A 57405-nucleotide genomic window follows, 5' to 3' on the forward strand; every position below is an offset into this window, starting at 1 on the left:
TAACAAGAACTGTAGAAATCCATGATAACAAGAGCGGCAAACAAAATCACAAGAGCCAATAACGTTACATTTGTTAAGCTTAAGCATGGCATGCTTTTATTTTCCTGTGGCAACCATTAAAAGCAATAGCAGCATTAAAAATGCTACAAAAATTGTCATTTTGTAAAACGTTTTTATCCATGAAAAATTGTGACTCGATGTTATTAACTGAATTACCTCCGGAGAAAGAATTATTTTACCTTTTGTTGTGGTGGCTTTGCCGGAAAGAATCTTTTTCATTAATAACACTCGATGCGCAAAGCCGGGCAGGCCAAGTCGATCATAAAACAGATAATCATCCGAATTTATATATTGTCGTTCCTGCAGAAACTGAAATGTGTCAGCAAGTGGCTTCGTATACTTACGATAAAAATAAAAGTATATCACTACAGAAACAGGCAATCCTAAAAAAACACAAAAGAGCGCTATAAGGCGGATCATCTCATACATTTATTAGTCTCCAGAAAACAAATTCTTGATCCTTTCTCCTGCTCGCCCCACGTTTATTTCACAAGGTGATTTAAAGCATGTTTTCATGCAATAAATAGTAAACTCAAATATCGTGCAAGAAAGACAGCATTAATAAAGCAGCAAAAACAATCAATGCAATTTTATTTTTTCTGATATAAACATTAATCCATTCTAAATCCATGCCACACAGCGCATTCTTAACTGGGGCTGGTTCAAGCCAACGAGAGCGGGGTAACTTAACGCGTTTTCCGCTCAACAACTTTGATATTATCGTCACTCTAAAACCGAATCCCCAAAAACCTAACCCTTCCCAAAGCGTATAATCATCACTCCGAAGTAGTTGCTGCTGCTTTAATAATTCATAGACCTTAACTATCTGAGGGGAGTGTTTTCTATAATCAGCATAAAATGTCACCACAATAGCAATCAAAATAATGGACAGTAAAATGACGAAAATAGAGTAAGCATTTTCGAAGCTCACATGAACATCCTCTGTAAATTAAATGATTACGCTTATCACTAACCAATCCTTCTCACTGAGTTCCTTCACCCGTTGCACCTGGAACAACAACGCCAGCATTTAAAATGCTCTATTCTTATTCATTCTGTCTAATCCGTCGTTGACCACCGGTTTCTTCCTGTAATTCAAAACGTGCGGCATATCGGATGGCGCCATTTTTGTCTTTAGCTTTTAGTACAACATCGTATTCTCCGGCCAGCCAGGTAATTTCACGCCATTGATGACAAGCTCCGGGATTTAGCAAAACTACGGGTGTGTTAAAGCCAGGCGATGAGATCGCTTTCCACTGTTCACCTTCTTGTTTCATCACCGTTGGCGGATAAACGGTGATCGGATACGTAAGTCCAGAATCCTGAGGAAAACAAAAGCACGGTGCATTATTTTCTATCGAGACCGTCAGGCGTTGATACTGCGCAGGATGCGATATGCAGGCACTACATAGACACGTTATCGCTATTGCACTTAGCGCTCTCTTCATAACCCACTCCGCCTGTGTGCAAAATCCTGGCAACGATGACTTACACAAACGTTTAATCGTTATTTTTACGATAATGGCCGGGGAGTAATCCCCGGCCACATATACGCAGATTACGCTTCTTTGTTCTCTTTGATATTCCAGCCAGCACTGCTTTCAGCACCTTTACCACCCGCAGTGGTCTGCTCCCAGTACTGCTGTTTCACTTTCGCAGCCTGGAATGCATAGGTCACGCCAACGGTATCGCCGTTGTCTGCGCCGGTGTACTGAACCGCAGTTACCAGCACATCTTCCAGCGTGATACGGGTGTATTCAACCTGCTGACCACCCGCTTTACAGACAGACAGTTCAACTTTGGTCAGGTGCTTACCGCTCGCACAATGTTTCAGAATTGCTGTAGTGGATTTGTCGATGAGTGCATTCACGTGCAGATCGTTAAAGTTAACTTTACCTGCACCGCCGCCGCCGCCGACACTCATATTTCCCGGCTGGGACGCGCCCCAGGAGAAAGAGGTAATATCAGTCCAGCCGGTGTGGTTAGAATCTTTAGATTCGCCCGTAACACCCTCGACCTTCAGGAACATATCAATAGCCATAATATCTACTCTTCGTGGATTAACATTATTGCTTTCGAAAAAGCACTTATATGGCAAACAGGAAAGCATGGGGCTGAATAAAACCGTCCATATTTTACCTCTGCCTCTAATCTGACGAAATCATATTCGCTCAGAATATCCAGAGTGGCAGCGATTGCAACCACCCTAAATGATACTCAGCCATTCATGACGGTGACTAAGTGCTAGACAACCAACCTTTGCATCATCTAGAATAATTTCAATTACATTTGAACAAGAAAGGGTTAGTGAATGAAAAAGATTGCCTTATTAATATTAACAGTCGTGCTTTTCATTATTGTAATTTTCACTATTGTCGATATTTTCCAGTCAGCATGGTATGTCATTACTCTTGAGACATTTACTGCAATGTCTGCTGGACTTCTTTTTGGAAAAATCGTTTTTCTAATCCTAATCCTTTTTGGCCTTCGTTTCTCACTGAAATGCTGGCGCACGTCAAAACTTTGACTTCATTTTTTCAGCAAGATAATAAATAGCGATAGATAGTGCTATCACAGAGATTAACAGAAGTGCATTTATCGCTATTTTTAGAATACTTTCCCCCCAGTTAAACACAAAAATATAATAGCCTAACGACGTAAAAAAAAGCATAAACGAAACAAGCAAAAGGAAATAGACAAAAATATATCTAACTAATTTCTCAAACACGAGAAACTCCTGTTAAAAACCGGCTAAATATCTCTTTATCTATAGCGCCATGGCTTTGTTGAAAATTTATCGCCTCAATAAAAGGTTTAACGTTATCCTCAACCAGAAAATATAACAAATCCAAATCACCTGCACCGCGCAATTCATTATAAACATCCTTGTTTAATTTTAGCAGTTCATAGGATGTATACACTGAGCGTGAAATCGAAGCACCAACACTCAGCACCCCTGTAATACCTGCAGAGACAAGAAATCGCGGGACAATTTTAGAGACAAACAACGTAATTAACTCGTTGACAAAAATCATTTTAAAGGCAATTCCCCCCACTTGTGCCCCACCTACTTTAAGGAGGAGTTCCCTGGATTGTTCTTCAGACAATCCAGACAAATAACGTTTTATCACCGTGTTTATTAAGTGGCGCACGTCTTCTGAGGTCAACCCTTTTTTGATAAGCGTCAGGAGTCTGATTTTATCGGTTTCATTTCGCCATCGATTATCTGAATCCAGAAAATCTTTAGTTAACATCCATAGATCTTCTGGAATTGACATAAAACCGCTAACCGCGCCGCGGGCAAATATTTCTGGATTGCTCTGTTTACGCGCATCAAAAATCTTCAACATGCCATCAGCAATTTCTTTTGGTGAACTTGTTCCCAATGTAGAGCCTCCCGGATATTAATGAATTTTAGTGGTCATACTTTTGAATTACTGTGGATTATCCTGGCTCCAGGTTTTATTTTGGTCACTGATGATTACCTGAGAGGTTAATTTATCCAGATCATCACTATGATAAAGACGTAAACAATTTAACGTTACGCCCTGCGCCGCAGGTTTTTTCTCGGAATGAAAGGCATTGGTAACATCTTTATATTTGTCGATGAGGGCATTGATTTTGTCATTGCCATTTTCAACATCGAATGGCACCCACTCAAGGAGAGCATTTGCGCTACGCGCCGCGTCGGAGGAAAACCGACTCTGTTTATCTGCTACCTGAGCAAAACATCGCGCGAGAACGAAGTCTTTTATGACCTGGCGGTAAGTCTGCTGATGATAAAAATCCGGATAGTTATTGCCGCTATTAGCCGCAAAACTTGTAAAAATCAGAAACAGGCAACTCCATTTAAAAATAACAATGGGAATCATGTTAATTCCCAGAACCATATTTCCCGACAATAAGGAAAGCAATCAGAGTTACAAATAAACGAATGACTACTTAGCGGCTCTATAAGATCGATATGTCCACCACCGTAACCATCAATCTTATTGAAGAAAACGACGCCCTTTCTTCCAAACATTGATCGCGCGCCCGCCTGACGGTCAGTATAAACCTCAGCCTTTCCAAACACATGTGATTTATACAACTGGTCAGCCAGCAATTTTGCACCCGCCTCAATTGTCTTGCCTTTATACGGACCTGACTTTACAGGTAACCGTCCTGTAAAATCGATATTACATTTCAATAATGCAAGACTCATTCTGACCGCACATGTATTTTCGTAAGCGGGTTGCTGTTTAATTATCGTGGAGTAATCGTAACCAATTTCTGAAAAAAGCTGTTCTGCGGATGTAAATCCCGTACGAGTCTGGTTTGAAGAGTAATGCTGGCGTTTCAATTGCTCATATAACGGTCTCATTTATTATTCTTCCAATTGCAGGGCCGCAACTCTTTCATACCGTCAGTGATGACTTTAGAAGCACGCTGTTCACCCTCCTGCTTTGACAGTCTGGCAAAACGCGCATAAAGATATTCATGGAGGGTATTGGGAAGAAATGGCTTACCCTTGCACCACGCAATGCCTTCTGATGCATCAACCACACCCAGAAGATACATATCAGCCTTAATACGCTCGCGCTCGTTAGTTTTTGAAAGCCATGCTTTCGCAAAACGTTCAGCACTTAAGTTCAAATCAAAACCGGTTAATAACGCGGGATCTCGGAGAAAATTAGACGTGTCATCCTGAGGCAACGCATCAGCACGCGGATAAGAATAGGTTTCGCTATCAGCTATCGCCAGAGTAGAGGCTGCCAGCAAACTGGCTGCGATTAAAAGGTTACTTATCATCGTATGTCCTTATTTACTGGCGATAACATCTACCAGATAGATTACCGGCCCCGCAGAGCCGGTAATGTTTATCACGCGTCCTGCGTCTTCAGCGACGGCAGTTTAGAAACCAGACGCAGCGAAACGGTCAGGCCTTCCAGCTGATAATGCGGGCGCAGGAAGAACTTCGCGGCGTAGTAGCCCGGATTGTCTTCGATTTCCTGAACCTGCACTTCCGCCGCCGCCAGCGGTTTACGGGACTTCGTCTCCTGAGAGGAGTTGGCCGGGTCGCCGTCCACATAGTTCATCACCCAATCATTCAGCCAGCGTTCCATCTCTTCGCGCTCGCGGAAGGAGCCGATTTTGTCGCGCACGATGCACTTCAGGTAGTGCGCAAAACGGCAGCAGGCGAACAGATAGGGCAGACGTGACGCCAGACGGGCGTTGGCGGTGGCATCCGGATCGTGGTACTCCGCCGGTTTTTGCAGTGACTGCGCGCCAATAAACGCCGCAAAGTCGGAGTTTTTACGATGAATCAGCGGCATAAAACCGTTTTTCGCCAGCTCCGCTTCACGACGGTCGCTGATGGCTATTTCGGTCGGACATTTCATGTCCACGCCGCCATCATCGCTTGGGAAGGTGTGACACGGCAGATTTTCGACTGCCCCGCCCGACTCCACGCCGCGAATCGAGGTACACCAGCCGTACTCTTTGAAGGAGCGGTTGATGTTGGTTGCCATGGCGTAGGCAGCGTTTGCCCATGAGTAGTTGTTGTGGTTGGCGCCGTCGGTTTGCTCTTCAAAATCAAAGCTGTCGACCGGGTTAGTTCGAATGCCATACGGCAGACGAGACAGGAAACGCGGCATCACCAGTCCCAGATAGCGGGCATCTTCCGATTCACGCAGCGAACGCCAGGCGGCATATTCGGTGTTCTGGAAGATTTTGGTCAGATCGCGCGGGTTGGCCAGCTCCTGCCAGGACTCCATCTGCATTACGCCGGGTGCAGTACCGGTAATGAACGGACAGTGCGCCGCAGAACCGATACGCGCCATTTCCCCCAGCAACTCAACATCCTGCGGGCTATGGTCGAAATAGTAGTCGCCGACGATGCAGCCAAACGGCTCACCACCAAACTGACCGTACTCTTGTTCGTAGATTTTTTTGAAGATTGGGCTCTGGTCCCAGCCCACGCCTTTGTAACGCTTCAGGGTTCGGCCCAGTTCCTGTTTCGAAATGCTCATAAAGCGGATCTTCAGCATCTCGTCGGTTTCCGTGTTGTTGACCAGATAGCTCAGGCCGCGCCACGCGCTTTCCAGCGTCTGAAACTCGTCATGGTGAATAATCTGATTCACCTGCTGTGAGAGCTGCTCATCAATACCGGCGATCAAATTTTGAATGGTGCGGTAGGTGTCGTTTGAGAAGGTGACGGTATTTTCCAGCGCCTGCTGCGCCAGGGTTTTAACCGCGCTTTCCACCGCCGAACGCGCCTGATCGGTCTTGGGGCGAAACTCTTTGTTCAGCAGCGCGCTGAATTCGTCCTGGCTGAACGCCTGATCGGCCTGCAGCGCTTGTTGTTGAGTCGGGTTGCTCATCGATTATTCCTCGCTACCTTTCGCACTATCGTCATTTTTCGGCAACTGGCTCAGGGATTTGAGCAGCGTCGGGTCCTGCAGAATTTTAGCGATCAGCTCTTCCGCGCCGTTTTTACCGTCCATATAGGTCAACAGGTTGGAGAGCTGAGTACGCGCCTCCAGCAATTTGTTCAACGGTTCAACTTTGCGGGCTACCGCATCCGGCAGAAAATCATCCATGCTGTCGAAGGTCAGATCGACGTTGAGCTTACCTTCGCCGGTCAGCGTGTTATCCACGTGGAACGCCACGCGCGGCTTCAGCGCTTTCATGCGCTCGTCGAAGTTATCGATATCGATTTCAAGGAATTTACGCTCGTCGACCGCAGGCAGGCTTTCAACCGGTTTGCCCACCAGATCGGCCATGACGCCCATCACAAACGGCAGCTGAATTTTACGTTCTGCACCGTAGATCTCTACGTCGTACTCGATCTGCACACGGGGGGCACGGTTACGTGCGATAAATTTCTGCCCACTGTTACTCATTGCCATGTTGTTCTCCGTCAAAGATGCGCGGTGAAGGTGAAACGACAGACGCCATGCCTGTCGTCATAATGCCTGGACGCATCATTCACGGCGTCCAAAAATGTTTTCCAGTTGATTAACACCGTCCGGCGCCAGATCCCGAATAATGTCCATAAAGTTGAGTTCAGACAGCCGCTGCACCCGTTCAATCATCAACGGTGCGGGGTGCGTCGGTTCATATTGCGCAAAATACTGCTTCGCTTTCTCCAGCATCAGTTGCGCGTCTGCGCGGCTGGTGACCTGCACGCTGCGCCAGTCCGTCATCTGCTGTACGGGCACAGCCCCGGCGGTCGGCGGCATTGCACGTTGTTGACCCGACGCCTCAGCGCCCGGCAACAGTGTGCTGATATCCGTTACCTGACAGGCGCTGGCCACCAGCCCCACGGTTTTCAGCAACTGTTCCATTTCCGGTACGCCGCTCTCCCCGAGGTGCCCGACCAGCACATCGCGAATGGCCAGCAAGCGTTCGTTAATCAAGGAAACCGCCTCGGTACCGGGCTGGCCGCCGCGCGCCAATTCATCAATCAGTCTTGGACGACCGCCGGGATAATCCGGGCATTCGGTTTTACTGCCATCGAGTAGCGCCTGGGCATCGCGCAGCGAAAGGTCGTCGCCGTTTGAGCGCAATAGCGAGGCATTACGCAGCGCGAAAGTGAGTTCAGATTTATCACCCAGCCCCGCGAGGGCGTTAATACGGTAGAACGGATCGGTTTCGCCATACTCTTCCAGCCGCGGATACAGCGGTTCCCAGTAGCGGGAAAGCGCCTGCTGCACCAGCAACAGCCCGTCTGCGTATCCCGAGAGCCCCCGACGCCGTGTCCAGGCGTGAGTGAGCGCCAGCATGACGCGCAGATCTTTAGTGCGCCCCAGCAGACGGGTGGCGAGCTTTTCCACCGTATTCCAGTCGGCAGGTTCCGCGGGAATAATGGTGTCGCCGAACTGCTGTTCGGTTTTGCCCTGACTTGCCTGCCCCATGGCCTGGAAGTCGGCGTCGTACTCAAGGTTTTCGCCGCAGGGGTGTTCGTGGCTTATCGGCGCGAGAATGTCATCAATATTCATGGAGTCCCTGCTTATTCAAACATCGGCGGATAGAGGCCGTGGCGACCTGGCCGGGCGCCGCCTGCCGGATCAAACAGCAGCGTAAAAAGCTGCCCGGTAAAGTTTCCGCTGTGAACGTGGGTGTAAAGCGGGTAGCCATCACAGCGATTGGTCCACCAGAAGCTGGCCTGGCGCTGCGGCTCAAAGCATTCTGCCGCCTGCGGCCACCCCAGCGAGATCGGGTCGTCTTCGGCATAACCAATCACGTCCAGGATGTCGGAACGCATCTGCGGTTCAACGGGTTGCGGTGGCGCAATACTCATCAACGCCTCATCCAGTTGCGCGGCGGAATAACCGTTGCGCACCGCGTGCAATACCACGCGGCCAAGCTGCTGATACCAGCTTTCGGCCTGACCCAACAGACGCGGCGACCACTCGGCAGGCGTAAAGCTAAGCTGGGCGCAGACCGGATACTGCCGCCCTACGCTGTCTCGTGCGGGCAGCAGACAACCCATCTGGATCATCTGGCTACCCAGCATCGGCGGCACGACAAAATTCCACACCGGGGCTTTGGCGAACTGACGCTCGCCGCTGCGCTGCGCTTCCTGTTGCCAGGCCAGCAGGCCGACCTGAAACCAGTGAGACCACTGGCGTTGCAACGCGTCAGGAAAACGACGCTGCAAAAAATCACCGGCGCTGGGTAATTTGCCATACCAGCTGTAGAGGTTCATCGCAGGGGGATTCGTCATACGGCTGTCCTTGCGGTTATGGGCATGAGAAACGGGGAAGCTGGAACGGATTACGAATACTGTTAGGCGCAAACTCCAGCGTGACCTGATAGCCGTCCACGGTGAAAGTGGCCTGACGACTCAGGCTACCCGCGCCAGGGCTGGTGCGCGCTTTATCAAAAAAGCGGTTCAGCGCCCAGGCGCCGTTGGTCACCAGTGTTGCGGTGCTGCCATTCGCCAGCCCTAACTGCATACGCACCTGGTTTGTGCCGCCTGGCCCCGGCCAGTTCATTACCTGCACCGCCTGTGGCCCGTGGCTGTAGCGCAATTGCTGCCCGTCCACGTCCAGCGTCAGGTTCAGAATGCGGTTGTCCATCTGCACAGTGCGCACCGTCACCTTGAAAGAAGGCGTGGTCGCGCCGTTGGCGAAAAATGCATCCCGGATCGATTGCGCCTGCTGGAACGGGCGCAGCAACCCTTCACTCCCCGGCAGGGTTTTGCCATCGATGCCCGGCATAAAGCGCCAGTTCGCCTGAGTGGTATCCACCTTGTTGGTCAGATTGTCGCGGAAAAAGGTGTCCATCAGCCCGGTCCCCGGCGCGAACATGCGGGCGAGATCGTCAGGCGTGACCTCGGTGCTGGCACTGCGAACCAGCGGGTAACGACCGGCAATCGCCTGGCGACAGAAACCGCCGACTTCAACGTTAATCCGCTTGCGGACGTTTTCCAGGTCACGACGCTGGGTATCACTGCTGGCGCCCACGGCCATATTGCTAAACATGGTTTGCAGCCCGCCAGGCAGACGACCGGCGCTGGCCTGCAGGCGGCTGATCGCGTCGCCACCCGGTGCTGGCATGCCGCTGTTGGCGGCGTCCTGGACGGCGGTCAGGTAGCGGTAAAGCTCATCCACCTGCTTGAGAAAATCATCAAAGACGAGCGTTTTACCGCCCTTCTCCAGCGGCTGCGCCAGCTCAATCATCGGTGCATAGTGCTCGGTAACCCGTTGTTCCGGGGTTTGTATCATGACCGCGCGCTGTGTTGGCATCGGGTCATTGTTGCTAAACAGCGCCTCCAGGGTGCGGGTCGCCCGGTTGCCTTCCGCCGGAGCTTTCCCGGCCTCGTCAGGCGCTGGCGCATTCTGCGCCAGATCCAGCACCTGACTCAGGTTCTGAACCAGACGGCGCAGCGGCGAGTTAGCCCCGGAGAGCAGACGTGCCGTATTGATACGCGAAGAGAGATCGGCGCTGTTATTGAGCTGAATGTCGGCAAGGAAGCGATCCCAGGTCGCGATAAAATCACGCATGTAGAGCTGACGTACGGCGTTATCGATCTGCGATTTGTCTTCCTGTGATGATGTCGCCCCCAGTACCCAGGCGTCATCTTCGTGTAGAGCCGTGGTCACGTTGTCTATCTGACCGTTAAAGCTTTTCCAGTAGCCATCCGGGGTGTAGAGGCCCGGTACGCCTTCACTCACCGGTTTGCCGCTTTTACGTGAAAAGACCAGTTCGCTTTGCGGGCCGCCCAGGTCCGCCAGCGAAACCGGCTGCAGATTTTCATCATGCTCAAGCAGACGTTTCAGGCGACCATAAACGCGGGTGGAGAGCGGCTGTTGGTTGATCAGTGCCCGCTCGCGCGCCACCAGCGTCTCGTCCTGCGCATACGGCGAAGACTGAATTTGCGGTTCCAGTAACTGCGTCAGATGCCATTTAAGCTGCTGAAGCTGCGCCTGCGTGACATTTTGCGGCAAATTGCGTTGTAAATTTAGCATCACCCACGAGTGCAGAAACTTGCCGTCGTAATGCTTCGGTTGATAGAGCATCTGATACGCCTTCAGCGCTTCGTAGCTGTATTCCACGTCACTGCCGTTATCGTTACGCAGCCAGGTGGTGATGTGCATCGCCACGGCAGGCAGCAGCATCTGATCCAGCGCTTTCTGATACAGAGACTGCGAGGCGTCGCTGACGTCATCGCCGCGATACAGCCCCATACGGCGGGTCACCGGAGGATCGCTGATGTCAAACGCGTCGCTTTTTGGCAGATCCACCAGATCGTTGAGCAACGGCAGGAGGGCAAACAGATCGCGCTGTGGCTGCTGTTGCAACGCTTTGCTCTGCTGTTCCAGGCGAGGCACCCTGGCATCCACCTCTTCCAGATACGCTTTGTTCCGGTTAAAGCTGAACAGCCACAGCCCGCTGAGGATAACCAACAGGGCGAGGAGTGCCGCATAACCAGACCAGATAACGGCACGATTGCGCAGTTCCCACCAGCGGTTTTCCCCGGCAATCCCCGCTTCCTGGAAAATGACGTTTTGCAGCAGGTTTTTAATAAAGAAACTCTGGCCTTTCGCGCCCGGGATCGGTGACGCCTTGCTGACGGAATCCCAGCGCTCGCTTTCCTCGCCTTCCGGCAACGAGAGCGCGCGATTCAGTTCGCCCATTACGCGGTCGAACGGCATCCCCTCCTGAGTCCCGCTGGCGAAGTAGATCCCGCGCGGTGAGAACTCTGTTTCAAAATTAGAACGGGCGAAGACCGTACTCAGATAATCCGCCAGCAGCGGTCGCAGCGCGGCGAACTCCTGCGGGAAGAGATACGCGTCGGCGCGGGTTTTCGCATCGTGCTCCTTCAGCATGGTTTCCGGCAGACCCGCATCCATGCGCTGTTGCAGAAGCGAAAACTCCCGGTTGAAGCTGCCCATCAGATCAAAGTCGGCGTGTTTAGTCTGCTCCCAGGGAAGCGTAAAACCCCAGATTTGATCGCGCTGCGCTTTGTCGTAATCCGCAAACCAGGCGCGAAAGCCTTTGAGCAGGTCAGCCTTGGTCACCATCACATAAACCGGGAAGCGAATGCCCAGTTGCTCATGCAGTTCACCAAGACGCTGGCGCAGATTCACCGCCTGCTGACGGGACGCCTCGGCGGATTGGGTCAGAAGATCAGAAATACTGATGGTGATAATGACGCCGTTAATCGGCTGGCGGCGGCGGTATTTACGCAGCAACGCGATGAACTCCAGCCATTCGCCAGCGTCCTGCGCCTGTTCACTCTCTTGTGTGGTGTAGCGCCCGGCGGTGTCCAGCAGCACCGCCTCGTTGGTAAACCACCAGTCGCAATTACGGGTGCCGCCAATGCCCCGCAGCGCGGTTTTACCGAAGCGATCCGCCAGCGGGAATTGCAGCCCGGAATTGGCCAGCGCTGTCGTTTTACCAGAGCCAGGCGCGCCGATGATGACGTACCACGGCAACTGATAGAGATATTGCGTGCTGAAGCGCTGCGACCACGGCGCGCGGTTACCCGCTTTGCTGAAGTGCGCTTTTTTCAGCATCTGCGCCGCTTCGTCGAAACGCCCTGCGAGGATCTGCTCCTCGCTGTTCAGCCGCTTCTGGGGATCCGCCGCTTCCGGGCTGGTGGTATTCTCATTGAGCTTGTCCATCAACTTGCGGTTTAGCCAGGCGTTATACAAACGCGGCAGGATGTGGCTCTGGGCCCAGATCAGGTAGACCACCGCGATGCTGATGATGCGGTTCTGTTCCGATTCGAGCGGTCGGGTATCCACAATGGAGAGCAGCGGGCCAATCATCCAGATCACCGCAGCGAGCGCCGTTACGCCCAGCAGGCTCCACAGCACGCGGTTGGTGAGAATGGAAAGAAGAGTTGTCAGCATCCTTAGTTTCCTTGCGGCAATCCGTTCAGCTCAGCCTGAGTGTTTTCAGGCGACACCAGCAGAGTAATTTCCACACGGCGGTTACGGGCGCGGTTTTCTGGCGTGTTGTTTGGCGCGACGGGATTGATCTCGCCCCGCCCTTGCGCTTTCACACGTTCAGGTTGCGAGAGTCTTTCCTGCAGTTGTTTTTGTACTGAGCGTGCGCGTTCCAGCGAAAGCTCATAGTTGGAGGCAAAGCGCGCGCTGCGAATCGGCAGGTTGTCGCTGTATCCCACCACCAGAATTTTGCCGCTGACGTTATTCATCGCCTGGGCGATGCGGTCGATGACCGGTTCATAGCGGTCACGCACCACCGTGGAGGCGGAGGCGAACAGACCATCACCTTTCAGGATCACCACGCTGCGATCCGCTTCATCCTTCACCACCACCAACCCGGCATCAATTTCAGGCTTCAGGAAACCGCGCAGGTTCAGCACCGCTGGCCGCTGTTGCGCCGGATGTTGAATCGTGGTTTCCGGCAGTTGAGACTGGTAGATCTTCGCCAGCACCGGATGGGTGCTGTCACCGAGACGCCAGTTAAGAACGATATAGAACAGGCAGGCGATAAAACCGACCAGCGCCACGCAGGCCCACAGCGGTACCATCGGGCGCCAGAGTTTGCGCAGCACCGGGCTATCTTCCGGATGCGGAGAGAGCGCGGGCGGATAGCTGCCACGCACGCCACGGATCATTTGCCACAGCCTCTGCTTGATGGTTTCTAGCTGGGTTCGACCGTTGTCCAGCACCCGATAGCGCCCCTCGAAACCGAGCAACAGACAGTAGTTGATCATCTCCAGCAACAGGAGATGTTCGCGCGGGTTCTGCGACAAACGCGCCAACAACTGGAAGAACTTCTCCCCGCCCCAGGTTTCGTTATGAAAGGTCACCAGCAGTCCGCTGCTGGACCAGACACCGCTGCTGCCCCAGGGGGTGAGCGCGGCAGCTTCGTCCAGCGCCGTGCACAGGCAGTAACGTGCGCCGACGATCACTTCATACGGCAATCCGGCCTGCTGGCAGCGCACTTCAAAGCGGCGGATTTCGTCGATTAAGCGCTGGCGTAACGCCAGTTGATCATCGTGGGAGACCGAATGACGGATTTGCGCAATCGCATTGAGCAGCGGATTGGCCGCTGCCACCAGCGGGTTATTTCCACTCGCGGTGGTAAACACGGCATCACTGCCGGGTTCCTGTCGTTCCTGCATATTTTGCGCTCGCTTGATTATTCTGTCGGGCTACGGATGGCCCAAAACTCCATATCGAGTCCCGGGAACTCCCCCGCAAGATGCAGGGCGAACGCGCCGGACTTCGCCATCTCGTTCCACAGTTCTCCCCCCTTTTCCAGCTCGAAGTAGCTGTAGCCAGCGTGCCAGGGGATCTGCGGCGGCGCGACCGGCATCGCGCGCAGCATAATGCCCGGCAACTGAAGCTGGACCAGATCGCGGATTTTAGAGACGGGCGCCACTTTCATTTGCGCAGGGAAATGGGTTTGCAACTGCTCGCCCGGCACGTTGGCTTTCACGGCCAGCACGAAACCGAACTCACGCACCATGCTCGTTTCCGGTACGGTGGCAATATTCAGGCCGTGGGAACGTTCGTTGAGCGGCAACTGAATCGCATGGTCTTCCATCACCAGCGACAGCCCCTGACGCAGCAGCAGCATCAGCTTGCTAAAGCAGCCCGCCAGGTCGTCATGATCGTAGACGGGCAGTACGTTTTCTGCGGTACGCTGCGCCGTCCAGGTGGCGAGTTCGGTGGCAAACGGCAGCCAGCTACGCCAGAGCGTTTCCGGGTGAATCAGCGGCAGCGTTTTGAAATGCGACACCTCGCCCAGATGGCGATTCACCAGCGAAAGCAGCGTAAATTCAATCAGTTCAGACGTGTTAAAACGCCCAGGCTGGCGCAAGCGCCCCCCTATCTGTTGGCTGCGCTGAACCAGTAAACCGTGGAGATCGTTAATCGTGCTGTAAAGCTGCGGGCTGTTGTTGGCATTCAGCATCGGCGGAATATAGGTGTTATCCAGCCGCACGTGATTGTCGTTACGCTTCTCGGTGACAAGCGCCACGCCGATGGCGGTCCATTCCGCCGTCAGATCTTTTTCCAGCATCAGCTTCAGACGCAGCCGGCCAAACTGTACCGTGGCGTCGCCTACCGACATCGCGTTATCGTCTTCAACGTCTTGCTCAAAGGTGATAAAACGCGCCAGCGAAGCATGCTCTTCACTGAAGATGACTTCTTCACGCTCACCCCGGCGAACCGGCAATGCCAGCACCACCTTTTCATGGGTGAGGTTGTCGGGGATTTTCAACGGCGGTGGCGCGTTGCGGCCATTACGTACGTGGAAAAAGGTACCGTCGGGAAGTAGCCCACTCGCGTAGCTCAGCGCAATGCATCCCTGACGGAGCATCGCCTCGTCCAGTTCAACATCGAGAAATCCCCACAGATAAGATCGTTGCAGCGCGCCCCATTCACGAACATGGTTGAGCAGATAACTTTCTGTTCGCTGAAAATGGTGTGGACGCAGAAACATCCCTTCGGTCCAGACGACCTTTTCTGCTTTCGTCATGATGATGTGATTCCTGTTATGTAGCGCGTTACTGGCTGATGACCCGGATCCCGTTTACGTCAAGAAAGACGCTGGCCTGCAGTTCGTCTGCGGACCCTTTCCAGAACGAGTAAAGCGAATTTTCGCCAGGGACAGGCAACGGGAGAGAGACGCGCCACTTTTTTCCATCCAGCATCTGGTATTCCGCCATCACACCGATGTAGCGCGCTTCAGGCGAGCTTTGCCCGCTCAGGGTTTTTGAAAGCTGGCCTGGCATCAGAAAGAACACATCGCTGTTAAGCAGATTCGCGCCAAACGTGGCCGACGCGTTGTTCTGTAGGGAATAAAAGTCGCTGGACATGAAATCCGCATCGGATTTCAACAACAGCACTCTCACTTTGAGCGGCGCCGAATTATTGATTTGCGGATGGGCCTGAAACTGCAGATTGTAGCGGGAGGGATCGCTGTGTGAAGACGATGAACAACCGCTCACCAGGGTGAATAACACCACGTAAAACGCCAGCCACATCCTGTGAAAATTTTTATTATGCATAAAAATACGCTCATGAAGCCCGTTTAGTTCAGGATCCAGGTCCCGTTAGCGTTGTCTTTGCAGGCTTTGCTGTTACCGTCCACATCTACGCAGGTCGTTTTCTTACGCGCTTTGGGTCGCATGGCCTGCTTACGTACCGTCGCGTCATACTGGTCGGCCTTAATCACGGCCCGCATTGGCACATAACCGATCAGTTGTTCGTTGCCCTCGTCGGCGAGCGCCATCCAGAAGGACTCCACCTGTCCCAAAACCGTGTAGGTTTTACCGGTCTCAAGGGTACGGATGACTTTTCCGCTGTAGTCTGGACGGCTCATCAGAGAAGCCGGATACATTGCGCGGTAAGGTTCGTTCACTGGCGTAAATTCCGCAGGCGGAACGACGACATGTCGGTGGGTTAACGTGACGCCATTCACCTGGCTTGTCACGATGGTATCGTCAGTCATTACAGGTTTCTGCGGCGCTTTACAGCCCGCCACCGCCATGACAAACAGAAGTGAAAACAGTACGCGCATTTTCATATGCTTTTCCGTAGCGATATTTAGATAATGGTCAATATGAGAGGTGAATTTGATTTGAATACTATCGTTAAGAATATTCCAGACTCTTTATAAGGGTTACTATCCTTTGGGCATGGCTACCGCAAAAGCCTTACGGAATAAGACCCTATTTTATTCTGGATTTTTTAACAAACAGGAAACAAGTGTACATAAGCTTTTCATCAATTCAATATTATCCAGTCATTACCCACCATATTTAGAGGGTTTCAGGCCATTATAGGATTAATCCTGGAAAAGGTTTTTAAAAGGTCTTGCTCGCTTAATGCGATTAAATAAAAACCCATTAATAACAATCATTTAAAATGAATAAAATTAAAAAACAATAAATTTCATTAACGCATCACAACAATCAGTTCTACTACCATAATTAGTAGAATTACCCGTTATAAAATCTAAAGAATATATTCCACATGAACATTTTGTTGCATTTTAATGGCATGTTTAATTTTTGTTTCAATGATTATTAAATGCAATTGAAGCTAATGGTTAGCGATATTAATTTTACGGACTGAAATTATATCATGCAGTGGCAAAATGATTCCTAATGCAGCGGTTTATCATGCCAGGCAGATTATTCATCCGAACAAGTTAACCCGTCAGTGGGTGGATGTAACGGTAAAAGAAAGGCGCCATGTTGGTGGTATCACGAGAGATATGCCAGCGCCGATTTTCGCTCACCGCAACGTCACGCTCATCCTCTGACGTCATCGTTTCTCTCGTTTTAAACGACACAAGCTCTGCCTCTTGTTTTCCTGCCATAAAGAGTCCGTTATCATGCACGCTATGTAGCCATGAGCAAATAAAGCAGACGTTCTAAAATAATAAACGGCACTTTAATCTATACTCTCGTAACCAACTGATTATGAGAGCATTATTACTCTATTCGTCCCACGTTATGATTTTCTGGTTTTCCAATGCTCTCTTTCCCCGTAATGCAGGATGTTCCCATGAGCCGATACCAGGTTTCCGGTAGTGAAGGACAGTATGAGAAAAACTCTGGCGAGCAAATTCTGGCAAACAAGCTGGGGATTACAGATTCGAAAGAGAGGGATGAGGCTGAACTTGTCCTGTTAGAGCAACTCTATCAATTTATTTTTGAAGAACAGTTCCCGGAAGGACAACTCAGCGTAGCCCTGCTAAAAAACTGGCATCGCCGCTGGCTGGGGAACATCTATGAGTGGGCCGGGCAAGAAAGAGCGGTAAACATCAGTAAGGGCGACTTTATGTTCGCCCCCCCTCGGCACAGTTACCAAAACTACTGCACGAATTCGACACGAAGTATCTCTCTCGATACACACCCTGTATAGGCATGAGTGAAGAACAACTCATTGAGGCTATTGCTGTAACCCATGTAGAACTGATACTCATCCATCCATTCAGGGAAGGCAACGGACGTTTATCACGACTTTTAGCTGATGTGATGGCGGTTCAGGGGGGATACAAACCATTGGATTATCAAAGCTGGGAACAAAACAAAGCCAAATACATTTCAGCTATCCATTCAGGTATGTCAATGGACTACGACCCAATGCGCTATTGGGTCAGCGCGGCATTGAGAGGAATTTAAACGGCAAGGCGAAGATGGGCGAATTTTTTGCGCGTAGCTTCAAGCGAAGCTTCGATCTTCTCAGAGGGCTGCCCCGTTTCAACTGCGGTTGACGTTGCTACCGAGCGAGTGATGTCGGCACGAGACGGCTTAACATAATATGTCTGCGTTTTTTTGCTGTTGCTCATCGTGATTCCTCAGCTCTCAAATGTGTCATCTGTGCTCATTATATCAAGGTTTCTACACGACTTCATAAAATCTGGTGGCCAGTTGAAAGGCAGGTTTCATGGTAAAAGAAAGACGCTACTCCGGTTGTACCGCGGGAAATATGCCAGCACCGATTTTCGCTCACCGCAACGTTATGCTTATCCTCTGACGTCATCGCTTCTCTCGTTTTAAACGACACAGGCTCTGCCTTTTGTTTTCCTGCCATAAAGAGTCCGTTATCATGCACGCTATGTAGCCATAAACAGATAATGTTGACGTACATGCGATCCAATGAGACGCCGTGAAACTTAATGAGAACTACAAAAATCACTCGCTCATTAAAATTAAAGAAAATGGACATCACAAACTAATGACTTCAATAGCAAATTTAGATTCTCATACCCCCATGATGCAGCAGTATCTCAAGCTGAAAGCACAGCATCCGGAGATCCTGTTGTTCTATCGTATGGGCGATTTTTACGAACTGTTTTATGACGATGCTAAGCGTGCATCGCAACTGCTCGACATCTCGCTGACCAAACGCGGTGCCTCGGCAGGCGAACCTATCCCGATGGCGGGCATCCCGCATCACGCGGTAGAAAACTACCTCGCCAAATTGGTCAATCAGGGCGAGTCCGTTGCAATTTGCGAACAAATTGGCGATCCGGCGACCAGCAAAGGCCCGGTTGAGCGCAAGGTCGTACGTATTGTGACGCCGGGCACCATCAGTGATGAAGCGTTGTTGCAGGAGCGCCAGGACAACCTGTTGGCCGCTATCTGGCAAGACGCTAAAGGCTACGGTTATGCCACGCTGGACATCAGTTCCGGGCGTTTTCGCGTGAGTGAGCCTGCCGATCGTGAAACCATGGCCGCAGAATTACAGCGTACCAATCCCGCCGAACTGCTCTATGCAGAAGATTTCGCGGAAACGGCGCTTATCGAAGGTCGCCGCGGCTTGCGTCGTCGTCCGTTGTGGGAATTTGAAATCGATACGGCTCGCCAGCAGTTGAACCTGCAATTTGGCACGCGGGATCTGGTCGGCTTTGGCGTGGAGAACGCGCCGCGCGGATTATGCGCTGCGGGCTGTCTGTTGCAGTATGTGAAAGATACCCAGCGTACGTCGTTGCCGCATATTCGTTCCATCACCATGGAGCGCCAGCAGGACAGCATCATCATGGATGCCGCCACCCGTCGCAACCTGGAAATCACGCAAAACCTGGCAGGAGGCGTGGAGAATACGCTGGCTTCCGTGCTTGATTGCACCGTCACCCCGATGGGCAGCCGAATGCTCAAACGCTGGCTGCATATGCCAGTGCGCGACACAAAAATCCTGACCGAACGCCAGCAAACCATTGGCGCGTTGCAGGATGCTACCAGCGAATTGCAACCCGTCCTGCGACAGGTTGGCGATCTGGAACGTATCCTTGCCCGTCTGGCGCTACGCACCGCCCGTCCGCGCGATCTCGCCCGTATGCGCCACGCCTTCCAGCAATTACCGGAACTGCGCACTCAACTGGCGACGGTGAACAGCCATCCGGTACAGATGCTGCGTGAGAAAATGGGTGAATTTACGGAATTACGCGAGCTGCTGGAACGGGCGGTTGTCGATGCGCCGCCGGTGCTGGTCCGCGATGGCGGCGTCATCGCGCCGGGTTACAACGAAGAGCTGGACGAGTGGCGTGCGCTGGCAGATGGCGCAACCGACTATCTCGACCGTCTGGAAATTCGTGAGCGTGAACGGACAGGGCTGGATACCCTGAAAGTCGGCTATAACGCGGTACACGGTTATTACATTCAGATCAGCCGCGGTCAAAGCCATCTTGCGCCAATCAACTATGTTCGCCGCCAGACGCTGAAGAACGCCGAGCGCTACATTATCCCGGAACTGAAAGAGTACGAAGACAAAGTGCTCACTTCCAAAGGCAAAGCGCTGGCGCTGGAAAAACAGCTGTATGACGAGCTGTTTGACCTGCTGCTGCCGCACCTGGCAGAGCTGCAACAGAGCGCGGCGGCGCTGGCTGAGCTGGACGTCCTGATCAATCTCGCCGAACGCGCGTACACGCTGAATTACACCTGCCCAACCTTCACGGATAAACCGGGTATTCGGATTATCGAAGGTCGCCATCCGGTGGTGGAACAGGTGCTCAGCGAACCGTTTATTGCCAACCCCCTAACGCTCTCTCCGCAGCGTCGGATGTTGATCATTACCGGCCCGAATATGGGCGGTAAAAGTACCTATATGCGTCAAACGGCACTGATTGCGCTGTTGGCCTACATTGGCAGCTACGTTCCTGCACAAAGCGTGGAGATCGGTCCTGTTGACCGTATTTTCACCCGCGTCGGCGCGGCGGACGATCTGGCTTCCGGTCGTTCAACCTTTATGGTGGAGATGACCGAAACCGCCAATATCCTGCACAACGCTACCGAAAACAGTCTGGTGTTGATGGATGAGATTGGTCGCGGCACCTCCACCTACGACGGCCTGTCGCTGGCATGGGCGTGCGCGGAAAATCTGGCAAACAAGATCAAAGCGTTGACGTTGTTTGCCACTCACTATTTCGAACTGACGCAGTTGCCGGAGAAAATGGAGGGCGTTGCTAACGTCCATCTGGATGCGCTGGAGCACGGTGAAACTATCGCGTTTATGCACAGCGTGCAGGATGGCGCAGCCAGCAAAAGCTACGGCCTGGCGGTGGCTGCGCTTGCCGGTGTGCCAAAAGAGGTGATTAAACGCGCACGCCAGAAGCTGCGTGAGCTGGAAAGTATTTCACCGAATGCCGCCGCCACGCAGGTAGACGGTACACAAATGTCGCTGCTGTCAGTCCCGGAAGAGACCTCCCCTGCCGTTGAGGCGCTGGAAAATCTGGATCCGGATTCCCTGACCCCGCGCCAGGCGCTGGAGTGGATTTATCGGTTGAAGAGTTTGGTATAACCCCCGTTATCCCCGAAGGCAGTGACCCTCGGGATAATCCGGCAGGCCGGGTAAGGTGAAGCCTTATCCGGCTCTGTTGTCACCACTTCAATCTGTTCATCTGCGCAACGTGGGCAAATCATCCTCTTCTCCTTTATTGGCGTGCGACCACGAAAGGCGAAAAGCAGCGGACTAACGCTATACCGCTGGGCGACAACGTCGTTGATGAATTTTTAGGACGTTTTAACGAGGAAGAGCGCGCACTGTTTACCCAACGGGTGCGTAAGATGATGGGATAATATTCAGCCACCCGTTCACTCTCTATTATTCAGCGCTCATTAACGACGCTGCATAATACTCCACCTTCAATAAACCATACTTTTTTAGTACGGCCTGGAGCTGGCTATCTTCTATATCTTATTTAAATCCCTCCTTCATCAAGAGGTTCCCGATGGATCTCAAGCCCAGTCGTTTACCTCTGATAAAAATGCTCGTTTTTATTTTTGCCGGAGTGATCTTTCCTGTTTTTATGCTGGGAGCTTCTGCTTATAATTTATATCAAACCTCTAATCAATTTAAGGAAATGAGTCAGCAGCAACTCCCAATTAAAGAGCTTAACGAACTCAAGAACATGATGAAAAACCCGTACGACTATGGAATCATTTCAATTATCTACATGGAAAAACAGGCGCATAAAATTTTCATACATAAGCAAACCATGAAAATAGCCTCTATGTATATAGGCTATGCAGTATTAAGCGTTGGCGTTATGATGTTATTTCTTGGTATAGAAACTAAAAATCAAAATGATATTAATGGAAATTTCATGGGGTTAACATTCAATATAAAAAGTGGTTCTGGAGGAATAATCGTTTTTCTACTTGGTGCAATCATGATAATTATCCCAGGGAGTATCAACAATAAATATCAAACCCCCGGTATTCCTGGCTATGGTTCTGGAGCGCCATCAAACATCAGTCAAATAAAAAATAACGTATTATATATTTATCAGCAATGCAATAAACAAACCGCTCGCCCGAAAGATCAATGTTTTACGCAATCTATCAATAGTAGCTTTAAGGAATAACTTATGAAACGATACAGATATTATAACTTTTGCACATTGCCTTATCTGTTTCTTGTATTATTTTTTTCTGGTATGACATTTGCTGACGAAAAACCGTCAGTCGTGTTGGAATTTGATCAAAATAATAACTGCACGACAGAAAATGGCATTGTTATCTGTAAAGTTAATTATCCTGCCCCTGATTATATTCATGGAGTAACAGTAGGATCAGCAAGCCCAGGTGGCGTAGTTGATTCCCGAAAAAATGATGGCGACAAGGACTTACAACGTTTCAAACTCGCGCCCAATGATAGCATCGGTATGCTGAAAGACGACTTCAACAGCAAAGATCTCAGAGCCGAAATGGGCAATAAGATGTTAAACGAAGGCGGGAAATATTAATACCGGTCACTGCAAGCCAATAAAAAATGCCGATCGCATAAAACGATCGGCATTTTCTTAAACTAAAGCTTACTCGCGGAACAGCGCTTCGATATTCAGCCCCTGAGTCTGCAAGATTTCACGCAGACGACGCAGGCCTTCAACCTGAATCTGGCGAACACGTTCACGTGTAAGACCGATTTCACGGCCCACATCTTCCAGTGTCGCAGCTTCATATCCCAGCAGACCGAAACGACGTGCCAGCACTTCACGCTGTTTGGCGTTCAGTTCGAACAGCCATTTGACGATACTTTGTTTCATATCATCATCTTGCGTGGTGTCTTCCGGACCGTTTTCTTTTTCATCGGCCAGGATATCCAGCAACGCTTTTTCGGAATCGCCACCCAGCGGGGTGTCTACCGAGGTAATGCGCTCGTTAAGACGAAGCATACGGCTAACGTCATCAACCGGTTTATCCAGTTGCTCTGCAATCTCTTCCGCACTCGGTTCGTGGTCCAGTTTATGCGACAACTCACGCGCAGTACGCAGATAGACGTTCAGCTCTTTAACAATGTGAATCGGCAGTCGAATCGTACGGGTTTGATTCATAATCGCCCGTTCAATCGTCTGGCGAATCCACCAGGTTGCGTATGTTGAGAAGCGGAACCCACGCTCAGGGTCAAACTTCTCGACGGCACGGATAAGCCCCAGATTGCCCTCTTCAATCAGATCCAGCAATGCCAGACCACGATTGCCATAACGGCGGGCAATTTTCACCACCAGACGCAGGTTACTTTCAATCATCCGACGGCGAGAAGCGACATCTCCACGCAGTGCGCGACGCGCAAAATAAACTTCTTCTTCGGCCGTTAGCAGTGGTGAATAACCAATTTCACCAAGGTAAAGCTGAGTCGCGTCCAACACACGCTGGGTGGCACCCTGCGATAACAGCTCTTCTTCAGCCAGGTCGTTATCACTGGGTTCCTCTTCACTCAAGGCCTTTTCATCAAAAGCCTCTACTCCGTTCTCATCAAATTCCGCGTCTTCATTTAAATCATGAACTTTCAGCGTATTCTGACTCATAAGGTGGCTCCTACCCGTGATCCCTTGACGGAACTAGCAAGTGAAAGCCTGGTTCCGACGCTTTATCGCTGCGGCAAATATTGCAGCGGGTTTACGGATTTCCCCTTGTAACGAATTTCAAAATGCAAGCGTGTTGAACTGGTTCCGGTGCTACCCATGGTAGCGATTTTTTGCCCCGCCTTGATGTCTTGTTGTTCCCGGACCAGCATCGTATCGTTATGGGCGTAGGCACTCAGGTAATCATCATTGTGTTTGATGATAATTAAATTACCGTAACCGCGCAGCGCATTACCGGCATATACGACGCGTCCATCTCCGGTCGCGACGATTGCCTGTCCTTTACTGCCTGCAATGTCGATACCTTTATTGCCACCCTCGGTAGCCGCGAAGTTTTCGATCACTTTGCCGTCGGTCGGCCAGAGCCATTTAGAGATTGGCGCACTGGTAGACATACTGCTTGCAGTCGGTTGGGTTGTGCTCGTTGTTGATGCCGTTACAGGGGCTGTGACAACCGTCTCAGCTGGCTTGTTGTTCGGCAACATTTTATTAGCACTCTGTTCACCTGAGTCCTCAGAATACGTAATTGTCGGTTTAGACGCAACAGCAACGGTGGAATTTTGTGCAGGGTTGGTCACAACTCCTTGCTGTGCTGCGTCCGCCTGGGTGATGGCGTTTCCACCCGTAATTGGCGCACCGGATGCATTACCAACCTGAAGCGTTTGTCCTACGTTCAATGCGTAGGGAGCCGCAACATTGTTGCGCTGAGCAAGGTCACGGAAGTCGTTTCCGGTTATCCAGGCAATATAGAAAAGAGTGTCGCCTTTCTTAACCGTGTAGGTGCTGCCGCCGGTGTAGCTGCCTTTCGGAATGTCACCGTATTTGCGGTTATAAACAATACGGCCGTTTTCCGTCTGCACGGGCTGTTGCGTGACAGACTGAATTTGCGCAGGTTGAGTGATCTGGGGCTGTGGCTGCACGGGCTGAATTTGCGGCTGCTGCGTCGTCGCCGTTGTCCCCATTTTTGGCGGAGGCGTGATCAGCATACCTGAATTGGTGCTCGACGGTGCGCTGCCATCAACAGAGTTGACGGGTGCAGGCGGATTAGAAGTGTTGGAACAACCTGCCAGCCACAGCGAAACCAGTGACAATGCCGCAATGCGGCTAACGGTGAATTTTGGGCTTCCCGCGCTCATTTATCCCCCAGGAAAATTTTGGTTAATAACCAGTGACGTAATAACCGTGCAATGCATCAGGCTGAACACTGGAAAACGTGTTCACCATACGCTTACCCTTTACAAAATAACCAGGAAAAATCCAGGTATTCAGGAATGCGCTACGCCAGTTCACCTTTGACTAAAGGAACAAAGCGAACGGCTTCCACGGTATCGATAATAAATTCGCCTCCCCGACGACGCACCCGTTTCAAATACTGATGTTCATCACCCACAGGCAAGACGAGAATACCGCCTTCATCCAACTGTGCCATTAACGCAGTTGGAATTTCTGGCGGCGCAGCCGTCACAATGATGGCATCAAACGGGGCACGGGCCTGCCAGCCTAGCCAGCCATCGCCATGACGGGTCGAAACATTGTGTAAGTCGAGCTGCTTGAGGCGGCGACGCGCCTGCCATTGCAGCCCTTTGATACGCTCAACGGAACATACATGATGCACCAGATGCGCCAGTATCGCCGTCTGGTATCCTGAACCTGTCCCTATTTCCAGCACCCGGGATTGCGGCGTCAGTTCCAGTAACTCCGTCATTCGCGCCACCATATAAGGCTGCGAAATCGTCTGTCCCTGGCCAATCGGCAATGCAATGTTTTCCCAGGCTTTGTGTTCAAACGCTTCATCAATGAATTTTTCGCGCGGTACTGCGGCAAGTGCGTTCAGCACCAGCTCATCGCGGATCCCCTGAGCGCGCAATTGTTCAAGAAGGGTGTGTACGCGTCTGCTTACCATTGCGTGTCAACTCCCACGCTTTCTAACCATGTTGAAACAACATCATGCGCGTTGTATGCGGTTAAATCCACATGCAGAGGCGTCACGGAGACGTAGCCCTCATCTACCGCAGCAAAATCGGTGTCCGGCCCGGCGTCGCATTTATCGCCCGGCGGGCCAATCCAGTACAACGTATTGCCTCGGGGATCTTGCTGAGGAATCACTTTATCCGCCGGATGGCGGCTGCCGCAACGCGTCACACGAATGCCTTTGATTTGATCCAATGGAAGATCCGGTACGTTGATATTCAGAATGCGACCGGTTCGCAGAGGTTCACGACGCAGAGCACGCAAAAGAGTGCAGGTGATCGCGGCGGCGGTATCGTAGTGTTTATGGCCATCAAGTGAAACTGCCAGCGCAGGAAAACCGAGGTGACGCCCTTCCATCGCTGCAGCGACCGTACCGGAATAGATGACATCATCGCCCAGATTAGGGCCAGCGTTAATCCCTGACACCACGATGTCCGGGCGCGGACGCATCAATGCGTTGACCCCGAGATAGACGCAGTCCGTTGGCGTGCCCATTTGTACGGCGATATCACCGTTATCAAAGGTAAAAGTGCGAAGCGAAGATTCCAGCGTCAGCGAGTTAGACGCGCCGCTGCGGTTACGATCGGGGGCAACCACCTGTACGTCAGCAAACTCACGCAGGGCATTTGCCAGCGTTTGTATACCAGGCGCGTGAACCCCATCATCGTTACTCAGCAATATGCGCATAATCACCCAATGTGTTGATAAGTTCCCTTACAACACTGGTGGCAAAACTCCCTGCCGGTAGCCAAAAGCCTAACTCGACGGTTACGTCATCCCACCAGTTCCAGCTTAATTGTTGCGGATACAACAGCATAGCGCGGCGTGAAGCCTCCACCTTTTCCCGCAACAACAGCGATTGCAGCTCAGTTTCACTGGCGATGGCAGCTTCTTCAAACGCCAGCGCTTCACGCTGGGTTCCCCACTCACCGCTGCCAGGTAACGCAGCTGTAATCATTAGTTCTTTTTCATCGACGCGGCGTTGTAATTCGGCCTGTTCTTCCGTTGTGGCGACAAACCAGCTGCCGCGCCCCGCTAATTGTAGCGCATCGCCGTCAACAACTTGATTAAAGTCTGTTTTTTTCAAACGTTCATCGACAATTTGATTAAACAACGCACTGCGGGCTGCCGACAACCAAAAACTACGTTTATTGCGATCGCGTACCGGCGCATCGCTTTGTGCCCAACGTAGCGCGCCCAGCAGGTTACTGCCGCCAATGCCGAAGCGCTGCGCGCCAAAATAGTTCGGTACACCCCGTTCGCTAATCGCCTGCAAACGCGCTTCAACGTCATCACGATTGCTCACTTCGCGCAAAACCAGCGTAAATGCGTTGCCTTTCAGGGCCCCTAACCGCAGCTTACGCTTGTGGCGGGCGTATTCCAGTACTTTACAACCTTCTAACTGGAATGCGCTCAGATCGGGCAGCCCCTTGCCCGGAACACGCGCGCACAGCCACTGTTCCGTGACCGCGTGTTTGTCTTTCTGCCCCGCAAAGCTGATTTCACGGGCATGAATTTTCAGGAATTTTGCCAGCGCGTCAGCGACAAAACGGGTGTTGCAGCCGTTTTTCAGTATACGCACCAGAATATGCTCACCTTCCCCGTCTGGCTCGAAGCCTAAATCTTCGATGACCACAAAATCTTCCGGGTTTGCCTTCAACAAACCGCTGCCTTGTGGTTTCCCGTGGAGGTAAGTCAGGTTTTCAAACTGTGTCATTTCGTTGCCTTAATGAGGAGCGCCACCGCTTCACAGGCAATCCCTTCCCCACGTCCGGTAAAACCGAGTTTTTCCGTGGTGGTCGCTTTAACGTTAACGTCATCCATATGGCAGCCGAGATCTTCGGCAATGAACACGCGCATTTGCGGAATATGCGGCAACATCTTCGGCGCCTGGGCAATGATGGTCACATCAACGTTACCCAGGGTGTAGCCTTTGGCCTGAATACGACGCCAGGCTTCACGCAGCAGTTCACGACTGTCCGCCCCTTTAAAAGCCGGATCGGTGTCAGGGAAAAGTTTACCGATATCCCCCAGCGCCGCTGCGCCCAGCAACGCGTCGGTTAACGCATGCAGCGCAACATCGCCATCCGAATGCGCCAGTAACCCTTTTTCATACGGAATACGTACGCCACCAATGATAATTGGGCCAACGCCACCAAAGGCGTGTACGTCAAAACCGTGTCCAATTCGCATTATGCATTCTCCTGGTGGATGGTTCGGGTCAAATAGAATTCGGCCAGCGCCAAATCTTCCGGACGGGTCACTTTAATATTATCAGCGCGCCCTTCAACAAGCGCAGGATGATAGCCACAATATTCCAGCGCCGAGGCCTCATCGGTGATCGTCGCCCCTTCATTAAGCGCACGGGTCAGACAATCGTGCAGCAACTCGCGAGGGAAAAATTGCGGGGTGAGCGCATGCCATAAATCGGTACGCTCCACGGTGTGCGCAATAGCGGTTTTACCCGGTTCGGCACGTTTCATGGTGTCGCGCACTGGCGCGGCAAGGATGCCTCCCGTACGGCTGGTTTCACTGAGGGCCAGCAGGCGGGCGAGATCGTCCTGGTGCAGACAGGGTCTGGCGGCGTCATGTACCAGCACCCACTGCGCATCGCCGACAGCTTGCAGGCCGGCGAGCACGGAGTCGGCGCGCTCATTGCCGCCATCGACGACCGTAATCTGCGGGTGGTGCGCCAGAGGCTGTTGCGCAAAGCGACTGTCGCCGGGACTGATTGCAATGACAACACGTGTTACCCGGGGATGCGCCAATAGGGCATGAACCGAGTGTTCAAGAATGGTTTTATCGCCAATTGAGAGGTACTGCTTAGGACATTCCGTTTGCATCCGACGGCCAAATCCGGCAGCCGGCACCACGGCGCAAACGTCCAAAAAAGTGGCTGCCATGTTAAATCCTTGGCTGTTTATCGATTATTTTGCCCCGCCGTCTGAGCGCGCTTAGAGGCGTCAGGCACCAGACGGAAAAATGTTTCGCCTGGTTTAGTCATACTCAATTCGTTGCGAGCACGCTCTTCAATGGCTTCCTGACCGCCATTAAGATCGTCAATTTCGGCAAAAAGCTGATCGTTACGCGCTTTAAGCTTCGCATTTGTCTCTTGCTGCGCGGCGACGTCATCATTGACGCGGCTATAGTCATGTAAGCCGTTCTTACCGAACCACAGTGAATACTGCAGCCAGACCAGTAAAGCCAGCAACAGCAGCGTTAGTTTACCCATCCTGCCCCCTGAAAAACGGCGCCATCATCCCATAACTTCCTCTGAGACTCTACTCAGAGGGCGGGAATGCCGCGACAACGCGGGCAAATGTATCACATTTATCCACCGATCCGCACACCTCGTACAGGCAGAACATAATCTAATTGTTGGTTACGGTTTGAATTATGACCACCCGCAGCAGTCATCAAAAAAGAGGAGAAACGACCTACCCCAGCAACCACATGAATAAAGCGCCAAACATCACGCCGACGGTTATCAAGGTTGAGATAATACTAAACAGCAGTTTGCCCTTCATCAGTGAATGTAGGGCGATCCCGACCACCACGGCAACGGGCATGAGCGCCAGAAAGAAGGGCCAGGTATAAAGAAAGAAAAACAGCGTGTTAGAGCCATAGATGAGGAAAGGGAAACCCAACGCCAGCAACCACGACACGAAACCCACCACCGCCCCGGAGAGCGACCAGGTGGTTTCGTCTTCGACTGTGAACGTATCTGACGTTGTGATAGTAATGTTATGGCTGTTACGCATATTAAATCCTGTGACCTTGACGAGCCAGGCACGCAAGCCCGGTAGTGTCTCAGGATCTGATCATATCGCCCTCTCTCAGTAGATCTAATAATTGGCGGACTAAATTTGTTACTAATTGTTCACCATCCAGGTGAATTTCTGGTGATTCAGGCGCTTCGTAAACCGAATCAATGCCGGTGAAATTGCGCAATGTCCCCGCCCGTGCTTTTTTGTACAAGCCTTTCGGATCGCGCGCTTCGCAGATGGCCAATGGGGTATCCACGAAGACTTCGATAAAGCGCCCGCTCCCGACGCGTTCACGTACCGCCTGCCTTTCGGCGCGATGCGGAGAAATAAACGCCGTCAACACCACCAGTCCGGCATCGACCATCAGATTTGCGACTTCCCCCACCCGGCGGATGTTCTCCTTACGATCGGCTTCGCTAAACCCGAGATCGCTGCACAACCCGTGGCGTACATTGTCGCCATCCAACAAGTAGGTACTCACCCCGCGTTGATGCAGCGCTTCTTCCAGCGCCCCCGCCACCGTGGATTTACCCGAGCCAGAAAGCCCGGTAAACCACAGAACGACACCACGGTGGCCATGGTGCTGCTCGCGCTGTTGCGGTGTCACAGGATGCGCATGCCAGACGACGTTTTCGTCGTGCAGCGCCATTATTGACCTCCCAGCAAATCACGCGCACCCCAGTGCGGGAAGTGACGGCGCACCAGTGCATTCAGTTCCAGCTCAAACGCGCTGAATTCGGACGATGTTGAGACAGACTCCGCGAGCGGCTGCCTTACCATGCCCGCTCCGACGGTCACATTACTCAGGCGATCAATAATGATAAGCCCACCGGTCACCGGATTTTGCTGATAGCTCTCCACGGCCAGCGGTTCATCAAAGGTAAAATTCACCAGGCCGATGCCATTCAACGGCAGATTTTCAACCTCGCGTTGGGTCAGATTATTGATATCAACTTGATATTGAATCTGATCAACACGGGCGCGGGTCTTCTTCCCGGCAATCTTAATATCATAACTCTGCCCCGCCGACAGCGGCTGCTCCGCCATCCATACCACGTCAATGGCGGCGCGCTGTACCGCAGGCAATGCTTCGCTGGCGTCAAGCAGCAGGTCGCCGCGACTGATGTCGATCTCATCCTTCAGCACCAGAGTGATGGCTTCACCCGCATGCGCCTGCGGCAAATCACCGTCAAAAGTCACGATGCGCGCCACGCTGGATTCAACGCCGGAGGGCAGCACTTTGATTCGCTGGCCCACCGTCACGCTACCTGAGGCGAGCGTTCCGGCATAACCGCGAAAATCCAGATTCGGACGGTTCACATACTGCACCGGGAAACGCATTGGCTGGGTATCTACCACGCGCTGAATTTCGACAGTTTCCAGCATTTCCAGCAACGTCGGGCCGCTGTACCACGGCATATACACGCTCTGAGACGCCACATTGTCGCCTTCCAGCGCAGAGAGCGGGACAAAGCGAATATCCAGATTCCCCGGCAACTGTTCGGCAAACGTCAGGTAATCTTCGCGAATACGGACAAATGTCTCTTCGCTAAAATCCACCAGGTCCATTTTGTTGATAGCGACCACCAGATGTTTGATCCCAAGCAGCGTAGAGATGAAACTGTGGCGGCGGGTCTGATCCAACACCCCTTTACGGGCATCGATCAACAAGATCGCCAGATCGCAGGTTGAGGCGCCTGTCGCCATATTACGGGTGTATTGCTCATGGCCTGGGGTATCAGCAATGATAAATTTGCGTTTCTCGGTAGAGAAATAACGGTATGCCACGTCAATCGTGATCCCCTGCTCGCGCTCAGCCTGGAGACCATCCACCAGCAACGCCAGATCGATTTTCTCGCCCTGCGTGCCGTGGCGTTTGCTGTCATTATGCAGCGAAGAAAGCTGATCTTCGTAAATCTGGCGCGTATCATGCAGCAAGCGGCCAATCAGCGTACTTTTACCGTCGTCCACACTTCCGCAAGTTAAAAAGCGCAGCAGACTTTTATGTTGTTGGGCGACCATCCAGGCTTCGACGCCGCCTTCATTAGCGATTTGTTGGGCAAGTGCGATGTTCATAGCGGCTCCTTAGAAATACCCCTGACGTTTCTTCAGCTCCATGGAGCCCGCCTGGTCGCGGTCGATCACGCGCCCCTGACGTTCGCTGGTGGTTGAAACCAGCATCTCTTCAATGATCTCCGGCAGCGTTTGCGCATTCGACTCCACCGCGCCCGTCAGAGGCCAGCAGCCCAGTGTCCGAAAGCGTACCATCCGCTTTTTGATAACCTCGCCGGGCTGCAGATCGATCCGGTTGTCATCGATCATCATCAACATGCCATCACGCTCCAGCACCGGGCGTTCAGCCGCCAGATACAACGGGACGATCTCAATATTTTCCAGCCAGATGTACTGCCAGATATCCTGTTCGGTCCAGTTGGAGAGCGGGAAAACACGAATGCTTTCGCCTTTGTTTATCTGCCCGTTGTAGTTGTGCCACAGTTCCGGGCGCTGGTTCTTCGGGTCCCAGCGATGAAAACGGTCGCGGAAGGAATAGATACGTTCTTTGGCGCGTGATTTCTCTTCATCGCGACGCGCCCCGCCAAACGCCGCATCAAAACCGTATTTATTCAGCGCCTGTTTCAGCCCTTCGGTTTTCATGATGTCAGTATGCTTAGCGCTACCGTGGACAAAGGGGTTAATCCCCATCGCCACCCCTTCCGGGTTTTTGTGGACCAGCAACTCGAAGCCGTAAGTTTTGGCAGTGCGGTCACGAAATTCATACATCTCGCGGAATTTCCAGCCCGTATCAACATGCAGCAGCGGGAACGGCAATATGCCGGGATAAAACGCTTTACGCGCCAGATGCAGCATCACGCTGGAATCTTTACCGATGGAATACATCATCACCGGGTTAGAGAATTCGGCGGCCACCTCGCGGATGATATGGATGCTTTCCGCTTCCAGTTGCCGCAGGTGGGTAAGTCGTTTTTGGTCCATAACCGTTCCTTTGCAATACCGCTATTTTTTTACTATCAGATATCCCGACTATAGGGAGCACAGGGGAACGAATGAAATTACGAATTGGAATGAGTAGTTCCTCAAAAGAATAACGATTTGAGAAAGCAAATATCAAAAAGTGCTTAACCCACCGAAATTCGGGCATTTCGGAGCAAATGAAATTGTTTTACCTCTGTCACGGTTTCATACTAGGCGGGTAAAAATTTCTGCTTTGCATTTAAGGACTCACTATGTTTTCCGCATTGCGCCACCGTACCGCTGCCCTGGCGCTCGGCGTATGCTTTATCCTTCCCGCACACGCAACGTCACCGAACACTGGCACTATTGCAAATACCCAGGCTCGACATATTGCGACCTTTTTTCCTGGACGAATGACCGGTTCTCCCGCGGAAATGCTGTCTGCCGATTATCTTCGTCAGCAATTTGAGCAGATGGGATATCGCAGTGATATTCGGACGTTTAACAGTCGTTATATTTATACCGCCAGAGACAATCGCAAAAACTGGCATAACGTTACGGGCAGTACGGTTATTGCCGCGCATGAAGGTAAAGTGCCACAGCAGATTATTATTATGGCGCACCTGGATACCTACGCACCGCAAAGCGATACCGACTCCGATGCCAATCTTGGCGGATTGTCGTTACAAGGCATTGACGATAACGCAGCAGGGTTGGGCGTTATGCTGGAACTGGCGGAAAGACTGAAAGATATTCCCACCGAATACAGTATTCGCTTTATCGCCACCAGCGGTGAAGAAGAGGGAAAACTGGGTGCCGAAAACCTGCTTAAGCGAATGAGCGCCACCGAGAAGAAAAATACGCTGCTGGTGATCAACCTCGATAACCTGATCGTCGGTGATAAGCTCTACTTCAATAGCGGGCAAAAAACCCCGGAAGCGGTACGTAAACTGACGCGTGATCGCGCCCTCGCCATCGCCCGTCATCATGGCATTGCCGCCAGTTCCAACCCCGGTTTAAACAAGAACTATCCAAAAGGAACGGGATGCTGCAACGATGCAGAGGTTTTCGACAAAGCGGGGATCGCCGTGCTCTCTGTTGAAGCCACTAACTGGAATCTGGGCAAAAAAGACGGGTATCAGCAACGAGCGAAAACCGCCTCTTTCCCTGCCGGGAACAGCTGGCACAATGTGCGACTGGATAACCAGCAACATATCGACAAGGCGCTGCCTGGACGCATTGAGCATCGTAGCCGCGATGTCGTTCGCATCATGCTACCGCTGGTAAAAGAGTTGGCAAAAGCCGAGAAAGCATAGCGGGTAACGCGGATCCGCAATACTGTCTCGCAGGTTAAAAGAACGCCTTCTGCTACATAGCAGAAGGTGTTAAGTCTCCCGGGAAAACTCAACCTTCGTGCAGCCCGCACTCTCGCTTGAGTCCGAAGAAACGGGTTTCCTCTTCGGCCATTCCGGGTTCCCATTTGCGGGTCGTGTGCGTGTCACCGACCGACAAATATCCCTGATCCCACAGCGGATGATAGTTCAGGCCATGTTTTTGCAGGTACTGATAAACCGTACGGTTGTCCCAGTCGATAATCGGCAGCACTTTAAAGACCCCGCGCTGGATAGCCAGCACCGGTAAATGTGCGCGACTGCCCGACTGCTCGCGGCGCAGGCCAGCAAACCAGGTTTGCGCGCTAAGTTCGTTTAACGCCCGATTCATCGGTTCCACTTTGTTGATTTCATTGTATTTCTCAATGCCTTCAACGCCCTGCTCCCACAGCTTACCGTAGCGCGCTTCCTGCCATGCGGCGCTCTGTGTCGCGCGGTAAACCTTCAAGTTCAGTCTGAGCTTGTCGGTTAACGCGTCAATAAACTGATAGGTTTCCGGGAACAAGTAGCCGGTATCGGTGAGGATCACCGGGATATCCGGGCGGATCTGATTCACCAGATGCAGGCTGACCGCCGCCTGGATACCAAAGCTCGATGAGAGCACATATTCACCGGGCAGATTTTCCAGCGCCCACGCCACGCGTCCATCAGCGTCGAGCTTTTCCAGTTGGCTGTTGATTTGCGCCAGCGCCATTACCCGCTCAACTTTCGGCAGCGCGTTCAACGCCTGTAAATCGAATACGGACATAGGTTCCTCACTGTTTGCTTTGCCGGATGGCGCTACGCTTATCCGGCCTACAACAACCGTAGGCCGGATAAGGCGTTTACGCCGCCATCCGGCAATGAGACGTTATTCCCAAAAATCACGAGCCGGATCGAGCACCGGGCGAATAATGCCCGCACGCACGGTAAAGTCACCAAAGCCTTCATCCGCTTCACGCTCTTTTACCCAGCGCCCAATCAGTTCGTCGAGAGAGGCCAGAATTTCCGGCTCGGTGATATTCTCTTTGAACATTCGCGGAATGCGCGTCCCGATGCGGTTTCCACCGAGATGCAGGTTGTAACGCCCTGGCGCTTTCCCGACCAGACCGACTTCCGCCAGCATCGCGCGGCCACAACCGTTCGGACACCCCGTCACACGCAGCACAATATGCTCGTCGCTAACGCCGTGCTTTGCCATCAGCGTGTCGATATTGTCGATAAACGTCGGCAGGAAACGCTCCGCTTCCGCCATCGCCAGCGGACAAGTCGGGAACGACACGCAGGCCATTGAATTTTCGCGCTGCGGCGTGACCGTGTTCATCAGCCCGCTGTCGCGCGCCAGTTTTTCGATCTTCGCTTTTTGGCTCTCAGGCACCCCGGCAATGATCAGATTCTGGTTGGCAGTGATACGGAACTCGCCTTTGTGGATCTTCGCTATCTCCAGCAGACCCGTTTTCAGCGGACGCCCCGGATAATCCAGAATACGCCCGTTCTCAATAAACAGCGTCAGATGCCATTTATTGTCGATCCCTTTCACCCAGCCGATACGATCGCCCCGACCGGTAAATTCGTAAGGGCGGATCGGCGCGAACGTAATGCCCGCGCGGCGTTCCACTTCCGCTTTGAAGGTGTCAACACCCACGCGCTCCAGCGTATATTTGGTTTTCGCGTTTTTACGGTCGGTACGGTTGCCCCAGTCACGCTGGGTGGTGACCACCGCTTCTGCGACCGCCAGCGTGTGCTCCAGCGGGATATAGCCAAACTCGCTTGCGGTACGGGCGTAGGTTTTTTTGTTGCCGTGTTCGATGGAAAGCCCGCCGCCGACCAGCAGGTTAAAGCCCACCAGCTTGCCGTTTTCGGCAATCGCCACGAAGTTCATGTCGTTGGCGTGCAGATCGATATCGTTCTGCGGCGGGATCACCACCGTGGTTTTGAACTTACGCGGCAGATAGGTCTGGCCGAGAATTGGCTCTTCATCGGTCGTCGCCACTTTTTCCTGATCGAGCCAGATCTCCGCATAGGCGCGAGTGCGCGGTAGCAGATGCTCAGAGATCTTTTTCGCCCACTCGTAGGCCTCAGCGTGCAGTTCGGACTCATACGGGTTCGACGTGCAAAGCACGTTACGGTTCATGTCGTTGGCGGTTGCCAGCGCGTCCAGCCCGACTGAATGCAGCATCTGATGTACCGGCTTCACGTTCTTCTTCAGAATGCCGTGGAACTGGAAGGTCTGACGGTTAGTCAGACGAATGCTGCCATAGATCGTGTTGTCATGGGCGAATTTATCAATGGCCTGCCACTGTTTGGTGGTGATCACCCCACCCGGCAGACGGCAGCGCAGCAACATCGCATGACGCGGCTCCAGCTTCTGTTCGGCACGCTCGGCACGGATATCGCGATCATCTTGCTGATACATGCCGTGGAAGCGGATCAGCAGGAAATTGTCGCCGTTGAAACCGCCGGTAAGCTCGTCATTCAAATCTTCGGCAATGGTACCGCGCAGGTAGTTGCTTTGCAGCTTCATGCGCTCGGCGTCCGTCAGTTTGCCTTCGACCACTAAAGGCCCTGGGTGTTTTTCGCTCATTAGTAGACATCTCGCTGATAACGGCGCTCAACGCGCAGCTCACTTAAAAATTCATCCGCTGCTTCGGCGTCCATACCGCCGAATTCAGCAATCACGTCCAGAAGTGCCTGTTCAACGTCTTTCGCCATGCGATTGGCGTCGCCGCAGACATAAAGATGGGCACCGTCATTGATCCAGCGCCACAGCTCCGCGCCCTGTTCGCGCAGTTTGTCTTGTACATATATTTTGTGTTTTTGGTCACGGGACCAGGCCAGATCGATGCGCGAGAGCACGCCCTCTTTGACGTAACGCTGCCACTCCACCTGGTAGAGGAAATCTTCCGTAAAGTGCGGATTACCGAAGAAGAGCCAGTTTTTGCCCGGCGCTTCCTCTGCTGCACGCTGCTGCATAAAGGCGCGGAACGGCGCGATACCGGTGCCGGGGCCAATCATAATGACCGGAGTTTCCGGATTGGCTGGCAGACGGAAGTTGTCGTTGTGTTCGATGAACACACGCACTTCGCCCTCTTCTTCAACGCGATCGGCGAGGAAGCTGGAAGCGCCACCCGCGCGGGCACGCCCCTCGATGTCATAACGCACCGCTCCGACCGTGATATGAACTTCGCTCTCCACCTCTGCCTGCGACGAGGCGATGGAGTAGAGGCGTGGCGTTAACGGACGCAGCAGGCCGATGAACGCTTCGGCATCCAGTTGGGCTGGCGCGAAACGCACCATGTCCACAATCGGGGTGGTCGCGGCGTAATGCTGTAATTTGGCTTTATCGCCCACCAGCGGCAGCAACGATTCACTGCGCGTCAACGTGGCATAGTTTTCAACGATATTGGCGGTGTTGACCGTCAGTTCAAAATGCCCCGCCAGTGCGTCTGAAAGCGGCAGAATTTTGCCCTCGACGGTGACGGGTTCATCACCTTTCAGCCACAGCAGCTCTACAATCTCTTTGACCAGCGCCGAATCGTTTTGATACCAGACGCCCAGCGCATCGCCAGGCTGATAACGCAGACCGGAATCACCTAAATCGATTTCGATATGACGCACGTCTTTGTCGGAATCGCGGCCAGTAATTTTCTGATTAACGGAAAGGCTCGCAGAAAGTGGCGCTTCTTTGGTATACGGGCTGATATGGATCTCATTGACCGCCCCCGTGGCGACCGACAGTGAAGGTGCAGCGACAGGCGCCCGCGCTTTCAAAACCTCGACCACCCGTGCGCGCCACTCGCTTGCGGCAGTCTGGTAGTCCACATCGGCATCAACACGGTCGAGCAGACGTTCGCCGCCAAGCTCCGCCAGTTTGCTGTCGAAATCTTTACCGGACTGGCAGAAAAACGCATACGAGGTATCACCCAGACCCAATACAGCGAAGGCGGTGTTATCCAGTTTCGGCGCTTTTTTCGAGAACAAGAACTTATGCAGCGCCACCGCCTCTTCTGGCGGCTCCCCTTCCCCCTGCGTCGACGCAACAACGATCAGCAGTTTTTCATTGGCGATCTGTTTGAATTTGTAGTCGCCCGCGTTGATCAACGTGACACTGAGTTTTGCCGCCAGCAGATCGTCGCGCAGGGCTTCTGCCACGCGGCGCGCATTGCCCGTCTGCGAGGCGGAAATCAGCGTGATGCCCGGCATTTCAGCCGCAGGTGCGGGTGCCGCAATCGCCAAACCGGGTTGCTGATTCAACATGCCCCAGAAATAGCCGGAAACCCACGCCAGTTGCGTGGGGGTGAGATCGGTCGCGGCCGCCTGAAGGCGTGCCAGTTGCTCCGGGTTCAGCGGAAGCAAAGCGGAAGGTGGGGCCTGTGTCGTCATGCGTCGTTATGTTCCAGTAAGCTATGCGGATTTAAGCAATAAAACCCAAACTGATGATAAGGTTAACGGCGTGGATAGTAACAATTAAAGAAGGGATGGAAATAACAAATAACCAAATGGACTAACCTGTTTTAACTATACTTATTAACAGCAAAAACGATTATCTAATCCCATGAAATTAAAGAAAATAAAAAAGTTAAGCGGGATAAATAACCTAATCAGCGGCTGGGCGCCGTTTTAGTTAATGATAAAAAATGTACTTTCCGGTACCCTACGGCGGTTTTTCGTTTCATTGAGAGCTAATCATGACCACCACCCTGTTTAAAGATTTCACCTTCGAAGCCGCCCACCGCCTGCCTCATGTACCTGCCGGGCATAAGTGTGGCCGTTTGCACGGTCATTCATTCATGGTGCGACTCGAAATTACCGGTGAAGTCGATCCACATACAGGTTGGATCATCGATTTCGCTGAACTCAAAGCGGCGTTCAAACCGACGTACGATCGTCTGGATCACTACTATCTGAACGATATTCCTGGTCTGGAGAACCCAACCAGCGAAGTGCTGGCAAAATGGATTTGGGACGAGATGAAACCGTTGATCCCGCTGTTAAGTGCAGTGATGATCAAAGAAACCTGTACGGCGGGCTGCATTTATCGCGGCGAGTGATTTTCGCTTTTTGCCGGGTGGCGGCTTCGCCTTACCCGGCCTACAAACTCGTCGCCCTTGTAGGCCGGATAAGCGCAGCGCCATCCGGCTTTTAAGTCAGGCAATATTCAGATATTTGTGTGTCTGCATGGAGAGACGCCAGTTGCGAGCGATGCAGGTCTCAATGCACAGACGCGTCGCGTCTTCTTTCTGACTAATAGGCTGCAGCGCAATGATGCGCGGTTTATCATCGGTCAATGTGGCCAGCAGTTCATCCAGCGCTTCGATGTCGCGAACTCGCCCAACCGGATGTTTGATTTCATTGGCACGATCCAGCGCCTGTGAGAGCACGTCATACCCACCACGCATATTCACTTTCGGGGAAACCGTCACCCAGGTGTTGGGCGTACAGCGGACTTCGTGGGTGCCGCTGGTCTCAATCTGGCAGCTGAAACCATTCGTTTCCAACAACTCGGTCAGCGGCATCAAATCATGAATACAGGGTTCACCGCCGGTAATCACCACATGACGCGCGGTATAACCTTGTCTGCCAATGACCGCCAGCAGATCTTCGCTGCTCGCCGCGCCCCATTTGTCGCTTTCTTTGGTTTTTGCCAGGATGCTATACAGGGAAACTTCCCGATCCTCAAGCTTATCCCAGGTGTGTTTGGTATCGCACCAGGCACAGCCAACCGGGCATCCCTGTAAACGAATGAAAATAGCGGGGACACCGGTAAAATAACCCTCACCTTGCAGGGTCTGGAACATCTCGTTAATCGGGTACTGCATAATCATCTCAATGTGGGGATAAACGATAATTATCGCAGATCCCCGCCAAAGTATCATGCCCCATCGGTGCTTTAGGCAGTGATTGCCGCAATAAAGCGCTCCGTGATCTGCTGCGGACGGGTGATTGCGCCACCCACCACAACAGTGTGTGCGCCTAACGCAAGGCAACGCGCTGCCAGCTCTGGCGTTTCGACATTGCCTTCCGCCACCACCGGAACCGTCACAGCAGCCAGCACATCGCGCAAAAAGCGGCAATCATTCTCTGGTAACCGATGACTTGCAGTTTCTGCGGTGTAGCCATAGAGCGTGGTTCCTACACAGTCGAACCCCAGCGCCTGCGCCGTGACAGCCTCTTCTACGCTGGCAATATCCGCCATCAGTAAAACCGCCGGATAGCGGGAACGGATCTGCGCCACCAGCGCCTCCAGAGTTTGCCCCTGTGGACGCGGGCGCGCGGTGGCATCGAGAGCAATAATTTCCGGTCCCACACTCATCAGCTCATCCACTTCTTTCATCGTGGCGGTAATAAATACCTCACAGTCCGGGTAATCACGTTTGATGATGCCAATCACCGGCAAAGAGACCTGCTGTTTAATAGCGGCAATATCCACCACACTATTCGCCCGGATCGCGACTGCCCCGCCTTGTGCTGCCGCCAGCGCCATGCGCGACATAATAAACGGGCTGTGTAAGGGTTCATGTTCCAGCGCCTGGCAGGAGACGACGAGCTTGCCTTTCAGGTTATCCAGTACAGTTTTCATTGTGATAATGTCTCTTCAATTTCATTTTTAATGATCGTGACATGCGGGCCATAAATGACCTGAACACCGTTACCACGCAGGATGACGCCACGCGCGCCGGTCGCTTTCAACGCCGCTTCATCCACCTTTGCGCCCTCTTTGACCGTGACGCGCAAACGCGTTGCACAGCAGTCCACCTCTTCAAGATTGTCTTTGCCGCCCAATCCGACAATCACTGCCGCCGCGCGTTCGCTTTGTGGGAGCACACTTTCCACAGTCGTCTCTTTCTCACGCCCCGGCGTCAGAAAACCAAAGCGGTTAATCAGGTAGCGGAACGTAAAGTAGTAGAGGAAGAACCACGGTATGCCGACCAGCGGTACGTACATCCAGTGCGTTTTGGCTTCGCCCTGTAACACGCCGAAGAGAATAAAATCGATAAATCCTCCGGAGAACGTCTGACCGATCGTGATATGCAAAATATGCGCGATCATAAACGCCAGCCCGTCGAAGAAGGCATGAATGACATACAGAACCGGCGCCACAAACAGGAAGGAGAACTCAATCGGTTCGGTGATCCCCGTGAGGAAGGAGGTCAGCGCGGCAGATAACAACAACCCAGCAACCCGTTTCTTGTTCTCCGCGTTTGCGGTGTGATACATCGCCAGACACGCGCCAATCAGGCCGAACATCATGGTGATAAAGCGACCGGACATAAAGCGCGAAGTGCCGATGTAAAACTGTTGGACAGCGGGGTCAGCGAGTTGGGCGAAGAAAATACGCTGCGTCCCCTCAACCAGTTGCCCATTGACAATTTCACTCCCCCCTAACGCCGTCGTCCAGAAAGGCAGATAGAAGATATGGTGCAGACCAAACGGGCCGAGCATACGCAGAATAAAGCCGTACAGAAACGTACCCAGATACCCTGTCGCATCCACCAGGCCACCCAGGCCAAAAATCAGTTTCTGGAAATGCGGCCACACGACGGTCATCACTGCGCCCACCAGAATCGCCGCCAGCGAACTGATGATCGGCACAAAGCGTGAGCCGCCAAAAAAGCCGAGGAACTGCGGCAACGCAATTTTGTTGAAGCGCTGATGCAGCACGCAGGTCACCAAACCAATCACCACGCCGCCGAAGACCCCCGTTTCCAGAGTCTGGATACCCAGCGTCATCCCCTGCCCAACCGCGCCAGGATTCTCGAGCGCCAGCGTACCGGTCAGGATCAGCAAGGCGTTGATCGTGGCGTTCATCACTAAAAACGCCAGCAGCGCCGCAAGCCCTGCGGTACCTTTGTCGGTTTTCGCCAGACCTACGGCGACCCCAACGGCAAACAGCACCGAGAGGTTGGCAAACACAATCGAGCCCGCACTGCTCATGATCGTAAAAATGGCCTGTAGCCATCCGATATCCAAAAATGGATAGGCCGTAATGGTGTTCGGATTCGAGAGCGCGCCACCGATCCCTAACAACAAGCCCGCGGCAGGCAATACCGCAATCGGCAACATGAACGATTTACCGAACCGCTGCGCCTTTTCAAACCAGGCGCCCGAGGAGGCACCACTGAATATTTGCATCATTTTTTCACTTCCCCATCAACAGATGAAAATTTTTACCACACAAATAAATAAAAGTGAAAATTATCACCACAAAACCAGGAAGCGGATCATAATTTTTTAAAATGACTGGCGCCGATCCCCTGCTTTCCGCCACACTAACCGCAGAGAAACGCATTAAGGATCTTGCATGTCAGAAAATGAAAATCTGCTGCTGAGGCTGCGCCAGGGGGTCTCCGGATACAGCCCGATTCAGCAAAAGCTGGGGGAGTTTGTTCTCAACGATCCGGCAAAAGTGCTCTACCTGACGATTACCGAACTGGCCCGTGAAAGCGACACCAGTGAAGCAAGCGTTACGCGTTTATGCCGCACGCTGGGATGTAAAGGCTATAACGAATTTAAAATGGCGCTGGCGCTGGATATTCAGCAAGGACAACCCGCTCAACAGAGCGGCGATGAGATTGATAACGTCGTCAATGAATCTGTGCAGGCATTGCAGGACACGGCAAAATTACTCGACAGAGCGATGCTGGAAAAAGCCGCGCTTGCGCTGCATCAGGCGCACTCTGTGCAGATCTATGGCGTGGCCGCCAGTGCGATCCTTGGGGAGTATTTGCATTACAAGCTCCTGCGACTCGGTAAACCCGCGCAGTTGTTCAGCGACATGCATCGTGCCGCCATGAATGCCGCGACGCTGTCAAATGAGACGCTGGTGGTGGCGATCTCCAGTTCTGGCTCGACCCGTGATTTGTTGCATGTGGTTAAGCTTGCCCGCAAACGCGGTGTGCCGGTGCTGGTCCTGAGTAATACGCCACGTAGCCCGCTGGGTTCATTGAGTGATTTCCAACTGGTAGCCGCCAAGCCCGAAGGTCCGCTGAGCGCCGGGGCGCTGAATGCGAAAGTCGGGGTGATGCTGTTAGTTGAACTGCTCACCACGTCGCTGATTGCGCTGGACGAGAGTTACAGCAATGTAAGCCAACAAACAGCCAGCGCGACGCTACCGCTGCTGCTGTAGCGCAGGCATAAAAAAACCCGCCGAAGCGGGTTTTTTCTTAAGAGGTAAGGTTCAGATTACTGACCTTTGATCTCTTTACGACCGTTGTACGGTGCTTTTTCGCCCAGCGCTTCTTCGATACGAATCAGCTGGTTGTATTTAGCAACACGGTCAGAACGGCTCATAGAACCGGTTTTGATCTGGCCAGCAGCAGTACCAACAGCCAGGTCAGCAATGGTCGCATCTTCAGTTTCGCCAGAACGGTGAGAGATCACAGCAGTGTAGCCAGCGTCTTTCGCCATTTTGATCGCAGCCAGAGTTTCGGTCAGGGAACCGATCTGGTTGAATTTGATCAGGATGGAGTTAGCGATACCGTTGTCGATACCACGTTTCAGGATTTTGGTGTTAGTTACGAACAGGTCGTCACCAACTAACTGAAGTTTGTCGCCCATAACTTTAGTCTGGTATGCGAAACCATCCCAGTCAGACTCGTCCAGACCGTCTTCGATGGAAACGATCGGGTACTGTTTAGTCAGGTCTTCCAGGAAGTGGGTAAATTCTTCAGAGGTGAAAGATTTGTTGCCTTCGCCAGCCAGAACGTATTTACCGTCTTTGTAGAATTCAGACGCTGCACAGTCCATCGCCAGAGTGATGTCGGTGCCCAGCTCGTAACCTGCAGCTTTAACCGCTTCAGCAATTACAGCCAGCGCTTCAGCGTTGGAACCCAGGTTCGGCGCATAGCCGCCTTCGTCGCCAACAGCAGTGTTCATGCCTTTTGCTTTCAGCACTTTAGCCAGGTTGTGGAACACTTCAGAACCCATACGTACGGCTTCTTTCAGGGTTTTCGCGCCAACCGGCTGAATCATGAATTCCTGGATATCAACGTTGTTGTCAGCGTGCTCACCACCGTTGATGATGTTCATCATCGGAACCGGCATAGAGTATTTGCCCGGAGTGCCGTTCAGCTCAGCAATGTGCTCGTACAGCGGCATGCCTTTAGCGGCAGCAGCAGCTTTGGCGTTAGCCAGAGACACAGCCAAAATAGCGTTCGCACCGAAGTTGGATTTGTTTTCAGTACCGTCCAGGTCGATCATTACCTTGTCGATGCCAGCCTGATCTTTGGCGTCTTTGCCAAGGATAGCCTGAGCGATCGGGCCGTTAACCGCGCCAACAGCTTTCAGAACGCCTTTACCCATGAAACGGGATTTGTCGCCATCGCGCAGTTCCAGCGCTTCGCGGGAACCAGTAGAAGCACCTGACGGAGCAGCTGCCATACCTACGAAACCACCCTCCAGGTGTACTTCGGCTTCAACAGTCGGGTTACCACGGGAGTCGATGATTTCACGACCGATGACTTTAACGATTTTGGACATTAGATTTTCCTCAGTACAAGTTAAACTAAAACTCCAGACAAACAACGCGTACCTAAGGTACGCGTTGCCGTTCTAACTTTTTACTTCTTACTTCGCCTGACGCTTCTGATGCTCGCTGGCGGCTTTCACAAAGCCCGCAAACAGCGGATGGCCATCACGTGGCGTGGAAGTAAATTCCGGGTGGAACTGACAGGCCACGAACCACGGATGATTCGGTACCTCAATGATCTCGACCAACTGATCATCACCGGAACGGCCTGCAACGCGCAGACCCGCAGCTTCAATTTGTTTCAACAGCATATTATTGACTTCGTAGCGGTGGCGATGGCGTTCAACAATCGTCGGCGTACCGTACAGCTTACGCACCAGACTCTCGTCGTCCAACTGACACTGCTGCGCGCCAAGGCGCATCGTGCCGCCCAGATCGCTCTTCTCAGTACGGACTTCAACGTTGCCGTCTTCATCACGCCATTCGGTAATCAGGGCCACCACCGGGTACTTACAGTCTGGCACAAATTCCGTCGAGTTGGCGTTGTCCATACCGACGACGTTACGCGCAAACTCAATCAACGCAACCTGCATACCCAGGCAGATGCCCAGATAAGGAATATTGTTCTCACGCGCATAGCGCGCGGTAGCGATCTTGCCTTCTACGCCACGGTAGCCGAAGCCACCAGGGATAAGAATAGCATCCAAATCTTTCAGAATTTCGACGCCACGCGTTTCAACATCCTGCGAATCAATCAGCTTGATGTTGACGGAGACACGATTTTTCAGACCACCGTGTTTCAACGCTTCGATAACTGACTTATAGGCGTCCGGCAGTTCAATGTACTTGCCGACCATACCAATCGTCACTTCGCCTGCCGGATTGGCTTCTTCATAGATAACCTGTTCCCATTCTGACAGATTAGCTTCCGGACAGTTCAAGCTGAATCGTTTACAAATATAATCGTCCAGCCCCTGAGATTTCAACAGGCCTGGAATTTTATAGATGGAATCGACATCTTTCAGAGAAATCACCGCTTTTTCCGGTACGTTACAGAACAATGCAATCTTCGCACGTTCATTCGCCGGTACAGCACGATCGGATCGGCAAATCAGGATATCTGGCTGAATACCGATAGAAAGCAGCTCTTTTACAGAGTGTTGAGTCGGTTTGGTTTTGACTTCGCCTGCCGCTGCCATATATGGAACCAGCGTCAGATGCATAAACAGCGTATGCTCGCGGCCAATTTCTACGGCCATCTGCCGAATCGCTTCAAGGAACGGCAGTGATTCGATATCACCCACCGTACCGCCGATCTCGACCAGTACAACATCATGGCCTTCGCCGCCTTCCAGAACGCGTTCTTTGATCGCATTCGTGATGTGCGGGATAACCTGTACGGTTGCGCCAAGATAATCGCCACGGCGTTCTTTACGCAAAACGTCGGAGTAGATACGACCTGTGGTGAAGTTGTTGCGGCGGCTCATTTTGGTGCGGATGAAACGCTCATAGTGCCCCAGGTCCAGATCGGTTTCAGCGCCGTCTTCAGTAACGAACACTTCCCCGTGTTGGATCGGGCTCATCGTGCCCGGATCGACGTTGATGTACGGATCCAGTTTCATCATGGTCACATTGAGACCACGGGCTTCAAGAATGGCTGCGAGGGAGGCTGCGGCAATGCCTTTTCCCAGAGAGGATACAACCCCGCCGGTCACAAAAATATAGTTCGTTGTCATGCTGAACCTGAGAAGTTAGGTTTAAAAGACGATGGAATAACCAAGACGGGAAAGCAGTATACCCGAACATGACGTACGCCACAAACTTTCATTATTCCTCCTCTTCATCAGGCTCACATTAATATTGGGAGTGAGAAAATAGCCCCTTTGGGCTAAATGTTTTTGACGCAAATCAAGAGCTTGTTATTTAAAAAACCACACAAAACGCCCTTGACCGCCTAAACTCCTTAGAGATCAATTTCCTGGCGTTTTACCTGCTGCCAGACTTCCTCCATGGTTTCCAAATCTACCCCAGTCATTTCCAGACCTCGGGCTGCGACAATGCGTTCAACCTCGCGAAAACGACGTTCGAACTTTTCATTCGCTTTTTGTAATGCCGTCTCCGCTTTAGTGCCCAAATGGCGGGCCATATTCACTGTAGCAAACAGTAAATCGCCCATTTCCTCCTCCAGTTTAGCCTGATCTACGACGACCTGCCGCGCCTCAAACATGACCTCGTCAATCTCTTCATAAACTTTATCGACGACCGGCCCGAGCGTTGTCCAGTCAAAGCCCACATTTGAACAACGTTTCTGGATTTTTTGCGCGCGCATTAATGCCGGTAAACTACGGGGAATATCATCCAGTGCTGAAAGCTGTGCTTTGTCGGCGCGTTCTTCCGTTTTTATCTGCTCCCAGCGGGTAAGCACTTCGGTACTGGTATTGGCGCACGCATCGGCAAACACATGCGGATGACGGCGTTCAAGTTTGTCGCTGATGGCGGCGCAAATATCGTTAAAATCGAAGCGCCCCTCTTCCTGTGCCATCTGAGCGTAGAACACAACCTGAAACAGCAGATCGCCCAATTCACCCCGCAGATCGTCAAAATCTTCACGGGCTATTGCATCCAGCACTTCGTAAGTCTCTTCCAGCGTATGCGGCGCAATGGTGGCGAACGTTTGTTCTTTATCCCACGGACAGCCATTTTCCGGGTCACGCAGACGCTTCATGATGCCGAACAGGCGGTCAATTTGATTCATGTGAGGTTCCTGAGAGTTGTAACCAATGTCGGCCTGATAAGACATATCGCATCGCCATCAGGCAAAAAAATGCCGGATAGCGGCTAACGCCGTATCCGGCCTAAAGAGTAAAATTAACTCCCGTGCAAGCGACGAGCGTCGATCACATCCGGTACCTGGTTCAGCTTGCCCAGCACGCGGCCCAGCACCTGTAGGTTGTAAATTTCGATGGTCATATCAATTGTGGCAAGCTGCTGCTTAGTATCACTACGGCTGGCGACGCCCAGCACGTTCACTTTTTCGTTCGCCAGAATAGTGGTGATGTCGCGCAACAGCCCGCTGCGATCGTTGGCCTGAACACGCACAACCAGCGAATAACCGGCGGAATAGCTTTCGCCCCAGACCGCATCGACAATCCGCTCCGGCGCGTGGGAACGCAGTTCCGTCAACTGTTCGCAGTCCGCACGGTGAACAGAAATACCGCGCCCCTGGGTGATGAAACCAACGATCTCATCGCCCGGAATCGGCTGGCAGCAGCGGGCAATGTGGTGCATCAGGTTCCCGACACCTTCCACCACCACGCGGCCATCATCTTTGCGACGGTTCTGCGGCGCATGCGCTTTCTGCTGCAGTTGTTTCAGCGCGGCAGCATCCTGTTCTGCGGCACTGGGTTTATTGAACTGTGATTGCAGGAAGTTCACCATCTGGTTCAGACGGATATCCCCTCCGCCGATTGCCGCCAACAGTTCATCCAGCTCGTTAAAGCTGTAGCGTGGCAGCAGGTGCTTTTCAGCCTCCTTCAGGCTGATGCCCAAATGTTCCAGTTCGTCGTCAAGGATCTGGCGACCCGCAAGAATGTTTTTGTCCCGGTCTTGCTTACGGAACCAGGCATGAATTTTTGATCGGCCACGGCTGGTAGTGACATAGCCCAGGTTTGGGTTGAGCCAGTCACGGCTGGGGTTTGGCTGCTTCTGGGTGATGATTTCTATCTGATCCCCCATTTGCAGTTGATAAGTAAACGGCACAATGCGACCGCCGATTTTCGCCCCAATGCAGCGGTGCCCCACATCACTGTGAATATGGTAAGCAAAGTCGAGCGGCGTAGAGCCTGCGGGCAAGTCCACCACGTCGCCTTTTGGGGTAAAGACATACACGCGATCATCAAAGACCTGGCTGCGTACTTCGTCCAGCATTTCGCCGGAATCCGCCATCTCTTCCTGCCAGGCAATCAGCTTACGCAGCCAGGCGATCCGGTCTTCATGACCAGAACGCGCGGCCCCCGCAGCGGTACCCTCTTTGTACTTCCAGTGCGCGGCAACACCCAGTTCGGCATCTTCATGCATCTGTCGGGTGCGTATCTGAATTTCGATGGTTTTTCCACCCGGCCCAAGCACAACGGTATGGATAGACTGATAACCATTGGGTTTCGGATTGGCGACGTAGTCGTCAAATTCATCGGGAAGATGGCGATAATGCGTATGCACAATCCCCAGCGCGGCATAGCAGTCCTGTAAACGTTCCGCCACGATGCGTACGGCACGCACATCGAACAGCTCATCAAACGCCAGCTGCTTTTTCTGCATTTTGCGCCAGATGCTATAGATGTGTTTCGGGCGACCATACACTTCCGCTTTCACGCCTTCGGTCTTCATCTCCTTACGCAGATGACCGACAAACTCGTCGATGTAATGCTCACGGTCAATGCGCCGTTCATGCAGCAGCTTGGCAATGCGTTTGTATTCTGCCGGGTGCAGATAGCGGAAACAGTAATCTTCGAGTTCCCATTTCAACTGCCCGATCCCCAGGCGGTTTGCCAGCGGTGCGTAGATGTTGGTGCACTCTTTCGCTGCCAGCACGCGTTCGTCTTCCGGTGCGTCTTTTACTTCACGCAGATGCGCAATACGTTCCGCCAGTTTGATGACCACGCAGCGGAAATCGTCCACCATCGCCAGCAACATCCGGCGAACGTTATCAACCTGTTCGGAGGAGACGGAGTCGGTGTGCGTCGCTTTAAGCTGGCGGATTGCCGCCATGTCGCGTACACCATGAATAAGATTGACAATAGACTTACCGACGCTCTCGCGCAGAACATCCTCGCTGACAACATTGCCATCCGCCAGAGGGAACAACAGCGCAGCGCGCAACGTGTCGATGTCCATACTCAGCATGGAGAGAATTTCCACCATCTCCACACCGCGCCACAGCAACAACTCGGCATCCGGGTGTCCCTGTGTCTGTTGCAGGCAATACGCCCAGGTTTCGGCTAAGCGCTCACACGACGACTGGCTGGTGATTCCCAGACTCGCGATCCATTTTTTCGGATCAAATTCACCCGCTTTATTAAGATGTGCACTTCTTACCGCAACCATTGCCTCTCCTTAAGGGACCCGGTCTGCCAACGTCGGCAAACCGTGATTCATTACAACTGCTCAAACAACACCATCGACTCCAGGTGCCCAGTGTGCGGGAACATGTCGAGCATCGCCAACCGCTGAATCTGATAACCTGCGTTCAACAACGCTTCGCTATCACGAGCCAACGTGGCTGGGTTACAGGATACATAAACAATGCGGCCAGGGTTCAATTTTATAATATGTTGCATCACTCCAGCTGCCCCAGCGCGAGCAGGATCGAGCAAGATTTTGTCAAAGCCCTCAGCCGCCCACGGCTGCTGAGTCACATCGTCCTCGAGATTCTCGTGAAAGAATGTCACATTGTGTAATCCGTTGCGCAACGCATTTTCACGCCCTTTTTCTACCAATGCGGGTACGCCTTCTACGCCCACCACATGAAGCGCGCGCGTTGCCATGGGTAGGGTAAAATTGCCCATACCGCAGAAAAGATCTAATACGCGATCGTGGGGTTGGATATCCAGCCACTCCATCGCTCGCGCGACCATCAGCTGGTTTACCCCGGCGTTAACCTGGATAAAGTCACGTGGACTGAAGGTTAAGCGTAGCCCCTTTGAATCGTACCAGGGCGCCTCCCCGGAAATCGGCTCAAGTATGTCGCTTTGAGGTGCCAGAAACAGAAATAGTCCTTCAGAATGCGAAAAGCGTTCCAGTTTTTCTTTATCTGCCGCGCTTAAGGGTCCGGTATGACGCAGGATCATCAGCGTGCCATTCTCTGCCTGCACCAGCTCAACGTGGCCAAGATGGCGAATGGCCTGCAGAGCGGTAAGGCATGCCCTGAGACTGGGCAATAATGCCTCTAGCTGGGGCACCAATACCGGACACTGCGTCACTTCGACAATGTCACTGGAATTGGCTTTGCGAAATCCCATCTGAAGATGCTGCGTTTTGGGTTGATAGTTCAGGCTCAGTCGCGCGCGACGACGGTAATTCCACGCAGAACCGGCAATGATTTCAGAAACATCATTTTTCATTAAACGCGCGAGCGCCGCACTTTTGCTTTGCTGTTGCAGAGCAATGCTGGCATGTTGTTGCTGACATCCACCGCAGACGCCAAAATGCGGACAGCGTGGTATTTCACGCTCCGGACTCTCTTTCAGACGACGTTTAACCTGGGCGCGGGCGTACTGTTTTTTCTCTTCGGTGATAACGACTTCAGCGCTTTCTTGCGGCAGTAATCCCGGAATAAACAGAGCCTTACCGTTGTGACGAGCAACGCCCTGGCCAAAGGGATCCAGGTCATTGACTGTAACGGTTATGATCTGACGCGTCGTCACGCGTCGTTTTGCAGAGTAGAATTGCGCCATCGACGAGATTTTTCTCAATTTAACAGTGTGACCCTAATTGTCCCATAACGGAACTCCATGACCAACTACAGCCTGCGCGCACGCATGATGATTCTGATCCTGGCACCGACTGTCCTTATTGGTTTACTGCTCAGTATCTTTTTCGTCGTGCATCGCTATCACGACTTGCAGCGTCAACTGGAAGATGCCGGCGCCAGCATTATCGAACCCCTTGCGGTCTCCAGCGAATATGGCATGAATCTGCAGAACCGCGAATCCATCGGTCAGTTGATCAGTGTCCTGCATCGCCGTCATTCCGATATTGTGCGGGCGATTTCGGTCTTTGATGAAAACAATCGGCTGTTTGTCACCTCGAATTTTCACCTCGACCCGACAGACATGCAGCTCGCCACTGGCGCACCGTTCCCCCGTAGGCTGAGCGTGACCCGCCACGGGGATATCATGATCCTTCGCACGCCCATTGTTTCTGAGAGCTATTCGCCGGATGAATCAGCGGTGAGTGACGCCAAAAACACCCAAAACATGTTGGGATATGTGGCGCTGGAACTGGATCTCCGCTCGGTGCGGCTACAGCAGTACAAAGAGATCTTTATTTCCAGCGTCATGATGCTGTTTTGCATCGGCATCGCGTTAATTTTCGGCTGGCGGCTGATGCGCGACGTCACCGGTCCTATTCGAAATATGGTCAATACTGTTGACCGGATCCGCCGCGGGCAGCTCGACAGTCGTGTTGAAGGATTCATGCTCGGCGAGCTGGATATGTTGAAAAATGGCATCAACTCGATGGCGATGTCGCTTGCGGCTTATCATGAAGAGATGCAGCACAACATTGATCAGGCGACCTCTGATCTGCGCGAAACGCTGGAGCAAATGGAGATCCAGAACGTTGAGCTGGACCTGGCGAAAAAACGCGCCCAGGAAGCCGCGCGCATTAAGTCTGAGTTTTTGGCGAATATGTCCCACGAGCTGCGCACCCCGCTCAATGGCGTTATTGGCTTTACCCGTCTGACGTTGAAAACCGAGCTAAATCCAACCCAACGCGATCACCTGAATACCATTGAACGTTCGGCGAATAACCTGCTGGCGATCATTAATGATGTGCTCGACTTCTCCAAGCTGGAAGCGGGTAAACTGATCCTGGAGAGTATCCCCTTCCAACTGCGTAATGCGCTCGATGAAGTCGTGACCCTTTTAGCCCACTCCTCGCACGATAAAGGGCTGGAGCTGACGCTCAATATTAAAAATGACGTGCCGGACAACGTCATTGGCGATCCGCTGCGTTTACAGCAAGTGATCACCAATCTGGTGGGGAACGCCATTAAATTCACTGAAAGCGGTAATATCGATATTCTGGTGGAGAAACGCGCGATCAGTAACACCAAGGTGCAGATTGAAGTGCAGATCCGCGACACCGGGATCGGTATTCCTGAACGCGATCAGTCGCGGTTGTTCCAGGCGTTCCGCCAGGCAGACGCCAGCATTTCGCGCCGCCACGGGGGAACCGGGTTAGGACTGGTGATTACACAAAAACTGGTCAACGAAATGGGCGGAGATATCTCGTTCCACAGCCAGCCTAATCGTGGTTCTACCTTCTGGTTCCATATCAATCTCGATCTCAACCCGAATGTTATCAGCGATGGCCCCTCGACCCGTTGCCTGGCGGGTAAACGTCTGGCTTATGTCGAACCTAATGCCACCGCCGCGCAATGCACATTGGATATGCTGAGTGATACGCCGCTTGAAGTGATTTATAGTCCGACATTTTCGGCCTTACCGATCGATCACTACGATATTCTGCTGCTGAGCGTGCCGGTTACGCTCCGCGAGCCGCTCAGCATGCAGCATGAACGACTGGCAAAAGCGGCATCAATGACCGAATTCCTGCTATTGGCACTGCCTTGCCATGCCCAAATCAACGCGGAAGAGCTCAAACAGGGAGGCGCGGCAGCCTGTCTGTTAAAACCGCTAACCTCCACCCGTTTGCTGCCTGTATTGAGCGAATATTGTCATCTGAATAAAAGCCCCGAGTTACTGCCCGTTAATGAAAGTAAAATTGCGATGTCGGTGATGGCGGTAGATGATAACCCCGCTAACCTGAAGCTCATCGGCGCGTTGCTGGAAGATATCGTGCAGCACGTCGAGCTTTGCGACAGCGGTCACCAGGCGGTGGAGCGGGCCAAACAGCTGCAGTTTGATTTGATCCTGATGGATATTCAGATGCCTGATATGGATGGCATTCGCGCCTGCGAACTGATTCATCAACTCCCTCACCAACAGCAAACGCCGGTTATTGCCGTCACCGCACATGCCATGGCGGGGCAAAAAGAGAAGTTGCTGAGTGCGGGGATGAACGACTATCTGGCGAAACCGATTGAAGAAGAGAAGCTCTACAACCTGCTGCTGCGCTACAAGCCAGGGGCTGGAGTTGCAAACCGAGTACAGGTGCCAGAACCGGTCGAATTTATCTTCAACCCGAATGCCACGCTCGACTGGCAACTGGCGCTCAGACAGGCCGCCGGAAAATCCTCCCTGGCGAGAGATATGCTGCAAATGTTGCTCGACTTTTTGCCGGAGGTTCGCAATAAGATTGAAGAGCAACTGGTCGGGGAAAAACCGGAAGGTCTTGTCGATTTAATCCACAAATTGCATGGCAGCTGTGGCTACAGCGGCGTACCGCGCATGAAGAGCCTTTGTCAGTTCATTGAGCAGCAACTGCGTAGTGGAATTAAAGCAGAAGAGCTGGAGCCGGAACTGCTGGAGCTGCTCGATGAAATGGATAACGTCGCGCGGGAAGCTAAAAAGATGCTGGGGTGAAACGTTAAAACCGGATGGCAATACGTCTTATCTGACCCGCTGGCTCATGCCCAGGTCAGATAAGCGACGCTTCAACAAACAGTCAGCGAAACCGTTGTCCCAGCCTGATGGTTGCGGCCACGTTTCGCGCGGTCATCCGCACGTTCTCGGCGGCATTTTTCAGCGCATCGTCCAGAGTGCATATGTTATAAATCACGCTAAAAACAGCATCGATGCCATGCTGGTGCACCACGCCGACGTCCGCCGTTAAACTCCCGGCAATGCCTATCACCGGCTTATTGTAGCGCTTTGCGACGCTGGCGACGCCAACGGGGACTTTGCCGTGAATTGTCTGGCTGTCGATACGCCCTTCCCCGGTGATCACCAAATCCGCATCGATGACACAGGCATCCAGATGCAGAGCATCGGTCACTATCTCAATCCCACTGCGCAATTCAGCACCGCAAAACGCATACAGCGCAGCACCCATCCCGCCCGCCGCACCGCCGCCAGCAAGATCAGAGACATCAACATCCAGATCACGGGCAATCAACTGCGCATAGTGCGCGAGTGCCTTATCCAGGCGCGAGATCATTTCGGGCGTCGCCCCTTTCTGTGGGCCAAAAACAGCCGACGCGCCCTCGTTTCCGGTCAATGGATTGGTCACATCGCACGCCACGTCAATGCGGCACGCGGCAAGGCGCCTGTCCAGTTGACTGATATCGATCTGCGCAAGTGTTTCCAGCGCCGCACCACCCGGTGCGATCTCGTTTTGCCGGGAATCCAGTAATCTTGCGCCCAGCGCCTGCATCATGCCCGCGCCGCCATCATTCGTGGCGCTGCCGCCAAGGCCAATGATGATGTGTTCGACGCCCGCATCTAAGGCGCGGCGAATAAGCTCGCCGGTCCCCCACGAGGTCGTTTTGAGCGGATCACGCAGTTCCGGCGGGACCTGTTCCAGACCACTGGCAGCAGCCATTTCGATGAAGGCGGAGCGCTCATCGCCAGACAAACCGTAGAATGCGTCAACAGGTTTGCCCAGAGGGCCCGTCACCTTAACATGCACCATACGACCCGCCGTCGCCTCAACCATGGCCTCGACCGTTCCTTCTCCACCATCAGCAACCGGAATCTTCACGTAATCCGCATCAGGCCAGATTTCGCGAAACCCCTGCTCAATGGCGGTCGCCACTTCAAGCGCACTCAAACTTTCCTTATATGAGTCCGGCGCGATCACTATTTTCATAAAGCATCCTTAGCATGTTGACTACGTTAAGCATACACTCGGTTTGGTGATAAAAACTGCCGGTTCCCTTCAGAACCGGCACCTTGCTTAACGCACCATGCATGGACGCTTGTTGTCGAATGTCCAGTTAGGGATCAGGTACTGCATTCCCATAGCATCATCGCGCGCCCCCAAACCGTGTTGCTGATACAACTCGTGCGCTTTCATCACTTGATCCATATCGAGCTCAACACCCAGCCCTGGTTTTTCCGGTACTTGTACCATACCGCCTTTAATTTCAAACGGTTCTTTAGTCAGGCGTTGATTACCTTCTTGCCAAATCCAGTGCGTATCAATAGCCGTGATCTTACCTGGCGCTGCCGCGGCCACATGGGTAAACATCGCCAGCGAAATATCAAAGTGGTTGTTCGAGTGTGAACCCCAGGTCAGGCCAAATTCATGGCACATCTGCGCAACGCGCACCGAGCCTTGCATCGTCCAGAAGTGCGGGTCCGCCAGTGGAATATCCACCGATTGCAGCGAGAGCGTATGTCCCATCTGACGCCAGTCGGTGGCGATCATGTTGGTGGCCGTCGGCAAACCTGTGGCACGACGGAACTCAGCCATCACTTCGCGCCCTGAGAATCCTTGTTCTGCACCACACGGATCTTCTGCATACGCCAGGGATCCTTTCAGGTATTTGCCAATCCGGATCGCTTCATTGAGCGACCATGCGCCATTCGGATCCAACGTCACACGCGCCTGCGGGAAACGTTTTGCCAGAGCCACAATCGATTCTGCTTCTTCTTCCCCCGCCAGCACGCCGCCTTTGAGTTTAAAGTCGTTAAAGCCATATTTCTCGTACGCCGCTTCTGCCAGACGCACCACGGCATCCGGGGTCATGGCTTCCTCATGACGCAGACGATACCAGTCGCATTTCTCATCTGGCTGACTCTGGTACGGCAATGGCGTCGCGTTACGATTCCCGACAAAGAACAAGTATCCCAACATTTCCACTTCATTACGCTGCTGGCCATCACCCAACAAAGAGGCCACATTCACCCCCAGGTGTTGTCCAAGCAAATCAAGCAATGCGGCTTCGATCCCGGTCACCACATGAATAGTGGTACGCAGATCAAAGGTTTGCAGGCCGCGGCCTCCGGCATCACGGTCAGCAAATTCATTGCGTACCGCATTCAGCACATTTTTATATTCCCCCAGCGTTTTGCCCACCACCAGCGGGATCGCGTCCTCCAGCGTCTTACGGATTTTCTCGCCGCCGGGGATTTCACCGACGCCTGTATGGCCGGAGTTGTCTTTGATAATAACGATATTACGCGTGAAGAATGGAGCATGTGCGCCGCTCAGGTTCATCAGCATACTGTCATGACCGGCCACCGGGATAATCTGCATAGACACCACGACCGGGGTAGAAAATTGTGCGCTCATAATTAAGTCCTTATTCAGAATCAGTGACGGCCGAAAACAGGGCGTTTACGGTCGAAGGTCCAGCCGGGGATCAGATACTGCATCGGACCTGCGTCGTTACGCGCACCATCCGGCAGTTTTTTGTAAGCGTCATGCGCTTTTTGCACCTGATCCCAGTCCAGCTCTACGCCTAATCCAGGCGCATCCGGAACAGCAATTTTTCCGTCTTTAATTTCCAGTGGATGTTTCGTCAGGCGGCAATCGCCTTCCTGCCAGATCCAGTGCGTGTCAATCGCCGTCGGTGTACCCGGCGCCGCCGCACCTACATGCGTAAACATGGCCAGCGAAATATCGAAATGGTTGTTGGAATGACAGCCCCACGTCAGCCCCCAGTCGTCACACAACTGCGCCACACGGACTGCGCCAGAGAGCGTCCAGAAATGCGGGTCGGCAAGCGGAATATCCACCGAATTCAACATCACCGCATGCCCCATTTCACGCCAGTTGGTGGCGATCATATTGGTCGCCACTGGCAACCCAGTCGCCCGTCGGAATTCCGCCATCACTTCACGACCAGAGAAGCCTTGCTCCGCGCCACAGGGATCTTCTGCGTAAGTGAGAACATCGTTTAATCCTTTACACAACGTGATGGCTTCATCCAGCAGCCAGGCACCGTTGGGATCAACCGTGATACGCGCGTCCGGGAAACATTTTTTCAGCGCACGGGCGGTTTCAATCTCCTGCTCGCCAGGCAGCACGCCGCCTTTGAGTTTGAAGTCTTTAAATCCGTAGCGGTCCTGGGAGGCTTGTGCCAAACGCACTACCGCTTCGCTGCTCAATGCTTCCTGATGGCGCAGGCGATACCAGTCATGGTAACCCGGCGTGCTCTCCAGGTAGGGCAGATCGGTCTTTGTACGATCGCCCACATAGAAGAGATAACCCAGTACCGTCACCGCATCACGCTGCTTGCCAGGCCCTAACAGCTCGCACACCGGAACATTGAGCGCTTTGCCGAGCAGGTCAAGAAGCGCGGCTTCCAGCGCCGCCACTGCGTTAACCCGCAACTCAAACGTCCAGGCACCTTTACCAAAGGTCTCAAAATCAGCGGCCTGATGACCTTGATGTACCTGCTGAACCACGTTATTTAAGCGAGCGACCTCCTTGCCTAAAACCAACGGGACAGCCTCCACCAGCGTCTGGTAAATCACGTCGCCACCCGGCGCTTCCCCTACACCGGTATTCCCGGCGTTATCCGTCAGCACCACGATATTGCGGGTAAAACAGGCGTTATGCGCACCGCCGATATTAAGTAGCATGCTGTCATACCCGGCAACCGGAATGACCTTCATGTCTGTCACGATGGGGCTGGATTGCGTCGTCATGAGGATTTCCCTGTTACAGGTTTCAGCTCAATACGCTTGATATCGCCCACCAGCACCAGATAGCTCAGTACCGCAACCAATGCGTGAACGCCCACATAAATCAGCGCGCCGTTGAACGAGCCGGTTGTGCCTACGATGTAACCGATCGCAATTGGCGTGACGATGCCGGAAATGTTGCCGAACATATTGAACAGACCGCCTGAGAGACCGCTGATCTCTTTCGGCGC

General features: G+C 52.7%; 55 protein-coding genes and 1 pseudogene (2 of these 56 running past the window's edge). 9 read left to right on the forward strand and 47 right to left on the reverse strand.

Annotated elements, in window-relative coordinates:
* The 5 genes from CJP72_RS13800 to CJP72_RS13820 form a co-directional block, all read right to left on the reverse strand.
* Nucleotides 1-92, reverse strand: the beginning of a protein-coding gene (locus CJP72_RS13800) for a hypothetical protein (RefSeq protein ID WP_162381937.1). It extends 331 nt beyond the left edge of the window; the window shows 92 of its 423 coding nt (coding positions 1-92); the start codon lies at nt 90-92; its stop codon lies off the left edge, out of view.
* 4 nt (nt 93-96) lie between these two features.
* Nucleotides 97-489, reverse strand: coding sequence for a hypothetical protein (locus tag CJP72_RS13805; RefSeq protein WP_162381938.1), 393 nt, complete (start codon nt 487-489; stop codon nt 97-99).
* A 103-nt stretch (nt 490-592) separates the two neighbouring features.
* Nucleotides 593-991: a hypothetical protein gene (locus tag CJP72_RS13810; protein ID WP_162381939.1), complete on the reverse strand. Its 399-nt coding sequence runs from the start codon at nt 989-991 to the stop codon at nt 593-595.
* Nucleotides 992-1106: 115 nt separating this feature from the next.
* Nucleotides 1107-1508, reverse strand: a complete 402-nt coding sequence (locus CJP72_RS13815; RefSeq protein ID WP_162381940.1) for a hypothetical protein — start codon at nt 1506-1508, stop codon at nt 1107-1109.
* A gap of 110 nt (nt 1509-1618) precedes the next feature.
* Nucleotides 1619-2101 (reverse strand): Hcp family type VI secretion system effector, encoded by a 483-nt coding sequence (locus CJP72_RS13820; protein WP_162381941.1) that lies wholly within the window; start codon nt 2099-2101, stop codon nt 1619-1621.
* Nucleotides 2102-2371: 270 nt separating this feature from the next.
* Here CJP72_RS13820 and CJP72_RS13825 point away from each other — a divergent pair, with 270 nt between their 5' ends.
* Nucleotides 2372-2587 carry a hypothetical protein gene (locus CJP72_RS13825; RefSeq protein ID WP_162381942.1) on the forward strand — a complete coding sequence of 72 codons (216 nt, stop codon included), beginning with the start codon at nt 2372-2374 and terminating at the stop codon, nt 2585-2587.
* Nucleotides 2588-2780: 193 nt separating this feature from the next.
* On the opposite strand, the gene CJP72_RS13830 is transcribed toward CJP72_RS13825, so the two are convergent.
* The 14 genes from CJP72_RS13830 to CJP72_RS13895 form a co-directional block, all read right to left on the reverse strand.
* Nucleotides 2781-3446, reverse strand: a complete 666-nt coding sequence (locus CJP72_RS13830; protein ID WP_238340074.1) for a hypothetical protein — start codon at nt 3444-3446, stop codon at nt 2781-2783.
* 48 nt (nt 3447-3494) lie between these two features.
* Nucleotides 3495-3932: a T6SS amidase immunity protein Tai4 family protein gene (locus CJP72_RS13835; protein WP_162381943.1), complete on the reverse strand. Its 438-nt coding sequence runs from the start codon at nt 3930-3932 to the stop codon at nt 3495-3497.
* Complete coding sequence (locus CJP72_RS13840) at nt 3929-4423, reverse strand: T6SS effector amidase Tae4 family protein (protein WP_162381944.1); 495 nt, start codon at nt 4421-4423, stop codon at nt 3929-3931. The genes CJP72_RS13835 and CJP72_RS13840 overlap by 4 nt, the downstream gene beginning before the upstream one ends.
* The gene (locus tag CJP72_RS13845) at nt 4420-4851 is read right to left on the reverse strand and encodes a Rap1a/Tai family immunity protein (protein ID WP_162381945.1); all 432 of its coding nucleotides are present in this window, start codon (nt 4849-4851) and stop codon (nt 4420-4422) included. Before CJP72_RS13845 ends, CJP72_RS13840 begins: the two co-directional genes overlap by 4 nt.
* Before the next feature lie 71 nt (nt 4852-4922).
* A complete protein-coding gene (tssC, locus tag CJP72_RS13850) occupies nt 4923-6422 on the reverse strand; it encodes a type VI secretion system contractile sheath large subunit (RefSeq protein WP_162381946.1) in 1500 nt (499 codons plus the stop codon).
* A gap of 3 nt (nt 6423-6425) precedes the next feature.
* The gene (tssB, locus tag CJP72_RS13855) at nt 6426-6950 is read right to left on the reverse strand and encodes a type VI secretion system contractile sheath small subunit (protein WP_162381947.1); all 525 of its coding nucleotides are present in this window, start codon (nt 6948-6950) and stop codon (nt 6426-6428) included.
* A gap of 75 nt (nt 6951-7025) precedes the next feature.
* Nucleotides 7026-8042, reverse strand: a complete 1017-nt coding sequence (tssA, locus tag CJP72_RS13860) for a type VI secretion system protein TssA (protein WP_162381948.1) — start codon at nt 8040-8042, stop codon at nt 7026-7028.
* Between the two features lie 11 nt (nt 8043-8053).
* Nucleotides 8054-8770: a type VI secretion system-associated protein TagF gene (tagF, locus tag CJP72_RS13865; RefSeq protein ID WP_162381949.1), complete on the reverse strand. Its 717-nt coding sequence runs from the start codon at nt 8768-8770 to the stop codon at nt 8054-8056.
* A 16-nt stretch (nt 8771-8786) separates the two neighbouring features.
* Nucleotides 8787-12407 (reverse strand): type VI secretion system membrane subunit TssM, encoded by a 3621-nt coding sequence (gene tssM / locus CJP72_RS13870; protein ID WP_162381950.1) that lies wholly within the window; start codon nt 12405-12407, stop codon nt 8787-8789.
* Nucleotides 12408-12409: 2 nt separating this feature from the next.
* A complete protein-coding gene (locus CJP72_RS13875) occupies nt 12410-13648 on the reverse strand; it encodes a DotU family type VI secretion system protein (RefSeq protein ID WP_162381951.1) in 1239 nt (412 codons plus the stop codon).
* A 17-nt stretch (nt 13649-13665) separates the two neighbouring features.
* A complete protein-coding gene (gene tssK, locus CJP72_RS13880; RefSeq protein ID WP_162381952.1) occupies nt 13666-15009 on the reverse strand; it encodes a type VI secretion system baseplate subunit TssK in 1344 nt (447 codons plus the stop codon).
* A 28-nt stretch (nt 15010-15037) separates the two neighbouring features.
* On the reverse strand, nt 15038-15541 hold the full coding sequence (gene tssJ, locus CJP72_RS13885; protein WP_162381953.1) for a type VI secretion system lipoprotein TssJ: 504 nt from the start codon (nt 15539-15541) through the stop codon (nt 15038-15040).
* A 23-nt stretch (nt 15542-15564) separates the two neighbouring features.
* Nucleotides 15565-16059: an SH3 domain-containing protein gene (locus tag CJP72_RS13890; RefSeq protein ID WP_162381954.1), complete on the reverse strand. Its 495-nt coding sequence runs from the start codon at nt 16057-16059 to the stop codon at nt 15565-15567.
* Between the two features lie 627 nt (nt 16060-16686).
* On the reverse strand, nt 16687-16857 hold the full coding sequence (locus tag CJP72_RS13895; protein WP_162381955.1) for a hypothetical protein: 171 nt from the start codon (nt 16855-16857) through the stop codon (nt 16687-16689).
* 188 nt (nt 16858-17045) lie between these two features.
* On the opposite strand from CJP72_RS13895, the pseudogene CJP72_RS13900 reads away from it, so the two are divergent.
* Nucleotides 17046-17665: pseudogene (locus tag CJP72_RS13900) on the forward strand (Fic/DOC family protein).
* Here CJP72_RS13900 and CJP72_RS25245 read toward each other — a convergent pair.
* The gene (locus tag CJP72_RS25245) at nt 17662-17832 is read right to left on the reverse strand and encodes a hypothetical protein (protein WP_193568723.1); all 171 of its coding nucleotides are present in this window, start codon (nt 17830-17832) and stop codon (nt 17662-17664) included. The pseudogene CJP72_RS13900 and the gene CJP72_RS25245 overlap by 4 nt on opposite strands.
* 389 nt (nt 17833-18221) lie before the next feature.
* On the opposite strand from CJP72_RS25245, the gene mutS reads away from it, so the two are divergent.
* The 3 genes from mutS to CJP72_RS13915 all read left to right on the forward strand — a co-directional run bounded on the left by mutS (nt 18222) and on the right by CJP72_RS13915 (nt 22230).
* Nucleotides 18222-20783 carry a DNA mismatch repair protein MutS gene (gene mutS / locus CJP72_RS13905; RefSeq protein WP_162381956.1) on the forward strand — a complete coding sequence of 854 codons (2562 nt, stop codon included), beginning with the start codon at nt 18222-18224 and terminating at the stop codon, nt 20781-20783.
* 430 nt (nt 20784-21213) lie between these two features.
* The gene (locus CJP72_RS13910; RefSeq protein WP_162381957.1) at nt 21214-21849 is read left to right on the forward strand and encodes a hypothetical protein; all 636 of its coding nucleotides are present in this window, start codon (nt 21214-21216) and stop codon (nt 21847-21849) included.
* 3 nt (nt 21850-21852) lie between these two features.
* Nucleotides 21853-22230, forward strand: coding sequence for a hypothetical protein (locus CJP72_RS13915; RefSeq protein WP_162381958.1), 378 nt, complete (start codon nt 21853-21855; stop codon nt 22228-22230).
* A 69-nt stretch (nt 22231-22299) separates the two neighbouring features.
* Here the strand turns inward: CJP72_RS13915 and rpoS are convergent, their stop codons facing one another.
* From rpoS to cysD, 12 genes are all read right to left on the reverse strand, one after another.
* Nucleotides 22300-23292, reverse strand: a complete 993-nt coding sequence (gene rpoS / locus CJP72_RS13920; RefSeq protein ID WP_000081498.1) for an RNA polymerase sigma factor RpoS — start codon at nt 23290-23292, stop codon at nt 22300-22302.
* A gap of 62 nt (nt 23293-23354) precedes the next feature.
* Entirely contained in the window at nt 23355-24485 is a 1131-nt protein-coding gene (gene nlpD / locus CJP72_RS13925; protein WP_162381959.1) for a murein hydrolase activator NlpD, read from the reverse strand.
* A 140-nt stretch (nt 24486-24625) separates the two neighbouring features.
* Nucleotides 24626-25252, reverse strand: a complete 627-nt coding sequence (locus tag CJP72_RS13930) for a protein-L-isoaspartate(D-aspartate) O-methyltransferase (RefSeq protein WP_162381960.1) — start codon at nt 25250-25252, stop codon at nt 24626-24628.
* Nucleotides 25246-26007 carry a 5'/3'-nucleotidase SurE gene (gene surE, locus CJP72_RS13935; protein ID WP_162381961.1) on the reverse strand — a complete coding sequence of 254 codons (762 nt, stop codon included), beginning with the start codon at nt 26005-26007 and terminating at the stop codon, nt 25246-25248. Before surE ends, CJP72_RS13930 begins: the two co-directional genes overlap by 7 nt.
* Nucleotides 25988-27037 (reverse strand): tRNA pseudouridine(13) synthase TruD, encoded by a 1050-nt coding sequence (gene truD, locus CJP72_RS13940; RefSeq protein ID WP_162381962.1) that lies wholly within the window; start codon nt 27035-27037, stop codon nt 25988-25990. Before truD ends, surE begins: the two co-directional genes overlap by 20 nt.
* Nucleotides 27034-27513 (reverse strand): 2-C-methyl-D-erythritol 2,4-cyclodiphosphate synthase, encoded by a 480-nt coding sequence (gene ispF, locus CJP72_RS13945; protein ID WP_003034167.1) that lies wholly within the window; start codon nt 27511-27513, stop codon nt 27034-27036. Before ispF ends, truD begins: the two co-directional genes overlap by 4 nt.
* The gene (ispD, locus tag CJP72_RS13950; RefSeq protein WP_162381963.1) at nt 27513-28223 is read right to left on the reverse strand and encodes a 2-C-methyl-D-erythritol 4-phosphate cytidylyltransferase; all 711 of its coding nucleotides are present in this window, start codon (nt 28221-28223) and stop codon (nt 27513-27515) included. Before ispD ends, ispF begins: the two co-directional genes overlap by 1 nt.
* A 17-nt stretch (nt 28224-28240) precedes the next feature.
* Nucleotides 28241-28552 carry a cell division protein FtsB gene (gene ftsB, locus CJP72_RS13955; RefSeq protein WP_162381964.1) on the reverse strand — a complete coding sequence of 104 codons (312 nt, stop codon included), beginning with the start codon at nt 28550-28552 and terminating at the stop codon, nt 28241-28243.
* Between the two features lie 205 nt (nt 28553-28757).
* Nucleotides 28758-29081, reverse strand: coding sequence for a DUF3561 family protein (locus CJP72_RS13960; protein ID WP_162381965.1), 324 nt, complete (start codon nt 29079-29081; stop codon nt 28758-28760).
* Between the two features lie 49 nt (nt 29082-29130).
* Nucleotides 29131-29736, reverse strand: coding sequence for an adenylyl-sulfate kinase (gene cysC / locus CJP72_RS13965; RefSeq protein ID WP_162381966.1), 606 nt, complete (start codon nt 29734-29736; stop codon nt 29131-29133).
* On the reverse strand, nt 29736-31163 hold the full coding sequence (gene cysN / locus CJP72_RS13970; protein WP_162381967.1) for a sulfate adenylyltransferase subunit CysN: 1428 nt from the start codon (nt 31161-31163) through the stop codon (nt 29736-29738). The genes cysC and cysN overlap by 1 nt, the downstream gene beginning before the upstream one ends.
* Nucleotides 31164-31172: 9 nt before the next feature.
* Complete coding sequence (cysD, locus tag CJP72_RS13975) at nt 31173-32081, reverse strand: sulfate adenylyltransferase subunit CysD (protein WP_162381968.1); 909 nt, start codon at nt 32079-32081, stop codon at nt 31173-31175.
* A 251-nt stretch (nt 32082-32332) separates the two neighbouring features.
* Here cysD and CJP72_RS13980 point away from each other — a divergent pair, with 251 nt between their 5' ends.
* Complete coding sequence (locus CJP72_RS13980) at nt 32333-33376, forward strand: aminopeptidase (RefSeq protein ID WP_162381969.1); 1044 nt, start codon at nt 32333-32335, stop codon at nt 33374-33376.
* A gap of 88 nt (nt 33377-33464) precedes the next feature.
* Here CJP72_RS13980 and cysH read toward each other — a convergent pair whose 3' ends face one another.
* The 3 genes from cysH to cysJ all read right to left on the reverse strand — a co-directional run bounded on the left by cysH (nt 33465) and on the right by cysJ (nt 37813).
* Nucleotides 33465-34199 (reverse strand): phosphoadenosine phosphosulfate reductase, encoded by a 735-nt coding sequence (gene cysH / locus CJP72_RS13985; RefSeq protein ID WP_162381970.1) that lies wholly within the window; start codon nt 34197-34199, stop codon nt 33465-33467.
* A gap of 102 nt (nt 34200-34301) precedes the next feature.
* Nucleotides 34302-36014 (reverse strand): assimilatory sulfite reductase (NADPH) hemoprotein subunit, encoded by a 1713-nt coding sequence (gene cysI, locus CJP72_RS13990; RefSeq protein WP_162381971.1) that lies wholly within the window; start codon nt 36012-36014, stop codon nt 34302-34304.
* Entirely contained in the window at nt 36014-37813 is a 1800-nt protein-coding gene (gene cysJ, locus CJP72_RS13995) for an NADPH-dependent assimilatory sulfite reductase flavoprotein subunit (RefSeq protein WP_162381972.1), read from the reverse strand. The genes cysI and cysJ overlap by 1 nt, the downstream gene beginning before the upstream one ends.
* A 302-nt stretch (nt 37814-38115) precedes the next feature.
* Between cysJ and queD the strand changes: the two genes are divergently transcribed.
* Nucleotides 38116-38481, forward strand: a complete 366-nt coding sequence (queD, locus tag CJP72_RS14000; RefSeq protein ID WP_342212313.1) for a 6-carboxytetrahydropterin synthase QueD — start codon at nt 38116-38118, stop codon at nt 38479-38481.
* A 96-nt stretch (nt 38482-38577) separates the two neighbouring features.
* Here the strand turns inward: queD and queE are convergent, their stop codons facing one another.
* The 3 genes from queE to CJP72_RS14015 all read right to left on the reverse strand — a co-directional run bounded on the left by queE (nt 38578) and on the right by CJP72_RS14015 (nt 41566).
* On the reverse strand, nt 38578-39249 hold the full coding sequence (gene queE / locus CJP72_RS14005; protein ID WP_162381974.1) for a 7-carboxy-7-deazaguanine synthase QueE: 672 nt from the start codon (nt 39247-39249) through the stop codon (nt 38578-38580).
* A 71-nt stretch (nt 39250-39320) separates the two neighbouring features.
* Nucleotides 39321-40010, reverse strand: coding sequence for an N-acetylmannosamine-6-phosphate 2-epimerase (locus tag CJP72_RS14010; protein WP_162381975.1), 690 nt, complete (start codon nt 40008-40010; stop codon nt 39321-39323).
* Complete coding sequence (locus CJP72_RS14015) at nt 40007-41566, reverse strand: PTS transporter subunit EIIC (RefSeq protein ID WP_162381976.1); 1560 nt, start codon at nt 41564-41566, stop codon at nt 40007-40009. Before CJP72_RS14015 ends, CJP72_RS14010 begins: the two co-directional genes overlap by 4 nt.
* A gap of 166 nt (nt 41567-41732) precedes the next feature.
* On the opposite strand from CJP72_RS14015, the gene CJP72_RS14020 reads away from it, so the two are divergent.
* Nucleotides 41733-42557, forward strand: a complete 825-nt coding sequence (locus CJP72_RS14020; RefSeq protein WP_162381977.1) for a MurR/RpiR family transcriptional regulator — start codon at nt 41733-41735, stop codon at nt 42555-42557.
* 56 nt (nt 42558-42613) lie between these two features.
* Here the strand turns inward: CJP72_RS14020 and eno are convergent, their stop codons facing one another.
* From eno to rlmD, 5 genes are all read right to left on the reverse strand, one after another.
* The gene (eno, locus tag CJP72_RS14025; protein WP_162381978.1) at nt 42614-43909 is read right to left on the reverse strand and encodes a phosphopyruvate hydratase; all 1296 of its coding nucleotides are present in this window, start codon (nt 43907-43909) and stop codon (nt 42614-42616) included.
* Nucleotides 43910-43996: 87 nt separating this feature from the next.
* Nucleotides 43997-45634 carry a glutamine hydrolyzing CTP synthase gene (pyrG, locus tag CJP72_RS14030; protein WP_162381979.1) on the reverse strand — a complete coding sequence of 546 codons (1638 nt, stop codon included), beginning with the start codon at nt 45632-45634 and terminating at the stop codon, nt 43997-43999.
* A 227-nt stretch (nt 45635-45861) separates the two neighbouring features.
* Complete coding sequence (gene mazG, locus CJP72_RS14035; protein ID WP_162381980.1) at nt 45862-46653, reverse strand: nucleoside triphosphate pyrophosphohydrolase; 792 nt, start codon at nt 46651-46653, stop codon at nt 45862-45864.
* A gap of 113 nt (nt 46654-46766) precedes the next feature.
* Entirely contained in the window at nt 46767-49001 is a 2235-nt protein-coding gene (gene relA, locus CJP72_RS14040) for a GTP diphosphokinase (protein WP_162381981.1), read from the reverse strand.
* Between the two features lie 50 nt (nt 49002-49051).
* Nucleotides 49052-50350, reverse strand: a complete 1299-nt coding sequence (gene rlmD / locus CJP72_RS14045; protein WP_162381982.1) for a 23S rRNA (uracil(1939)-C(5))-methyltransferase RlmD — start codon at nt 50348-50350, stop codon at nt 49052-49054.
* A gap of 57 nt (nt 50351-50407) precedes the next feature.
* Here rlmD and barA point away from each other — a divergent pair, with 57 nt between their 5' ends.
* Complete coding sequence (barA, locus tag CJP72_RS14050; protein WP_162381983.1) at nt 50408-53164, forward strand: two-component sensor histidine kinase BarA; 2757 nt, start codon at nt 50408-50410, stop codon at nt 53162-53164.
* Nucleotides 53165-53246: 82 nt separating this feature from the next.
* Here barA and CJP72_RS14055 read toward each other — a convergent pair whose 3' ends face one another.
* The 4 genes from CJP72_RS14055 to gudP form a co-directional block, all read right to left on the reverse strand.
* Nucleotides 53247-54389, reverse strand: coding sequence for a glycerate kinase (locus CJP72_RS14055; protein ID WP_162381984.1), 1143 nt, complete (start codon nt 54387-54389; stop codon nt 53247-53249).
* Between the two features lie 87 nt (nt 54390-54476).
* Complete coding sequence (gene gudD / locus CJP72_RS14060; protein WP_162381985.1) at nt 54477-55817, reverse strand: glucarate dehydratase; 1341 nt, start codon at nt 55815-55817, stop codon at nt 54477-54479.
* Between the two features lie 20 nt (nt 55818-55837).
* Complete coding sequence (locus CJP72_RS14065) at nt 55838-57178, reverse strand: enolase C-terminal domain-like protein (protein WP_162381986.1); 1341 nt, start codon at nt 57176-57178, stop codon at nt 55838-55840.
* Nucleotides 57175-57405, reverse strand: the 3' end of a protein-coding gene (gene gudP / locus CJP72_RS14070) for a galactarate/glucarate/glycerate transporter GudP (protein ID WP_162381987.1). The gene runs 1128 nt beyond the window's last position; 231 of the gene's 1359 nt are visible here — the last part of the coding sequence; its start codon lies beyond the right edge, outside the window; its stop codon occupies nt 57175-57177. The genes CJP72_RS14065 and gudP overlap by 4 nt, the downstream gene beginning before the upstream one ends.

Origin of the sequence: Citrobacter sp. NCU1, assembly GCF_010231475.1 — a bacterium.
Classification (GTDB): Bacteria; Pseudomonadota; Gammaproteobacteria; order Enterobacterales; family Enterobacteriaceae; genus Citrobacter_D.

What these genes read in the sequence shown, in the direction of transcription:
- barA (WP_162381983.1), top strand. Translation starts at nt 50,408, where the DNA reads ATGACCAACTACAGCCTGCGCGCACGCATGATGATTCTGATCCTGGCA.
- tagF (WP_162381949.1), bottom strand. Translation starts at nt 8,770, where the DNA reads ATGACGAATCCCCCTGCGATGAACCTCTACAGCTGGTATGGCAAATTA.
- tssA (WP_162381948.1), bottom strand. Translation starts at nt 8,042, where the DNA reads ATGAATATTGATGACATTCTCGCGCCGATAAGCCACGAACACCCCTGC.
- CJP72_RS13875 (WP_162381951.1), bottom strand. Translation starts at nt 13,648, where the DNA reads ATGCAGGAACGACAGGAACCCGGCAGTGATGCCGTGTTTACCACCGCG.
- CJP72_RS13825 (WP_162381942.1), top strand. Translation starts at nt 2,372, where the DNA reads ATGAAAAAGATTGCCTTATTAATATTAACAGTCGTGCTTTTCATTATT.
- cysI (WP_162381971.1), bottom strand. Translation starts at nt 36,014, where the DNA reads ATGAGCGAAAAACACCCAGGGCCTTTAGTGGTCGAAGGCAAACTGACG.
- CJP72_RS14020 (WP_162381977.1), top strand. Translation starts at nt 41,733, where the DNA reads ATGTCAGAAAATGAAAATCTGCTGCTGAGGCTGCGCCAGGGGGTCTCC.
- CJP72_RS25245 (WP_193568723.1), bottom strand. Translation starts at nt 17,832, where the DNA reads ATGAGCAACAGCAAAAAAACGCAGACATATTATGTTAAGCCGTCTCGT.
- tssB (WP_162381947.1), bottom strand. Translation starts at nt 6,950, where the DNA reads ATGGCAATGAGTAACAGTGGGCAGAAATTTATCGCACGTAACCGTGCC.
- truD (WP_162381962.1), bottom strand. Translation starts at nt 27,037, where the DNA reads ATGACACAGTTTGAAAACCTGACTTACCTCCACGGGAAACCACAAGGC.
- rpoS (WP_000081498.1), bottom strand. Translation starts at nt 23,292, where the DNA reads ATGAGTCAGAATACGCTGAAAGTTCATGATTTAAATGAAGACGCGGAA.
- CJP72_RS13815 (WP_162381940.1), bottom strand. Translation starts at nt 1,508, where the DNA reads ATGAAGAGAGCGCTAAGTGCAATAGCGATAACGTGTCTATGTAGTGCC.
- CJP72_RS13960 (WP_162381965.1), bottom strand. Translation starts at nt 29,081, where the DNA reads ATGCGTAACAGCCATAACATTACTATCACAACGTCAGATACGTTCACA.
- CJP72_RS13835 (WP_162381943.1), bottom strand. Translation starts at nt 3,932, where the DNA reads ATGATTCCCATTGTTATTTTTAAATGGAGTTGCCTGTTTCTGATTTTT.
- queE (WP_162381974.1), bottom strand. Translation starts at nt 39,249, where the DNA reads ATGCAGTACCCGATTAACGAGATGTTCCAGACCCTGCAAGGTGAGGGT.
- mazG (WP_162381980.1), bottom strand. Translation starts at nt 46,653, where the DNA reads ATGAATCAAATTGACCGCCTGTTCGGCATCATGAAGCGTCTGCGTGAC.
- cysD (WP_162381968.1), bottom strand. Translation starts at nt 32,081, where the DNA reads ATGGACCAAAAACGACTTACCCACCTGCGGCAACTGGAAGCGGAAAGC.
- cysH (WP_162381970.1), bottom strand. Translation starts at nt 34,199, where the DNA reads ATGTCCGTATTCGATTTACAGGCGTTGAACGCGCTGCCGAAAGTTGAG.
- ispF (WP_003034167.1), bottom strand. Translation starts at nt 27,513, where the DNA reads ATGCGAATTGGACACGGTTTTGACGTACACGCCTTTGGTGGCGTTGGC.
- pyrG (WP_162381979.1), bottom strand. Translation starts at nt 45,634, where the DNA reads ATGACAACGAACTATATTTTTGTGACCGGCGGGGTTGTATCCTCTCTG.
- CJP72_RS13845 (WP_162381945.1), bottom strand. Translation starts at nt 4,851, where the DNA reads ATGATAAGTAACCTTTTAATCGCAGCCAGTTTGCTGGCAGCCTCTACT.
- rlmD (WP_162381982.1), bottom strand. Translation starts at nt 50,350, where the DNA reads ATGGCGCAATTCTACTCTGCAAAACGACGCGTGACGACGCGTCAGATC.
- CJP72_RS13895 (WP_162381955.1), bottom strand. Translation starts at nt 16,857, where the DNA reads ATGGCAGGAAAACAAGAGGCAGAGCTTGTGTCGTTTAAAACGAGAGAA.
- cysN (WP_162381967.1), bottom strand. Translation starts at nt 31,163, where the DNA reads ATGAACATCGCACTTGCCCAACAAATCGCTAATGAAGGCGGCGTCGAA.
- mutS (WP_162381956.1), top strand. Translation starts at nt 18,222, where the DNA reads ATGACTTCAATAGCAAATTTAGATTCTCATACCCCCATGATGCAGCAG.
- CJP72_RS13930 (WP_162381960.1), bottom strand. Translation starts at nt 25,252, where the DNA reads ATGGTAAGCAGACGCGTACACACCCTTCTTGAACAATTGCGCGCTCAG.
- ispD (WP_162381963.1), bottom strand. Translation starts at nt 28,223, where the DNA reads ATGGCAGCCACTTTTTTGGACGTTTGCGCCGTGGTGCCGGCTGCCGGA.
- tssM (WP_162381950.1), bottom strand. Translation starts at nt 12,407, where the DNA reads ATGCTGACAACTCTTCTTTCCATTCTCACCAACCGCGTGCTGTGGAGC.
- CJP72_RS13820 (WP_162381941.1), bottom strand. Translation starts at nt 2,101, where the DNA reads ATGGCTATTGATATGTTCCTGAAGGTCGAGGGTGTTACGGGCGAATCT.
- CJP72_RS13890 (WP_162381954.1), bottom strand. Translation starts at nt 16,059, where the DNA reads ATGAAAATGCGCGTACTGTTTTCACTTCTGTTTGTCATGGCGGTGGCG.
- cysJ (WP_162381972.1), bottom strand. Translation starts at nt 37,813, where the DNA reads ATGACGACACAGGCCCCACCTTCCGCTTTGCTTCCGCTGAACCCGGAG.
- CJP72_RS13980 (WP_162381969.1), top strand. Translation starts at nt 32,333, where the DNA reads ATGTTTTCCGCATTGCGCCACCGTACCGCTGCCCTGGCGCTCGGCGTA.
- CJP72_RS13910 (WP_162381957.1), top strand. Translation starts at nt 21,214, where the DNA reads ATGGATCTCAAGCCCAGTCGTTTACCTCTGATAAAAATGCTCGTTTTT.
- CJP72_RS14055 (WP_162381984.1), bottom strand. Translation starts at nt 54,389, where the DNA reads ATGAAAATAGTGATCGCGCCGGACTCATATAAGGAAAGTTTGAGTGCG.
- CJP72_RS14015 (WP_162381976.1), bottom strand. Translation starts at nt 41,566, where the DNA reads ATGATGCAAATATTCAGTGGTGCCTCCTCGGGCGCCTGGTTTGAAAAG.
- surE (WP_162381961.1), bottom strand. Translation starts at nt 26,007, where the DNA reads ATGCGCATATTGCTGAGTAACGATGATGGGGTTCACGCGCCTGGTATA.
- tssC (WP_162381946.1), bottom strand. Translation starts at nt 6,422, where the DNA reads ATGAGCAACCCGACTCAACAACAAGCGCTGCAGGCCGATCAGGCGTTC.
- CJP72_RS13915 (WP_162381958.1), top strand. Translation starts at nt 21,853, where the DNA reads ATGAAACGATACAGATATTATAACTTTTGCACATTGCCTTATCTGTTT.
- CJP72_RS14010 (WP_162381975.1), bottom strand. Translation starts at nt 40,010, where the DNA reads ATGAAAACTGTACTGGATAACCTGAAAGGCAAGCTCGTCGTCTCCTGC.
- cysC (WP_162381966.1), bottom strand. Translation starts at nt 29,736, where the DNA reads ATGGCGCTGCACGACGAAAACGTCGTCTGGCATGCGCATCCTGTGACA.
- nlpD (WP_162381959.1), bottom strand. Translation starts at nt 24,485, where the DNA reads ATGAGCGCGGGAAGCCCAAAATTCACCGTTAGCCGCATTGCGGCATTG.
- ftsB (WP_162381964.1), bottom strand. Translation starts at nt 28,552, where the DNA reads ATGGGTAAACTAACGCTGCTGTTGCTGGCTTTACTGGTCTGGCTGCAG.
- tssK (WP_162381952.1), bottom strand. Translation starts at nt 15,009, where the DNA reads ATGACGAAAGCAGAAAAGGTCGTCTGGACCGAAGGGATGTTTCTGCGT.
- CJP72_RS13840 (WP_162381944.1), bottom strand. Translation starts at nt 4,423, where the DNA reads ATGAGACCGTTATATGAGCAATTGAAACGCCAGCATTACTCTTCAAAC.
- tssJ (WP_162381953.1), bottom strand. Translation starts at nt 15,541, where the DNA reads ATGCATAATAAAAATTTTCACAGGATGTGGCTGGCGTTTTACGTGGTG.
- gudD (WP_162381985.1), bottom strand. Translation starts at nt 55,817, where the DNA reads ATGAGCGCACAATTTTCTACCCCGGTCGTGGTGTCTATGCAGATTATC.
- eno (WP_162381978.1), bottom strand. Translation starts at nt 43,909, where the DNA reads ATGTCCAAAATCGTTAAAGTCATCGGTCGTGAAATCATCGACTCCCGT.
- CJP72_RS14065 (WP_162381986.1), bottom strand. Translation starts at nt 57,178, where the DNA reads ATGACGACGCAATCCAGCCCCATCGTGACAGACATGAAGGTCATTCCG.
- CJP72_RS13805 (WP_162381938.1), bottom strand. Translation starts at nt 489, where the DNA reads ATGTATGAGATGATCCGCCTTATAGCGCTCTTTTGTGTTTTTTTAGGA.
- relA (WP_162381981.1), bottom strand. Translation starts at nt 49,001, where the DNA reads ATGGTTGCGGTAAGAAGTGCACATCTTAATAAAGCGGGTGAATTTGAT.